53 protein-coding genes and 5 pseudogenes (2 of these 58 only partly in view) are annotated in these 57,671 nt (G+C 32.6%); 12 read left to right on the top strand and 46 right to left on the bottom strand.

The features are described from left to right. Together ACU8YW_RS12440 and ACU8YW_RS12435 are read right to left on the bottom strand one after the other, a co-directional pair. Nucleotides 1-515, bottom strand: the 5' portion of a protein-coding gene (locus tag ACU8YW_RS12440; protein ID WP_088063536.1) for an NUDIX hydrolase. The gene continues 61 nt to the left of window position 1, outside the view; only the first 515 of its 576 coding nucleotides appear in the window; it begins with the start codon at nt 513-515; its stop codon lies off the left edge, out of view. A gap of 49 nt (nt 516-564) precedes the next feature. Beyond that, complete coding sequence (locus tag ACU8YW_RS12435; RefSeq protein ID WP_088063535.1) at nt 565-1,119, bottom strand: D-glycero-alpha-D-manno-heptose-1,7-bisphosphate 7-phosphatase; 555 nt, start codon at nt 1,117-1,119, stop codon at nt 565-567. Between the two features lie 134 nt (nt 1,120-1,253). Here ACU8YW_RS12435 and ACU8YW_RS12430 point away from each other — a divergent pair, with 134 nt between their 5' ends. Then, complete coding sequence (locus tag ACU8YW_RS12430) at nt 1,254-2,480, top strand: MFS transporter (RefSeq protein WP_088063534.1); 1,227 nt, start codon at nt 1,254-1,256, stop codon at nt 2,478-2,480. 201 nt (nt 2,481-2,681) lie between these two features. Here ACU8YW_RS12430 and ACU8YW_RS12425 read toward each other — a convergent pair whose 3' ends face one another. From ACU8YW_RS12425 to ACU8YW_RS12385, 9 genes and pseudogenes are all read right to left on the bottom strand, one after another. Beyond that, a complete protein-coding gene (locus ACU8YW_RS12425) occupies nt 2,682-3,491 on the bottom strand; it encodes a MerR family transcriptional regulator (RefSeq protein WP_088063533.1) in 810 nt (269 codons plus the stop codon). A gap of 115 nt (nt 3,492-3,606) precedes the next feature. After that, nucleotides 3,607-4,803, bottom strand: a pseudogene (locus ACU8YW_RS12420) (serine hydrolase domain-containing protein); the annotation flags it as partial. After that, nucleotides 4,788-5,087 carry a PadR family transcriptional regulator gene (locus tag ACU8YW_RS12415; RefSeq protein WP_446894073.1) on the bottom strand — a complete coding sequence of 100 codons (300 nt, stop codon included), beginning with the start codon at nt 5,085-5,087 and terminating at the stop codon, nt 4,788-4,790. The pseudogene ACU8YW_RS12420 and the gene ACU8YW_RS12415, both read right to left, overlap by 16 nt. Nucleotides 5,088-5,482: 395 nt before the next feature. Then, nucleotides 5,483-8,653 carry an ATP-binding cassette domain-containing protein gene (locus ACU8YW_RS12410; RefSeq protein ID WP_088063531.1) on the bottom strand — a complete coding sequence of 1,057 codons (3,171 nt, stop codon included), beginning with the start codon at nt 8,651-8,653 and terminating at the stop codon, nt 5,483-5,485. A gap of 79 nt (nt 8,654-8,732) precedes the next feature. Next, on the bottom strand, nt 8,733-9,212 hold the full coding sequence (locus ACU8YW_RS12405) for an SRPBCC family protein (protein WP_000559859.1): 480 nt from the start codon (nt 9,210-9,212) through the stop codon (nt 8,733-8,735). A gap of 270 nt (nt 9,213-9,482) precedes the next feature. Then, nucleotides 9,483-10,043 (bottom strand): class I SAM-dependent methyltransferase, encoded by a 561-nt coding sequence (locus tag ACU8YW_RS12400; RefSeq protein WP_088063530.1) that lies wholly within the window; start codon nt 10,041-10,043, stop codon nt 9,483-9,485. Nucleotides 10,044-10,228: 185 nt separating this feature from the next. Then, nucleotides 10,229-12,463, bottom strand: a complete 2,235-nt coding sequence (locus ACU8YW_RS12395) for an MSCRAMM family protein (RefSeq protein ID WP_426934570.1) — start codon at nt 12,461-12,463, stop codon at nt 10,229-10,231. Nucleotides 12,464-12,616: 153 nt separating this feature from the next. Further along, nucleotides 12,617-13,420 (bottom strand): class C sortase, encoded by an 804-nt coding sequence (locus ACU8YW_RS12390; protein ID WP_088063922.1) that lies wholly within the window; start codon nt 13,418-13,420, stop codon nt 12,617-12,619. Between the two features lie 92 nt (nt 13,421-13,512). Continuing rightward, a complete protein-coding gene (locus ACU8YW_RS12385; RefSeq protein WP_148666419.1) occupies nt 13,513-15,174 on the bottom strand; it encodes a SpaA isopeptide-forming pilin-related protein in 1,662 nt (553 codons plus the stop codon). Between the two features lie 574 nt (nt 15,175-15,748). Here ACU8YW_RS12385 and ACU8YW_RS12380 point away from each other — a divergent pair. Further along, nucleotides 15,749-16,975, top strand: coding sequence for an AraC family transcriptional regulator (locus ACU8YW_RS12380; RefSeq protein WP_097908080.1), 1,227 nt, complete (start codon nt 15,749-15,751; stop codon nt 16,973-16,975). A 291-nt stretch (nt 16,976-17,266) separates the two neighbouring features. Here ACU8YW_RS12380 and ACU8YW_RS12375 read toward each other — a convergent pair whose 3' ends face one another. From ACU8YW_RS12375 to yqeK, 7 genes and pseudogenes are all read right to left on the bottom strand, one after another. Continuing rightward, nucleotides 17,267-19,939, bottom strand: a complete 2,673-nt coding sequence (locus ACU8YW_RS12375; protein ID WP_098133523.1) for a M4 family metallopeptidase — start codon at nt 19,937-19,939, stop codon at nt 17,267-17,269. A 208-nt stretch (nt 19,940-20,147) separates the two neighbouring features. Further along, nucleotides 20,148-20,522, bottom strand: coding sequence for a hypothetical protein (locus ACU8YW_RS12370; RefSeq protein ID WP_088063527.1), 375 nt, complete (start codon nt 20,520-20,522; stop codon nt 20,148-20,150). A 108-nt stretch (nt 20,523-20,630) separates the two neighbouring features. Beyond that, nucleotides 20,631-21,479, bottom strand: a complete 849-nt coding sequence (locus ACU8YW_RS12365) for a GNAT family N-acetyltransferase (protein WP_088609788.1) — start codon at nt 21,477-21,479, stop codon at nt 20,631-20,633. A gap of 89 nt (nt 21,480-21,568) precedes the next feature. Continuing rightward, nucleotides 21,569-22,204, bottom strand: a complete 636-nt coding sequence (locus ACU8YW_RS12360; RefSeq protein WP_098133522.1) for an SDR family oxidoreductase — start codon at nt 22,202-22,204, stop codon at nt 21,569-21,571. Nucleotides 22,205-22,219: 15 nt separating this feature from the next. Continuing rightward, nucleotides 22,220-22,957, bottom strand: coding sequence for a 5'-methylthioadenosine/S-adenosylhomocysteine nucleosidase (mtnN, locus tag ACU8YW_RS12355; protein WP_137015065.1), 738 nt, complete (start codon nt 22,955-22,957; stop codon nt 22,220-22,222). A gap of 26 nt (nt 22,958-22,983) precedes the next feature. Further along, a pseudogene (locus ACU8YW_RS12350) lies at nt 22,984-23,631 on the bottom strand (DUF3885 domain-containing protein). A gap of 13 nt (nt 23,632-23,644) precedes the next feature. After that, the gene (gene yqeK, locus ACU8YW_RS12345; protein WP_088609791.1) at nt 23,645-24,253 is read right to left on the bottom strand and encodes a bis(5'-nucleosyl)-tetraphosphatase (symmetrical) YqeK; all 609 of its coding nucleotides are present in this window, start codon (nt 24,251-24,253) and stop codon (nt 23,645-23,647) included. A 192-nt stretch (nt 24,254-24,445) separates the two neighbouring features. Between yqeK and ACU8YW_RS12340 the strand changes: the two genes are divergently transcribed. The 3 genes from ACU8YW_RS12340 (at nt 24,446) to ACU8YW_RS12330 (ending at nt 27,485) form a co-directional block, all read left to right on the top strand. Then, nucleotides 24,446-25,141, top strand: coding sequence for a response regulator transcription factor (locus ACU8YW_RS12340; RefSeq protein ID WP_087986134.1), 696 nt, complete (start codon nt 24,446-24,448; stop codon nt 25,139-25,141). After that, complete coding sequence (locus ACU8YW_RS12335; protein WP_097890895.1) at nt 25,131-26,288, top strand: sensor histidine kinase; 1,158 nt, start codon at nt 25,131-25,133, stop codon at nt 26,286-26,288. Before ACU8YW_RS12340 ends, ACU8YW_RS12335 begins: the two co-directional genes overlap by 11 nt. 180 nt (nt 26,289-26,468) lie before the next feature. Continuing rightward, on the top strand, nt 26,469-27,485 hold the full coding sequence (locus tag ACU8YW_RS12330) for a D-alanyl-D-alanine carboxypeptidase family protein (protein WP_088063522.1): 1,017 nt from the start codon (nt 26,469-26,471) through the stop codon (nt 27,483-27,485). A 59-nt stretch (nt 27,486-27,544) separates the two neighbouring features. Here ACU8YW_RS12330 and ACU8YW_RS12325 read toward each other — a convergent pair whose 3' ends face one another. The 5 genes from ACU8YW_RS12325 to exsK form a co-directional block, all read right to left on the bottom strand. Further along, nucleotides 27,545-28,003, bottom strand: a complete 459-nt coding sequence (locus tag ACU8YW_RS12325) for a DinB family protein (RefSeq protein WP_088609793.1) — start codon at nt 28,001-28,003, stop codon at nt 27,545-27,547. A 6-nt stretch (nt 28,004-28,009) separates the two neighbouring features. Continuing rightward, complete coding sequence (locus ACU8YW_RS12320; RefSeq protein WP_097908075.1) at nt 28,010-28,750, bottom strand: alpha/beta fold hydrolase; 741 nt, start codon at nt 28,748-28,750, stop codon at nt 28,010-28,012. Beyond that, nucleotides 28,743-29,303: a nucleoside/nucleotide kinase family protein gene (locus tag ACU8YW_RS12315; protein WP_088609795.1), complete on the bottom strand. Its 561-nt coding sequence runs from the start codon at nt 29,301-29,303 to the stop codon at nt 28,743-28,745. The genes ACU8YW_RS12320 and ACU8YW_RS12315 overlap by 8 nt, the downstream gene beginning before the upstream one ends. 51 nt (nt 29,304-29,354) lie before the next feature. Beyond that, nucleotides 29,355-29,870, bottom strand: coding sequence for a GNAT family N-acetyltransferase (locus ACU8YW_RS12310; protein ID WP_097908074.1), 516 nt, complete (start codon nt 29,868-29,870; stop codon nt 29,355-29,357). A gap of 141 nt (nt 29,871-30,011) precedes the next feature. After that, nucleotides 30,012-30,326 carry an exosporium protein ExsK gene (gene exsK, locus ACU8YW_RS12305; RefSeq protein ID WP_000535565.1) on the bottom strand — a complete coding sequence of 105 codons (315 nt, stop codon included), beginning with the start codon at nt 30,324-30,326 and terminating at the stop codon, nt 30,012-30,014. Between the two features lie 549 nt (nt 30,327-30,875). Between exsK and ACU8YW_RS12300 the strand changes: the two genes are divergently transcribed. Next, nucleotides 30,876-31,178 carry a hypothetical protein gene (locus tag ACU8YW_RS12300; RefSeq protein WP_306426517.1) on the top strand — a complete coding sequence of 101 codons (303 nt, stop codon included), beginning with the start codon at nt 30,876-30,878 and terminating at the stop codon, nt 31,176-31,178. A 107-nt stretch (nt 31,179-31,285) separates the two neighbouring features. Here the strand turns inward: ACU8YW_RS12300 and ACU8YW_RS12295 are convergent, their stop codons facing one another. Further along, complete coding sequence (locus ACU8YW_RS12295; RefSeq protein WP_002127497.1) at nt 31,286-31,666, bottom strand: hypothetical protein; 381 nt, start codon at nt 31,664-31,666, stop codon at nt 31,286-31,288. Nucleotides 31,667-32,332: 666 nt separating this feature from the next. On the opposite strand from ACU8YW_RS12295, the gene ACU8YW_RS12290 reads away from it, so the two are divergent. Together ACU8YW_RS12290 and ACU8YW_RS12285 are read left to right on the top strand one after the other, a co-directional pair. Further along, entirely contained in the window at nt 32,333-32,701 is a 369-nt protein-coding gene (locus ACU8YW_RS12290) for an FtsB family cell division protein (protein ID WP_002168337.1), read from the top strand. A gap of 198 nt (nt 32,702-32,899) precedes the next feature. Further along, a pseudogene (locus ACU8YW_RS12285) lies at nt 32,900-32,956 on the top strand (exosporium leader peptide-containing protein); the annotation flags it as partial. A gap of 17 nt (nt 32,957-32,973) precedes the next feature. Here the strand turns inward: ACU8YW_RS12285 and ACU8YW_RS12280 are convergent. Both ACU8YW_RS12280 and ACU8YW_RS12275 read right to left on the bottom strand, forming a co-directional pair. After that, entirely contained in the window at nt 32,974-33,222 is a 249-nt protein-coding gene (locus ACU8YW_RS12280) for a hypothetical protein (RefSeq protein ID WP_446894072.1), read from the bottom strand. Nucleotides 33,223-33,267: 45 nt separating this feature from the next. Then, the gene (locus tag ACU8YW_RS12275; protein WP_002085442.1) at nt 33,268-33,483 is read right to left on the bottom strand and encodes a hypothetical protein; all 216 of its coding nucleotides are present in this window, start codon (nt 33,481-33,483) and stop codon (nt 33,268-33,270) included. Nucleotides 33,484-33,800: 317 nt separating this feature from the next. On the opposite strand from ACU8YW_RS12275, the gene ACU8YW_RS12270 reads away from it, so the two are divergent. Next, on the top strand, nt 33,801-33,998 hold the full coding sequence (locus tag ACU8YW_RS12270; RefSeq protein WP_044440827.1) for a hypothetical protein: 198 nt from the start codon (nt 33,801-33,803) through the stop codon (nt 33,996-33,998). Between the two features lie 443 nt (nt 33,999-34,441). Here the strand turns inward: ACU8YW_RS12270 and ACU8YW_RS12265 are convergent, their stop codons facing one another. The 8 genes from ACU8YW_RS12265 to ACU8YW_RS12230 form a co-directional block, all read right to left on the bottom strand. After that, complete coding sequence (locus ACU8YW_RS12265) at nt 34,442-36,382, bottom strand: AMP-binding protein (RefSeq protein ID WP_446894071.1); 1,941 nt, start codon at nt 36,380-36,382, stop codon at nt 34,442-34,444. 48 nt (nt 36,383-36,430) lie between these two features. After that, nucleotides 36,431-37,972: an acyl-CoA carboxylase subunit beta gene (locus ACU8YW_RS12260; RefSeq protein WP_075306983.1), complete on the bottom strand. Its 1,542-nt coding sequence runs from the start codon at nt 37,970-37,972 to the stop codon at nt 36,431-36,433. 2 nt (nt 37,973-37,974) lie between these two features. Further along, a complete protein-coding gene (locus ACU8YW_RS12255) occupies nt 37,975-38,763 on the bottom strand; it encodes an enoyl-CoA hydratase (protein ID WP_048546966.1) in 789 nt (262 codons plus the stop codon). Between the two features lie 4 nt (nt 38,764-38,767). Next, nucleotides 38,768-39,679, bottom strand: a complete 912-nt coding sequence (gene mvaB / locus ACU8YW_RS12250; RefSeq protein WP_098133516.1) for a hydroxymethylglutaryl-CoA lyase — start codon at nt 39,677-39,679, stop codon at nt 38,768-38,770. Nucleotides 39,680-39,700: 21 nt separating this feature from the next. Beyond that, nucleotides 39,701-39,916: an acetyl-CoA carboxylase biotin carboxyl carrier protein subunit gene (locus ACU8YW_RS12245; RefSeq protein WP_001987345.1), complete on the bottom strand. Its 216-nt coding sequence runs from the start codon at nt 39,914-39,916 to the stop codon at nt 39,701-39,703. Nucleotides 39,917-39,942: 26 nt separating this feature from the next. Further along, on the bottom strand, nt 39,943-41,280 hold the full coding sequence (locus ACU8YW_RS12240) for an acetyl-CoA carboxylase biotin carboxylase subunit (protein ID WP_097908097.1): 1,338 nt from the start codon (nt 41,278-41,280) through the stop codon (nt 39,943-39,945). Between the two features lie 15 nt (nt 41,281-41,295). After that, on the bottom strand, nt 41,296-42,441 hold the full coding sequence (locus ACU8YW_RS12235; RefSeq protein WP_000397260.1) for an acyl-CoA dehydrogenase: 1,146 nt from the start codon (nt 42,439-42,441) through the stop codon (nt 41,296-41,298). 216 nt (nt 42,442-42,657) lie between these two features. After that, nucleotides 42,658-43,626 carry a YbgA family protein gene (locus ACU8YW_RS12230; protein ID WP_426934575.1) on the bottom strand — a complete coding sequence of 323 codons (969 nt, stop codon included), beginning with the start codon at nt 43,624-43,626 and terminating at the stop codon, nt 42,658-42,660. A gap of 465 nt (nt 43,627-44,091) precedes the next feature. Between ACU8YW_RS12230 and ACU8YW_RS12225 the strand changes: the two genes are divergently transcribed. Both ACU8YW_RS12225 and ACU8YW_RS12220 read left to right on the top strand, forming a co-directional pair. Next, nucleotides 44,092-44,607: a DUF3231 family protein gene (locus ACU8YW_RS12225; RefSeq protein ID WP_087986148.1), complete on the top strand. Its 516-nt coding sequence runs from the start codon at nt 44,092-44,094 to the stop codon at nt 44,605-44,607. A 172-nt stretch (nt 44,608-44,779) separates the two neighbouring features. Next, on the top strand, nt 44,780-45,121 hold the full coding sequence (locus ACU8YW_RS12220; RefSeq protein WP_446894070.1) for a WGxxGxxG family protein: 342 nt from the start codon (nt 44,780-44,782) through the stop codon (nt 45,119-45,121). Between the two features lie 199 nt (nt 45,122-45,320). Here ACU8YW_RS12220 and ACU8YW_RS12215 read toward each other — a convergent pair whose 3' ends face one another. From ACU8YW_RS12215 to ACU8YW_RS12165, 11 genes and pseudogenes are all read right to left on the bottom strand, one after another. Further along, entirely contained in the window at nt 45,321-45,974 is a 654-nt protein-coding gene (locus ACU8YW_RS12215; protein WP_060488911.1) for a TetR/AcrR family transcriptional regulator, read from the bottom strand. 24 nt (nt 45,975-45,998) lie between these two features. Then, nucleotides 45,999-47,018 carry an ABC transporter permease gene (locus ACU8YW_RS12210; protein WP_088063510.1) on the bottom strand — a complete coding sequence of 340 codons (1,020 nt, stop codon included), beginning with the start codon at nt 47,016-47,018 and terminating at the stop codon, nt 45,999-46,001. Beyond that, complete coding sequence (locus tag ACU8YW_RS12205) at nt 47,015-47,740, bottom strand: ABC transporter ATP-binding protein (RefSeq protein ID WP_048546950.1); 726 nt, start codon at nt 47,738-47,740, stop codon at nt 47,015-47,017. Before ACU8YW_RS12205 ends, ACU8YW_RS12210 begins: the two co-directional genes overlap by 4 nt. 177 nt (nt 47,741-47,917) lie before the next feature. Then, the gene (locus ACU8YW_RS12200; RefSeq protein ID WP_000548621.1) at nt 47,918-48,169 is read right to left on the bottom strand and encodes a hypothetical protein; all 252 of its coding nucleotides are present in this window, start codon (nt 48,167-48,169) and stop codon (nt 47,918-47,920) included. A gap of 208 nt (nt 48,170-48,377) precedes the next feature. Beyond that, nucleotides 48,378-48,641 (bottom strand): annotated as a pseudogene (locus tag ACU8YW_RS12195) (metallophosphoesterase); the annotation flags it as partial. Nucleotides 48,642-48,756: 115 nt separating this feature from the next. Beyond that, complete coding sequence (locus ACU8YW_RS12190) at nt 48,757-50,193, bottom strand: MBL fold metallo-hydrolase (RefSeq protein ID WP_097907923.1); 1,437 nt, start codon at nt 50,191-50,193, stop codon at nt 48,757-48,759. A gap of 66 nt (nt 50,194-50,259) precedes the next feature. Next, nucleotides 50,260-51,459, bottom strand: a complete 1,200-nt coding sequence (locus ACU8YW_RS12185) for an FAD/NAD(P)-binding oxidoreductase (RefSeq protein WP_088609804.1) — start codon at nt 51,457-51,459, stop codon at nt 50,260-50,262. Between the two features lie 2,102 nt (nt 51,460-53,561). After that, nucleotides 53,562-53,870 carry a hypothetical protein gene (locus ACU8YW_RS12180; protein ID WP_431144836.1) on the bottom strand — a complete coding sequence of 103 codons (309 nt, stop codon included), beginning with the start codon at nt 53,868-53,870 and terminating at the stop codon, nt 53,562-53,564. Nucleotides 53,871-54,020: 150 nt separating this feature from the next. Continuing rightward, nucleotides 54,021-54,149: pseudogene (locus tag ACU8YW_RS12175) on the bottom strand (D-alanyl-D-alanine carboxypeptidase); the annotation flags it as partial. Nucleotides 54,150-54,551: 402 nt separating this feature from the next. Further along, complete coding sequence (locus ACU8YW_RS12170; protein ID WP_446894069.1) at nt 54,552-55,529, bottom strand: DUF4179 domain-containing protein; 978 nt, start codon at nt 55,527-55,529, stop codon at nt 54,552-54,554. Nucleotides 55,530-55,532: 3 nt separating this feature from the next. Beyond that, nucleotides 55,533-56,063: an RNA polymerase sigma factor SigX gene (locus tag ACU8YW_RS12165; protein ID WP_088063405.1), complete on the bottom strand. Its 531-nt coding sequence runs from the start codon at nt 56,061-56,063 to the stop codon at nt 55,533-55,535. 708 nt (nt 56,064-56,771) lie between these two features. Here ACU8YW_RS12165 and ACU8YW_RS12160 point away from each other — a divergent pair. Further along, a complete protein-coding gene (locus ACU8YW_RS12160; protein ID WP_088063404.1) occupies nt 56,772-57,158 on the top strand; it encodes a spore coat protein in 387 nt (128 codons plus the stop codon). A gap of 401 nt (nt 57,159-57,559) precedes the next feature. Here the strand turns inward: ACU8YW_RS12160 and ACU8YW_RS12155 are convergent, their stop codons facing one another. After that, nucleotides 57,560-57,671, bottom strand: partial view of an IS4 family transposase gene (locus ACU8YW_RS12155; RefSeq protein ID WP_446894068.1) — the final stretch only. Its footprint extends 1,319 nt past the window's final position; 112 of the gene's 1,431 nt are visible here — the last part of the coding sequence; the start codon falls outside the window, past its right edge; its stop codon occupies nt 57,560-57,562.

Here is a 57,671-nt window from a genome sequence, read left to right as displayed (position 1 = left end):
AGTTGCGGAAAAGGTTGTAAGATTAATTCTTTATCCATTTTTTCTTTCAATATGGCTATTCCACCTTGCTTAATATAATCGTTTAGTGTGATTGCCTTACTACAAATAAGTCTAATATCACTTACTGAAAGTAATAAGAGCCCGTTCGTTTCAGAAGATGGAGTTGGTTCATTTTCTGAATATGCCATATACATAATAGATAAAGTTTCATCTGAACTATCAATAATTAATATTGGATCGATTTCATTTTCTACTTTTATTTTCTTTGATTGTGCATTCCAATTCTGTTTGTAGTATGTACTTGGTGAACTCAAAATAGTAATATCAATAGTAGCTTCTTCTCTCACTTCTCTTTTAGCAGTTTCTACTGCTGTTTCTTCATCTTCTTTATGTCCTCCAAGCCTTACTACACCTAATGTATCTCCTTTACTCGTTGGTCCAACCTGAAAAACAAATAAATTTTTATACATTACATACGCACCAGATGTTCTTACATTCTTATTTATATGTATCAATATTCTACCTCCTAAGAATCTTTGAATAAGATAGTTTACTATAATTTTATTATGTATTTAAATGACCTTCAATCCAATTCACAGCATCAACTAGATTTTGCGCTATATAATCATATACCACTTCTTCCCACAAATTTCTATACTTTGTTAATGAACTTTCTCCCCATCCTGTTCTCACTAAAATCTTTTTCATATTAGCCCTTTCAGCTGCAAACATATCTGTACTCCCTGTATCTCCAATAAGAAAACATTCTTTTAAGCATAAATCATGTTTTTCTGCTGCTTTTAAAAGTAAACCTATATTCGGTTTTTGGCAGTCGCAACTACTATTCATTTTATGTGGACAATAGTACATTCCATCTATATATACACCTTCATCTTTTAAAATTTGTTGCATCTTTTGAAATCCTTTAAACAGTTCTTTTTCGGTAAAATATCCCCTTCCAATTCTAGTTTGATTTGTATATAAAAACACTTTTAATCCTAAGTTATTTAACCTTTGAATTGCTTTAGGTGCAAAATCAAATAATGTAAATTCATTCGGGTGAACTCCTCCACCTGTCCCTCCAATTGTTCCATCTCTATCTAAAAATACTGCCTTCATTTTTATTTCCTCCTTAAAGTTTAAAAATACCTCTAAAAAGTAGGATTCATCTAAAAATTACAGAATTCTATATATAACAAGTATTGGACGGATGATTTTCAAATTCCTCTATAATAAAGGTGGTTCAAACAGTTGTGAAATTTATACTAGAACGCAGGCTTACCATTAAGACAACTTTCTCTAAAGAATACAAGATTTTCATTTTTGGTTTACTCATTTCACGAATTGGGGATTCACTATATACTTTTGCATTGCCTTGGATTGCCTATCAATTAACCGGTTCAGCTGTAATTATGAGTTCTTTATTTGCTATTAATGTATTGCCAATTGTTTTATTCGGCCCTTTAGTTGGTGTAATAATTGATCGATACGATCGAAAAAAGTTACTTTGGATAGCTGATATTACCAATATTATTTTAGTAAGTCTCGTACCAATTCTACACGCATTACATCTATTAGAGATCTGGCATTTATACGTAATTACTTTTATCTTAGCAGTTATGTCTATGCTTTTTGATGTAACAACTGTTACAGTCATTCCACACATTGCAGGTGCATCATTAACAAAAGCTAATTCTTTCTATCAAATGATCAATCAATTGGCTAGTTTGTTTGGTCCAATTATAGCTGGGATTTTCATTTCTTTTATTGGCGGCTTTCAGGTGCTTTGGATTAATGTTCTTTCATTTATTGCAACATTAGTTGCTGTGATATTATTACCGTCTATGAAAACCGTAAACAAGAAATGCGAAGATAAAAATGCACTTCAAAATGTACTAGCTGATTTAGTTAATGGATTTAAATGGCTCAAAAATGATCGCTTAAATTTAGCTTTATCTTTTCAAGCTATGATAGGAAACTTTGGAGCAAGTGCGGTATTAGGTATATTCATGTATTATTTATTATCCACATTACAACTTACCCCGGAACAAAGTGGTTTTAATTATACATTAATTGGAATAGGTGGTCTTTTAGGAAGCTTGATTGCAGTTCCTTTAGAAAAGAGGTTGCAACGCGGCCTTCTAATTCCTTTACTCCTATTCGCTGGAGCAATCGGCTTAACTTTTGCGCTTTGGAGTACATATTGGCTTGCTCCCGGAATTGCTTTCGGTATTGCAATGACTTGCAATATTGCATGGAATACAATTGTAGCCACAGTTCGCCAAGAAACCGTTCCATCAAATATGCAAGGAAGGGTTTTAGGATTTTCGCGTGTACTTACACGATTAGCTATGCCACTCGGGGCATTAGTAGGAGGTATTATTTCAGCCTATAATCCAGTACTTGTATTTGTTTTAGCTGCTTTCACGAAGCTGCTTGAAGTTGTTATTGCACTTTATAGTCCGATACGAAAACTATGATGGAAGGAAAGATAATTATGTATGATTGGTTAATTGAAATTGAGAAACTTAAATATCTATTACAATGCGCTAATTTTGTAGATTTGCAAAGAAAATTGTGCTAGTCATTGATGAATCGAATCAAGAAATAATTTCTCTTGATATTTATGGATAAATTGATAAAGAAAAAAGGCATTATGTATATGCCTTTTTTCTTTATCATCATTTTACTGGATAACAAACTTCTGTAACCCACTTATTAGGATCCGATTCCATCGCTGGGCTCACATGATAAATGTTAAACATCGGGCCTGCTAATTCGTAACCTTCTGTCTCAATCCATTTTGCTGCAGCCTCATTTACAGCTGTCATTTGTTCATAACTTCCATTAACTGTTATAGACGCCACATGAGTTGATTCAATATTTTTAAATGTAACATCATTTGTATTTTCATGTTTTCCTAAAATACTTAGCTGTATTTCTACATCCACATCATTTTCTTTGTATTCACGATCATGGAAAACCGCAATACTATAACTCGGATGAGCAATACTAATATTTTTCATATGAATTTCTTGCATTAATATACTCCATACATCCCCTTCGCAATTATACGATGGAATAATCTTTCTAACACTAGCTACATTTCTTTCTGGAATTTCTTTTATTGAAACATGATAGTTCATCTCAACAACATCCTCTCTCATCGTTTTCATTGAGGCTTCGAGAAGACGTAATTGTTTTTGGAGGTTATTCATGTTTTCCTTAATTTGAGCACTACGATTTAAAAATTGTTCCTTAATACCATCTATATTATCGGATTCTACTATTTCTTTAATAGTAGCAATATTAAATCCCATATCTTTTAACGTTTGAATTCGATTTACTTTTTTCAATTGGGCTGCTGAATAGTATCGATATCCACTTTGCTCATCGACTTTTACTGGCTGTAATAATTCCACTTTATCGTAGTGTCTCAACATACGTATACTAATGGAAGATAGTTTTGAAAAATCCCCTATTTTAAACATGTTTTCCTCCTATGAATTACATCTACTTCGAAGCTCAACTTCATCTTAAACAATGACATCGTGTGAGAGTCAACTGTTTATAACGCTTAAATTATATTTCTTTAATTATTTACCTTTATACCTTTTTCCTCCTTAAGGCTATAAAGATTGAAATTAGCCCGTTCACAGCTAATAAAGTTACAATAATACTTGTAAATAAAGCTACGTCTGGCGCAAACATTTTAATCGTGCGCCATGGTGATCTTGTACTAAAAGTAAGAATTGGGATGAACGTAATAAATAATAGTAGGTATAGAATCCCTATGGATAACCAAATTACCTTTTTTGCAGTTTTCATATGTTTATACTTTTTAATTAACATAAATGATATTATGAAAAGTATAAGTGTAACTATCAACAAAATAATTTGTGTAAATGGTATGTTTTTAGGGGAATTAACCGGTTCTTCTCCATTCAAAATACTAATAATCCCATTTTTCAATACCGATAGTGCTGATTCTTCTAAAACATGATTTTTATTTGTTAAAATCACACCACTCCAGCCACTTTTATTTAAAATAAATATTTCTGCACGAGCATCGGGCGTTGATCCTGAATGCCAAATCATCGTGTTGCTTTCATTTATATTTGCTGTTCTTAATCCAAAACCATAACTTTTTTCTGAATTTATTTTATAAAGTGGTGAAAGGTAAAGATCCATGTTTTCTTGCTTTAAGAATTGAGCATCCTCTGACCGATTCAAAAACATAGTATACTGAATCATATCTTCTAAATTTGCAGTAATATAGCCATACGGTGCCCCGGCATTATCATAGGCGACTATACTTTTTTTCGGTATGCCAAACCAAGACTGATAACCTGTTAAATAACCTTTTTCATATGCAGTCTCTTTACTTGCTGCCGCACCATTCATATTTAATGGCTGAAAAATGTGCTTTTCCATATATGATGAAAATGTTTCATTTGTAACGGCCTCAATAAGTGCACCAAGTATTATATAATTCGCATTACTATATTGATATTTTTCACCTGGTGGAGCAGTTAATTTTACATTTGAAAGTTTCATTACATTTTCTTTTAATGCTGTAGAACTTTTGGATTGCTTATCCGATAATGATAAGCCCTCATATGTGCTTATTCCACTTGTATGAGTTAGTAGATGTTGGATTGTTATAGTTGAGGATATTTGAGAATCTTTTAGTTTAAACCAGGGGAGGTATCGTTGAACTGCATCCTCTAATTTTATTTTTTTATCTTCTATTAATTTCACTATAGCTAAAGCTGTTAAAGATTTACTTATTGAGCCGATTGCAATTCTAACCACTCGTTAATTTTCTTCTCAAGACGTATTTTTCCGTTTTCATTAATTTCATAATAAATCCTAACTTTACCATTGTCTGTTACTTCTTGATAAGTATTAACCCACTCTTGATTTTTCAACTTAGTTAAAATGGGGTAAATACTTCCTACTCCTTTCAATTTTAAATTGTTTACTTCAAGTTCTTTCATAATCTCATAACCATAACTTTTCTTTTTCGACAAAATAGATACTACACACATTTCTAAATGACCTTTAATTAAACTTGTTCTGTCCATAGGATAAATTTAACAGAAATATATACTTCATTCAAGTATATATTTCTGTTAAATTTAAAAAATCAGACAATAAAACAACATGATTAATAAACAAAGATATAACTAATAAACTGTTTTTACCCCTAATCATCATTTTTATAATATAATAATTACATAATATATCAACTGTTCATCCCTATTATTTTTTTATCTCTCCTCCATATATATTTAGTTGGAACTATAGTATACGGGACATGAAAATACTAAAAGATCCAATTTCTTAATTTTCACATTAAGAAATTGGATCTTCTTTCATTACCTTGTAATACTCATACTGCGTTATTATAAACATTATAAAGAATATACGTTTTATATTTTATATAAGTTATGTTAATAACACATAAACTAATAAAACTTTACTGATTACTCTCAAGACATTCATAAACCGCCATCATATCTCGTTTATCCAATTCGCGAATACGATTAAAAATTGGTATTTGCGCAACAGCTTCTGTTAATAAGCTCTCATCCACAACATCACTAACTTTTCCAGTTAACCATGTTTGTACATCCACATCCTCAACCACTTCTTTTAGTCCTTCATCATTAATACCACTTGTATTACAAGTTACACATGGAATTGTTAGTTTAAACACACCATCATGCAAATTATCTTCAGTAATAACTTTCTTCCCTTTACAGAATGGACATGGATTACTTTTTTTAATTTTATTAATTTGGGTAACTAACTTTTTGTATCCAAACGCTTCATATACATACGTAAGTTTTTTATATTTACCATTTGTGAAATACTTATCTATAATGTTTTCTCTCGTTTCATAAACATTAGGGAAATCACAAATAGTTACTTGATTATTAACACTAATGGATTCGATATTTCCTTTTATTTCGTCCCAGAATGGTAATACATTTTGTAACACCATTTCATAGTTTGAAAAGCTTGCCTGTTCTAATTCAAACATTTTCAGTGCCACTTGTGCTTTCCTTGGTAATAAAGAAACATCTTCTGTCAATCTCATATCGCCACCAACTATAGACTTTAATTTATGAAGTGCAGGTAAATCACCAACTATTTTCAACACTTCATCAACTGGTTGATTGATAACTTCACGAATATCGAAGTTAGCAAATTTAAGCGGTTTATGATGATTTAAAACCGTACCCTCACAAATTGGACATGTCATCATTTCTTTAGAAGACTTAATTTCTTCTTTAATAGCTGCTTTAGAAATAACAATATATCCACCAATAATCGTATTAAATCCTACCCATGTTCTGCGTGTCTTTCCTTTTTTATCATAAAATGATTTTTCAAAATATCCGTACCAAAACGTATGCTTTTCTTCTTCTGACATGTCATTATAGCTCTTTGATAAATCGTGACCAAGCTCATTTTTAATTTCTTCAAATAGAAATTCTATTTTTTCATATTGATAAAATTTTAATACTTTCATGATTTCCGGATCGAATAAACCGTCCCAAAATGGAACGTTTTTATCTTGAATTGTAATATCTTTATCGAAAACTTCAATTTGAAGACGTCCAGAACAAGATGGACAATGATTGTCCTGTAAATAGAAATCAAAACTTCTCGTATCTTTATTAGTTGGATGAGCAGCTACAATATGATTAATTAATCCACCAATTTCATATAAAAAACTATATTGACTATATAAATGTCTTTCAAGATCAATAGCAACAACAGGTGCAATTGTATCAGATTCATATTCACTATAAATTAAACGGGCCATTGATGATAAACTTTTTAAAATACCACCCTTATAAATGTTTTCGGCATTTTTAAAATAGTGAATATGATTTTCTTCTAAATAGTGAACGCCTTCTTTATGCTTAAGTGCTGAAGAAATATGTATTTGCTCAGCATTATTCACACTGCTTTTTTGACGATAATAATCTTCATGACTTACTACATCAAGATGTTTTATAGATTCAAGCTGTCTTTTCCCGAAATCTACAATATAATCAGAGCTTTCTAACATATAACTATTATGTTCAATCATGATGATAGAGACTGATTCATCTTGTAATATCCCTCTAACACTATCTATAAATTGGTTTAAAATATTTTGTGATAAACCTTTTGAAGGCTCATCAAAAATAAATAATGTATGTGGATTTCTTGTGTTTGCAAATAACTCCGAAACTAAATGAACACATTGAAACTCACCTGTTGATAATGTTTGTGTTTTTCGTTCTAACGTTAAATAACCAAGTCCTAGTTTAATTAGTAGACTCAAGCGTTTATACGCAATATCTTCATTTGGAAGTTCATCTATAATATCCTCAATCGAACGCTCAAAAATATCATCAATTTCTTCGCTATACTTTGTGAGTTTCTTTTTAATATCTAGGAAAGTGGCTACAGTTGATCGACTTGTAATGGATTGATTTCGATCTTGTCCTACCATAACTAATTTATCTTTTGGATATCGTTTCAAGAAATCTGTAGCTAAACATTCATTGACAAGTGTAGATTTCCCGCATCCAGATTCTCCAGTAACCGTCACAAGCCTATTTTTAGGGATTTGAAACTCCGCCATTTGGATATTACGGCAATATAATTCATGGAATGTATAGTATTCTGTTGGTACTTCTTTATTTAGATCCGACAGTATTGGTTTTGGTCTTGGCGATTCTTTCACAATTTGTCCACCATATTTTCCGCTACCAGGTCCAAAGAACAATTGCTCATCTGTTGTATCCAGTACAGTATCTGAATGATCAATGAGCCAAATTTGATTTTTACACCCTAACTGCTTAATCTCTTCTAATATTTGTAATAATGTTTCATGATCAAGTCCAACTGAAATCTCATCAATAATAATTACAGCATTTTCACTTACTGCCATAAATTCAGCCAAATATAGTCTTGTTAACTCTCCACCTGACAACGTACCCATAATTCGATTTAATGTTAAATAACCAATGTTCATATTAATTATATTTTGCAGTATATGTTGCTTTGCTTCACTAATATTTAACTCTTCCGCTAACGAAAGAATAGACTCAACACTTAAATCATTAATATTTGAAATTGTATGTGGTTTAGCAAATAAATCTATCTTATGTTGTTCGATTTCTTCGCTATAACGTTTTCCCTTACATTTTTTACACTCAATATTTTTAGTAGTACCTCGGCCTTTACAGCCAGTACACCAGCCTAACTGGTTATTGAATGAAAAAACCTCAGGTGAAAGATGAAATACATCAGCAAGTTTTTCACGTACCTCTGTGAAAACACCAGTATGTGTACCGATCGTTGAACGTGGATTGGAAGAAATCGATGATTTTCCTAGAAAAAGAACTAAAGGCATATCTTCTATCTTAATAGCACTAAAATTCGTTTGCATAATGTTAGGAAATAAATATTGATATTCAGCCTTTGGCAATAAAGAAACTAATCGTTTTTTTGATTCTTCACCAATCGTTTGACAAAAGGTTGTTTTACCTGAGCCTGATAAACCAGCGATTCCAAACGACTTATTAAATGGAATCACTGTATCTAATTTATTTATGTTATTAGCAATTAATTGATTTACTTTCATATTAACCTCTATTCTTATTTTTCTTTAAAATCATTTTTACAGTGTAATAATTACATAATGAATATAACTTTTTATACGATTACCCTCTCACTTCAAGGATCTTATCCTTATATGTTTCAAACCATTGTTGCCATTCATCTTTAGAAAATTCTTTTTCTTTTCCTTCTAGTACGGAAGAAAAAAGATCTAAGCAAATATGCCAACCAGCTATATCTTTCGGTGTATGATCAGTTAATACATGAATGTACTCTTTAAGAAGTAAAAGAGTTCCACTTTCTTCTTTATGTATTTCAAATCGGACACGATCTTTATCCCAAGTAAATTCAAGTACTGAATTTACTTGACACTCTAAAATATCAATATTTATAAATGAACCGTCCATCATGTCGAACTTTATTATTCCACCCGTTTTAAGACTTTCAATTTGTAAATTAGACATCCATTTTTTAAGCTTACTGTTTTCTGTTAAAACAGACCAAACTTCCTCTATTGTATTTGGAAATCGGCGTTCAAATTTTACAATATACCCATTAGTTAGTTTCCCAATTTCAGCTATCATATTGATTGCCCCTTTATACAGAATGTATGTTCTCACTCTATTTTACACGAATATAAATATAAAATAAATCTTTATGTCAACGAAGTATTAATTTAAAGTTAATGGTAATGAGAAAAACTTAAATATTTTCCAAGTCGAGTTATATAATGTTGAAAAATAATTATCATGTATATCCGTTTCCTTATTAAATATAGACTTACGCACCAATAAAAAAAGCCGCATTTGCGACTCATGAAATTATAGTATTAACCCTTGCTTTTATTGAATGACTTACCGCTTAATCGCATCAACAATTAAAGATGGAAAACCAAGCTTCTCACCTTTATTTCTAGAATCATACCTTTTCGAACGGAAAATAACACCGTCGTTTGCATCCCATTCGTTGTAATAAAACTGACCATTTTCATCACAATATTCAAGTAAAACTACCTCAAATCCAGCAAATTTAAACATTTCCGTTAATGTTTTATAATTATGAACAATTTTATGACTTGCTGCTGGATGATCTTTCGGGCCAGGTCCGCCTATTTGAACTATGTTTTGGTATGCTTCATCTCGGAAGAATGCATCAGGAACACCACAACGAATATGCCCTCCTGGCTTTAAAAATTCATAACAAATTTCAGCTGCTCTTATACCTTCTTCAAAAGTAAGGTGTTCCCATACATGCTCAGCTAAAATAGCTGAAATAGAGTTGTATTCAAATCTTTCTTCCCACGTAGCTTTGTCTAATAAGTTAAGTTCATCTTCTTGTGTTTGAATCCAACCTGGATTATTATTAAACACGCCAGCGCCGACTACTACTTTAATTTCATCTTGTTTTGTTGCCATCACTTTCACCTCGTAAACATTTTGATTTATTAATATATTCTATGTTTACTATTATCCTTCCTTCTTCAACAAATTTAATAGCATGAATCCAGTACAATACCGAACTCATGCTGGAAATTTTTCTAACCAAACGATTTTCTAACTTTATGGAATCAGTTCATAATACACAACTGTTTTTATACTATTTATATACGATTTTTCTTATATAAGCATAACACACCAAACATTAGCACAAAACCAATCACGTAAAAACTTGTTGTTCCGCTACCACCAGTATTAGGAATTACCCAATTATTTTTCACATTTTTCACTGTTAGTTTTTGTGTCCTTACCGCTTCTGTAATTTCTATTTCTATTGGATCTCTAAGTAACATATAACCGTTTGGCGCTTTTATTTCTTTAATCATATACTTTCCAAGTACTAACTGGTTGGAAATCACCTTTCCTTTTTCATCCGTTGTTAATCTAGTAACTTCTTTACCTTCTTTATCTAATACTTGAAATACAGCACCTTTTAGTTTTAAATTAATATCCTTATCATCAACTTTCTCAATTTCAAATTGCCCAGTCGGATCTGGTAATTTCTTATTCCCTATTTTAATTTCTACTACTGTATCTTTTTCTATTTTTACAGCTATTTTATCTTTTAATAAGTCATAACCTTTAGGTGCTTCTACTTCCACTAGGGTATAGTTACCTATTGGCAATTCTTTTGATATCGCTTCTCCTTTTTCATCTGTTACTAACTCACCAACTACTTTTTTATTTGAATCTTCAATATGAAACTTTGCCCCTGCTAGCTTTTTATTTTTATCGCTCGTATCTACTTTTACTAACTTCATTTTCCCCATTGGATCTGGTAATTTCTTATTCCCTATTTTACTTTCTACTACTACATCTTTTTCTACTTTTACAGCTATTTTATCTTTTAATAAGTCATAACCTTTAGGTGCTTCTACTTCCACTAGGGTATAGTTACCTATTGGTAATTCCTTTGATATCGCTTCTCCTTGTCCATCTGTTACTAACTCACCAACTACTTTTTTATTTGAATCTTCAATATGAAACTTTGCTCCTGCTAGCTTTTTATTTTTATCTCCCGTATCTACTTTCACTAGCTTCATTTTCCCCATCGGATCTGGTAATTTCTTATTTCCTATTTTAATTTCTACTACTGCATCTTTTTCTATTTTTACAGCTATTTTATCTTTTAATAATTCGTAACCTTTAGGCGCTTCTGTTTCCACAAGAGTATAGTTACCTATTGGTAATTCTTTTGATATCGCTTCCCCTTTTTCATCTGTTACTAACTCACCAACTACCTTTTTATTTGAATCTTCAATATGAAACTTTGCCCCCATCAATTCTTTATTATCATTATTACTATCTACTTTTTTTATCTTTACTTTTCCTGTACTAGGCTTGTTCCAATGTTGCCAATTAAATTTGAAATTGTGAAATTCAAATCCACCAGTTTGTTGTACTGCACCGACAAATGCTTGTCCATTAATCGAACCGCCTTTTGTTTCTAATACAGCATTTGGAGCAAACACACTCCCAACGACACCATATCCCTCTGTTGTGATCTTTTTTGCATTAGGAAAAACCCAAATCACCTTCCCGTATAACTCAGTGAACGGTGAATTAGGAGAATAGGGTTGTGATGTAGGAATTATATCTGTAGCCCTACCAATATTGTTCGTGTCATATAAGATAGCACCATTTTTAAATGTAACCTCTATTGCATCCGAATACATAACGATAAAATCTTTTCCTTTAGCATTAGGTAAAAAGACATCTCTTATATCTAAATTGATTTTCCCTACCAGTTCTGATGAAACATAAATATTAGGATTGTTTATATCTTTTCCGATTCCATAACTCATATTTGGAATTGGGGTATTCGTTTTAAATTGACCTGCATTTTTACTGACTTGGTTCACTATGTTGTGAAATTCATTAAATTTCGCGTCAATTTCTAGTTTTTCTTTATAAACGATACGATCATAAGAAGATTGTATGATACGATCTGGATCACTCTCTTTTGTCATTACGACTATTCCGTTTTGAATGATAAAAGATTCCTCTCTTGATTTTTTAAATTTTCCAGACAATAACAAGGATGGATATCCCTCATCATCCCATTTTTCCCCAACTATATTAGATGTTCCCGCTGCTGCACCTACAATTGTATAACCAGATGCATCCATATCACCTTGAACTGCAATTGCTCCTTCAATGTCTCCACCTACTGCTATATGGTTACCAAAGACAACAGCATTATAACGCGATATATCCCCTAGACCTTCTAAGTTAGTCGTGGATCCATATGCTTCTTTTGGTGCATATACGACAAAACTTACACATAACATTAACAAAACCATAAAATGAATACTTACCAACTTTAATTGTAACTTCAATTCCTTTGTTCCCACCTTTACCGTATTTTTTCTACAGTCGAATAAAGTGAAACTTTTTTCAGTAAGGATTTACTTCATCCCCTATATACCTTCTTTACTTATCTCTGGATTTTCGGTCCCACTGCCCATTAATACAGGATAAATAAATTCATTCTATCGAGTTAATTTTTTCTTATAAATTGCGACTAGTAACACACATAATAATAGGATTAAGATTACTACGGTCCACTTATTAAACATAAATATCTCTTTACCCATTTTTTGTTTTTCTTTCTCGTTAAACTCCACACGCTCACCTCGAACCAGTAATCTATTTGTGTTTACTCCATAAGGCGTACATGTAATTAATGTTATATAATCTTTATTTTTCACAATTTTTAAATCGTCCGTTTCGTGTGGTAACACTACTTTAATTTGATCTACTTTATAAGCAAGAATTTTGTCTAAAGAATGAATATAAAAAAGATCTCCTTCACTCAACTTATCTAAATCTGTAAATAATTTTGATGATGGTAAACCACGATGCCCTGTTAAAATAGTGTGCGTATTTTCTCCACCTACTGGAAGTGAAGAATAATCTAAATGACCTACCCCGCGACTCAATACTTCCTCAGAGGTCCCTTGATAGATTGGCAGTTTTATATTAATTTTCGATATTTCAATATACCCCATTACATCACCTAAATTTAACGCATCGGCATACGCTTGATGATTATTTTTTTCTTCAGAAAATGGATCTGCAAATGTTTTCATGGAAGTTTGAACTTGTTTATTATATTCGGTTGCTTCTTTTTCCCTACGTTCAACTTCTTTCTTTTGTAGTACTTTGATCTTCTTATCGTAGGAGCTAATCTCAGAATAATGTGCACGAGTCGCCAACCAATTACTAATAGTAGGATATAAAAAAATAGCTAATCCAAATAAAAAAATACCTCCTAAAACAAGATTTCGTTTCATATTTCCACCTCTGTATATACTAAAATATTGAAAAGAGGGAAGCATTTTGCTTCTCCCCTTTTCACATCACTTGGTTACATGTTCCTAAAACCTTAATTATTAGCAAACTTTTTTCTAAAGAAAACAAATGCCGCTGTAGCCATTAACGTAAGACCTAGTACAGTAAATAGAGTCGTTCCGATACCACCCGTTACAGGAAGAATCCATCCACTTTTATTATTTTCAATCGATAATTTAACCGTTTGATTATTTTCGCTAATCTTTACATCAATAGGGTCCTTTAATAATTGATATGAAGCTGTTATACCATCTTCTTTTGTATAAATTGGTGCTTTCGTTTCAAAAATTTGATAGTCTCCATACGGAATGTTAGTCCATTTAATAACACCATTTTCATCTGATACACCTGTGACTTCTTTACCTGCCACAACAACTATTTTTCCATTTTTATCTTTAAGTACAAACTCCGCACCTTTTAATTTCTTCTTATCAGCACCATCAACTTTTGTTAACTCGATAATTCCAGTTGTCGGAACAACAACTACAGGTTTAGATTCCTTTTCTCCAATTACATCATTTTTATTTATAAAATCAATTTTTGCTGTATTTAAAATTTCCGAACCAGATAGTACTCCTTCTTTTACTTGTGATTTAATTTGTAAATGAAATTCTTTTTTACCATCTAACTTTGTGAAATCTTTTACTGTGGCTGTTACTTTTTGGCCTTCTACAGCTACCTCTACAATGCTTGCATTTACTTCCGCTCCATCAATTTTTACGACTGGTTTTCCTTGAATCATTAAACGATCGTCTAAAGTATCTGTTACTACATATTTTTTGTATTCTTTAATGTCTTCTGGAATTAATGTTTTGATATCATAATTGTAATTAGTTAACGGATTGATTGGTAACGCTTCCAAATTCCCGTTAATCTTTTTATCAATATTTGGTTCTTCATAGTTTTGCACTTCTACTTTAACTACTGTACCAGAAGTAATTGTTCCATCTTCGTTAATAGTTCCGGAGGTCTTTATAAAAAACTCGTGTTTAGTCGGATCTAGTACATACCCTTTCGGCGCTTTTGTCTCTTGGAAATAGTATTCCCCATACTCTAATCCTTGCACGCGAATATGCCCATTACCATCTGTTGCTAACTCTTTTTTCACTTCTGTACCATCTTTTTTTAATAAAGAGAATACTGCACCTGCTAATGCTTTTTCATTTGCACCAGTTTTTACTAAATCAACTGCACCACGTTTAATCTCATTTTTCGGATACATATGAACATCATAGTTTAGTACCTTACCCTCTTTATTCGTTAATGGAATATCCACTGTATACGTATTTGGATTTAGGTTAACATGCGGAGGTCCTGCCACTTCTTTCACTTCATAACGTCCTAGCGGAAGATCTTTTAATACAGCTTGTCCGTTATCATCTGTTACTACTTGAGTTGGAGTTGCTCCCATTACAGGCTTCACATCTTCTTTCACGATTTTCCCATCGTTTGAAATTTTTTCAAACGACGCAACCCTTTTCACTTCAAACGTTACACCTTTTAATGGTTTCGCATTTGTTGGTACCTCTTGATTTGCAGAGCCATCACCTTCTAGCCCCGATGCGCCATCTTTTTCTTGTTCATATTTATGAATCGTTAAAGTACCTTTGGATGGTGAAGCTGCCTTTACTAATACACTAGACCATGTAGAAAATGTTAAGAAAAATACTAAAAGCACACTAAATATTTTTTTCATTTCTCTTATCCCCTTTACTACTTCTATCATTTTAAAAATCTCTTTATTACTATTACCCTCTTAAAAGTAATAGTGTGCCAAGTACCAGATTTAAACGAGTAACCTAAAACATAGTCGTCCAACAATCCATTGTTTACAATCACTTATTCACTCTTCTTATTTTCTATTATTACGTTGTCTCTCCGTATGATATATGTAGTTTTTCCCCTGAATTGCACTTATATCTCTACTTCAAAAATCGTTACATATTAACTTCTATCGCAAATTTTCATTAATTACTTAACTTAACTTCAATTCATTAATCTCTCCCTTCCTATCCCTATTTAAAATCCAATCTTAATCATTTTTGATACATATAAACAATGAACAACGAATAAGTGTGACAATTCATATTTTACGTTACTCCCCAAAACTATTACCTGTATATTCAAATAATATGTGCTAATCATGTTAAATTATGGTATTATTCTTAGAAGTTTATAATTTTTATAGATAAAGTTTTTCCGTTTCTACTTATGAAAAAAAGGAATATATAAACATTCAACTATTACACACAACTGTAAGGAGGAATAATATGAATAAAAAGCTCAGTCTAGTTGAGATAGAGTACATTTGTAATCTGTTTTTCCAATCTTTTGAAATTCCAGTTTGTTTTTTAGATTGTAACAAAAATATTCTTTTAGAATTTACATCAAAAGATGAATCACATTCGTTCTATAAATCAAAAATAGAACAGTTACATGTGCTTTTTCAAAAAAATGATTCAAATAATTCGCCCATCTTCAGATCTCACCAATATTTAGGGCACTTCATTTTAATTCACATAAAGAGTCATTATATGGTGAACGGTACTGTTATTATTGGGCCCTTGACACATGTAAATTTTTCTACAAGTAAAACGGATAGTAACCTTAATTTTATTTCGAATTATAAACGAACAAGAGATTATTATTTTTCATTGTCAGTCAAAGATCAAAATTTCTTTGTAAATATAGCAATATTGTTCTATAACATTCTCTACAAAAAAAAATCAGATGTACGTACCTTTTCAAATAACAGTGACTCATTTCATGTAAATCATAGCAGTATCTTAAACGAGGATGTATATATTTCAATGCAAAAAAACGAATCTATCTGTCATAATTTGTATATAGAGAACCAACTACTTGGAGCTATAGAAAACGGGGATAAAGAAAGCGTACTCAAATATTATTACGAATTCCAACAAGATACCCTTTCATCCTTATCTTCATTCCATCAATTAAGACGTCATAAAAACATTTGTATTTCATCCATCACACTTGCTACTAGATATGCTATAAAAGGAGGACTTCCTTCCGGGATTGCTTACAAGATTTACGATATACACATCCAAAAGACAGAGGATTTAAAAGACACAGAATCTGTTTGGGATTTATTAAGAAATGTTTTCTGTACTTTTGCAGACCGTGTAAAAGCACAAAAAGTAAAGAAATACTCAAAGACTATCGCTATTTGCAAAAACTATATTTTTGAAAATATTTACAATCAAATATCAGTTAAACAACTTGCTAAATTTGCAAACGTAAATTCAGATTATTTATCTATATTATTCAAAAAAGAAGTCGGTATTTCATTAATTGAGTACATACAACGTGAACGAATCGAAGAAGCAAAAAAATTATTAACTTTCACAACCTATCCCTTATCAGACATATGTGCTTCGCTCAACTTTAGTGATCAAAGCTATTTTACTAAAATTTTTAAAAAATTCACTAATGAAACACCTGGTAAATACCGAAAATCTCATGTTGTCATATAGAGTTAAACTTTTATTAAAACTAAGTGTTTTTAGTAACTTATCAATGGCAGATTAGAATTACTTCCACACTCATGACCTTTTGAATTTAGGCTATTTTTAAATCAAAAAACACGTTACTATTCTTTTATTTGAATGAGAATAGTAACGTGCTTTATATGTAATGTAGGTCTGTAGGCAAAATAGCGTCCAAGCAAAAAGTTTTATAGAAGCCAAATACACTACTTAAATACTAAAATCTTATTAAGTAAAAAATTTATCTAATAATTATTGTGTAAGAAATAATCCCTACTGTTATTTTTGTATCTGTCTAAATTTGCGAGCCAAAGTGAGTACTGTACCTGCAATAACCATCCATATGCCCATTGTTGCACTGTTAGTTGTACTGGCACCTGTGTTGGGAAGCTCTTTATATGTAGATTCTTTTTTATCGGTATTACTGTTGTTCGGGATATTACTGTTATTAGCAACGCCTTTAGCTTTTCTAGTATCTTTATTCTTCACCAATACTTTTTGTATTGTATGTACCTCATTACCTACAGAATCTGTGACACTATATATTATTTCAAAAGTACCAGCTTTAGTGGTATCTCCAATTCCTTCATATGCTACTTTAGAAGTAAGATCACCGTCTTCTTTATCAGTAGCTAATACTTTTGCCATTGGATTGAATTGGTCTCCTTCAGTAATTGTAGTTGTAGCAGGTACTTTTAGTATTGGTATTTCATTTTTAACTTCATCTCTAACTTTGACCGTTACAGTTTGTTCCGCAGTTACTTTATGACCTTTAGAATCTGTAACTGTGTACGTTAATACGTAAGTACCGGCTTTAGAGGTATCTACTTCACCATTAAGTTTTACTTTAGAAGTAAGATCACCGTCTTCTTTATCAATAGCTAATACTTTTGCCATTGGATCGAATGAATCTCCTACATGAATTGTCACTGCAGTAGGCACTGTTAATGTAGGGTTTAAATCTAATGCTTCTCCATTTCCCTTTACAATTACAGTCTGTGTAGCCGTTGCATTCCCCCCTTGAGAGTCAACGACCGAGTAGTTCACAATGTATGTACCTAGTTTAGAAGTATCTACATCGCCTTTATGTTTTACTTTATTTGTTAAATCACCCTCTTCTTTATCAACAGCTTTTACATTACTCATCGGGTCAAACGTATCACCAACACGCAGTGTAATTGTAAGCGGTACAGTTAATTCAGGGACTTGGTTTTCTGCAGTTTTTTCGTTTTCTTTCACTGTCCCTTTAATTTTTGCTGCATCAAAAGCTTTTTGGACCGCTTCAACCTCAATTGAGTTCGCTCCATATTTGTTTGTTGCAACTTTAAGACACGCTAATCTTAATTCAGTGAAATTAGAAGTCATGTTCAATTCATCAGTATTTGCATAATAGAAAATATCAAACATTTTATCTTCACCAATACCATTTACAGTTACACCGTTATGAGTGCCACCTTGTGCAATTAAATACGCGACTTTATTAATAATACTTGAGTTGAAATGAACGCCCTCATTATCTTCTCCGTTTAAATTACTGTATTTGCTATAATCATCTGGATACGGTACTCCATCAAAAAAATTGATTGAAGATGGATTTTTCATATTACGTAGAACTGAGCCGCTTTGTTCTCCTATTGTCCAATTAAATTCTCCATTATTTATATATTTCTCAATAGCCGTTCCCATAATATCAGATAACGCCTCGTTAATTGCTCCAGATTCTCCGAAAAATTCAAGATTAGATTCGCTAGATGTAACCGCATGCGTAAATTCATGGCCCGCTATGTCAAACGCTCTAACCATTGAATCACCATATATAAGCATACTAACATTGTTAACATTAGCACTAAATGCATTACTCCAATTTTTAGGATCATCTGTTTCTCCAGAATCCCATGCATGTACAACTGATACTACTTTGTTCCCCTTATTGTCAAAACTATTACGCTTATATTTATCTTTATAAAAATCATATACCTTTGTTGCTAAGAAATGGGCACTTACCGCCTTTGGATCATTAAATGTTGTTGATGTGCTAGTTGCTAATATACCAGGATAATATTTTTCTTCAAAACTAATATCTCTATAATTCACATCATATGTCTCAATTCCTTGCCCTCTTGTGTAATCTGCAAGCGCATATTTCCCATTACTTTGTTCAGAAATACCGAATGTACGAGTTATTCCTAAATCATCTTTTCCAGTTCCGGTTAATGATTTAAAATTGCTTTTTTTACTCTCCTTAATAGCTTCAACATGCTCTTCACTTACTTTTAAATCTGACTCTTGCACCATATTTTTCAACATATCACCATTATGAGCATTCACTAAATAAGTTCCAGATACATAGTTTGGTGTTGCAGCGGCAAATGTAACTTGATATGCATTGGTAGCCTGTCCATGATTTTCATTAACAAAAATAACTTCCTTAACTTCTGGCTCAGAAATAAATTTAATATCGTTCCCGTACTTCGTATAAATATATTGTTTTGCTTCTTCTTTTGATAAATTACTAGCATTCTTTAAATCTTCTTGTGTTAAATTTTGTGCACTTTCTCCTGAAATACTTTTAATAATACCCTTTTTATCTACATGAGCAGTCAATTGGTGTCCATATACTTCTTTACCTTCATATATTTGTTGCATACGTACAAGTGTAGTCCCATCATAAGAAGCACGTTTTTGAACAACGTTGTAATCTACCCCTTTGTCCCCACTAACTTGTTTTGGAGACAAAGCATGCTCGGTTTTTTCCTTAAGTGCATCTTTCACTACATTCTCTGGCGTCTTTTGTGATGGTTGTGTAAGTTCACCTGTACGGAACGAACCCTCTTGAATATCAACTTGCATTTGACCCGTTTCTTCTGCATAAACTACTCCGTATGGTGCTACACTTGTTAAAACTAATCCTGTTGTTAATACAACTATAGCTATTTCTTTTTTATTCTTCATTTTATTTTCCTCGTATAATTTCCTAAAATATGAAACTGCTTAAATGTATTCCTATCAAAAATAGAAAAAATAAAAAGTACATCACATTACGCAAAACCGTATTATAAAAAGATGACTTCTGTCATCAACAAAAGTCACCTCTTCAATATGTCATATCCCTAATATGTTTTTAATGCATACTTTCTATATGAAAAAGAAAAAGTATTCTTTAACGAGCGTTTTGCAATACTTTTATTAGGTCATTTATATTTTCAACTTTTTGCTGAAACTGATCAAATCTGCTATGTAGCAATGAAGGATTCTTATCTTCAGTTGAAATAACTTTTTTTAATTCTTGTTCTAATTTATCATATGTATGAAAGAAATTATCAAATTCTACACTTATAAGTTCTTCATTTTCACGATAAAATCTTTTTGCTTCTATATAAGTCATATATGATTTATTTAAAAATCCTAATGAAATTAAATATTTAGAAGTGTTTTCTTGATAAATAGCAATATCACATGCTATTTTAATATCAGAATAAGTCTTTTGAACGAAACAATGCAATTCAAAAATCTTAAACTTTAATCCATTATTCATTTCATCCCATCCCATCCTATCTATTCTACATAAAAAAAGAATATTATACAAAGTAAAATATCAATATAGCACAAAAATAAAAAGCGAAAGAATGACTCCTTTCGCTTTTTATAATAATACATACATTTCATATTGTGCTAATGAATTCTTTTCAAATCCAGTTTTCTTTAAAAACCCTTCCAGTAAATTGTTGTTTGGAAACCCAATTGATAAACTTGATACATTTAAGTTTTCTGTTGCTACTTGTAATAATTTTGATCCAATACCACGATTTCTATAGTCTTTGTCTACGAAAAGAAAACTAATTTTACCTTGTTCATTCATACATATAGAACCTTTTAAATCATTATCGACATATGCACCATAAAATGTATTGTTTGTTTTTCCGATATAATCCATATCATTTTGCCAATTTATATGGAAGTGTAACCATTTCTGAATTTCAACTTTAAAAGCTGGAAATTCTAATTGTTTTACTTCAATTCCCTTACAATCTTTATTTATTATTTTAGTCATATCTTTTAAATTATAATAAGATAGATCGTACACTTTTTCATAGCCTAATTTCGTATAAAAATGAATCGCTCGGTCATTGCCTACAATGACTTCAAGAAAAAGTTGCTTACACTCATTTTGAAGCGCCTCTTCCTTATGCAGTTCAAATAATTTTTGACTCACACCAATACCGCGGTAATTAGGATGAACCGCTAATGTTCCACAACGCATTGTTTTTATGTTTTCATAATCCTTTATCCCGCCAAGTATTACACCAACAGATTTGTTACCGTCTAAAGCAAGAAAGGAATGTTTTAGTGAATTCCCTTCTGGTCCCAAAAACCTTTTTATAAAATCTTCTTTTGAAACTTCCATTTTAATAATGTAATCTGAAAATCCATCTTTAAAAGCTTCATACACTAAATCTATACTTACTTCACTGCATCTTTTGTATTGAATCATATAAAATTCTCCCCCACTTACTCGTGTTAAACTTAGCATTCAAATACGTAAAATGTACTAGTTTCACTCTACCCATCATTCTTTAACATTTAATTTGAAATAAACGGGCACTTCCCTACATATCTCTCACTGTTAATTTGTTTTATAACAAATGGTGCAATATCACTATTTTGAATTTTGATTCCTGGCATATCTACTAAACTCTCTTTTATATTTCCAATGCTCTTCCCTTCCATAACAAATGGTAATCTAACAATTGTCCAATCTACATCACTACCTTGAATAGTTTGCAATTCTTTATATTTATCTTGCATCATCTTTGATAAAAATACTTTAAACAAGGTAGCTCCTATTTTATTTACAATTCCCTTTTGATCTCCTGTAACATCTAAAGAACCTCCAGAAATTAGTATATATCTTTTTATTTCAAATTCTTTCATTGCTTCTAAAATATGCTTCGTTACTGTGCTAAAAATATAAGATTCATTTTTTGGTTGACCTACCGCATTAATTACAGCTCGACACCCTTTAAGTAATTTGCGTATTGAAACAAAATCACGTGCATCTCCATTAATAATCTCTAAATTTTCATTTGTTATTTTGATATTATTAGAATTTCTTGTTAATATTTTTACTTGATATCCCTTTTCTAACGCTTCGTTTACAAGGAATTTCCCTGCGTTTCCGTTTGCACCCAGAATAGCTATTTTATTTGTACTTTCCAATATTAACCCCTCTTACTATCTATTATTTACTACATTAATCTCATGTACACGTAAAAAAGCAATTAAATGCTCGCACGCTCGTTCACACGCTAACATTTTAAAGATTTTTTGTTCCTCTTTCGTTTTATCATTTGCTTGATCTGATGCAGCTTTTAAACTAAGAAAAGGTTTGTTATTGATTTGACACACATAAGCAAAAGCTGCCACTTCTTGATCAACCGCTAATGCTCCATATACAGTATGGAGTAAATATCTCATTTCTGAACTACGGATACGTTGATCTCCAGATAAAAATGTACCATAATGAATCGGATCATAAGATCGTATCTTTTTTATTCTTCTTACAAGTGACTTTGTTGTTTCAATAGGTGCTGTCCTACCATTATATAAATTAAAAATATCTTCCCCTGAACCAGCAGCAGTAACGTCGTGTTGTATTGCATTAAGGGCTACTACAATATGTCCATTTTTCACCTTATTTGATAGACTTCCGCATATTCCTGTCATAAACAACTCATCTGGCTGAAACTCACTAATTAATAATTGCACACAACTAGCACAACTTACTTTCCCAACTCCAGTTATTACGGAGATAACTTCCATATTATTAATATAATGAAAATGAAATTCCCAAGCTGCTCGTTTTTCAATACGTTCACTTGGATAATATTGATGCAAATACGTAAGTTCTGGTTCCCATGCGGATACGATTGCAATACGTTTCATTACATGCTTCACTTCCCCTATTGTTATCATGTAAATACTTTATCTATACTTTCTCATTCATAATCTGGAATCCACTCTTTATATTTCTCATATAAATTTCGTATTGTTTCTTTATTCTTCGCAATTACTTCACATCCTCTATCATCGTAAATAAACATGATAATATCTTTTGTTGCATTTATGAGAAATACATCTGGATAAGAAATTTCTTTTTTGCGTCCAAAACGGGGATAAAGACCTAGAAAATCTTCATGATTTGCAGCTTGAATAAGCGGTGTATACTTTATATCACAAGCAAAACATTTTAATGAAAATTGATAAGTACAATACAAGTCAGCTTCTTCTTCTTCAAATAAAAAAGGTATTGTTTCTTGCCTTATATGATACTTTAAATCTCTATTATGAATAAAACGTCTATATATATTAATTTTCTGCGGATTTTTCACATTTTCCTTTTTAAATCGATAAACATTTGTTACTAAAAAAACTTCATCTTCTTTTGAAAATATATCTTCAAATAAGTATTTATTTTATGTATAAAGCTGAGTGAAGTATTCCCTATTTACATCGTCGGTTCTTTCTACAAATAGGTCTTTCCCTTTCCCAAAATGAAAATGCAAATGATTTTCCCATTGAAAGTATATATGTGGTACTAATGTAACTCCAGGGAATGTTTCATTCATATATTCTTTTAATTGCATTCTTAATTCCTTTCTACTCTACAATTTCTTTTAACTGCCAATATGCATCTTCTAGCCATGGATGTATAACTTTCAACGTGTCTTTTCTATCCCACAAATATGAAATATATGCAAAAGCAGCATGTTCTAAAGATTTTTCTAATTCTTTTTTTACTTCTACTAAATATGGTGGTGCTCCATTTTGATCCCATTCTATTTTATCAGCAACAAATAACACTAAATCCATTTTCGTTGCAAGTTTACGTAGTGTAGTATGGCAGCAAATTGCATTTAAGATTTCTTCATCATCCACTTTAAATATCTCTTTTGCAATTACTTTCGATAACTTTTGATGAATAATCATTGGAAATTCTCGTTCTTCTTGTAATATCTCTATTCCAAATTCTTCAGCAACTGCAACCCGATCTTCATTTGGAAAGATTGCACTAATATCATGTAAATATCCTGCAATCGCTGCCTTTTCTTCATTTACATGATACGTAATCGCAATTTTACGGGCTTCTTTTGTCACCCGAATTGAATGTTTATAAGTATGTTCTTTATTGTATTTTAATAGAAATGATTTTATATCATTTTCAATTTTTCCAGTTGGAGTAAATGAATATATATCCTTATATAACATCTCAAGTCACCTTTCTTCCTAACTTTCAATATAACGCTGTATTTAAATATCCTTTTTATTTGTATTCGTTATGAATGTTTTAATCCCTTTTTTATACGTTACATGAAATTTTATGGTGAATCATTGCTACAAAATACATAAATGTTTGATATTATAGTAATGTTAATGATTTGTAAGGAAAGGAACTACATAATGAATAAAAACATATTAATTATTGATGATGATAAAGAAATTGTTGAGTTACTTGCTGTTTATTTGCGAAATGAAGGCTATAACATTTATAAAGCATACGATGGCGATGAGGCATTGCAAATGATTTCTACATATGATGTTGACCTTATGGTTTTGGATATTATGATGCCAAAACGCAATGGATTAGAAGTTTGCCAGGAAGTTCGTGAGAATAATACTGTACCTATTCTTATGCTGAGTGCAAAAGCAGAAGATATGGATAAAATATTAGGTCTTATGACAGGTGCAGATGATTATATGATTAAGCCATTCAATCCATTAGAATTAGTAGCTAGAGTGAAAGCTTTGTTACGAAGATCATCTTTCCAAAATGCCACTTCCTCCAAAAATGAAGATGGTATTATTCGTATTCGTTCTGCTGAAATACACAAACATAATCATACTGTTAAAGTAAATGGAGAATATATTAAACTTACATCTATTGAATTTGATATTTTATATTTACTTGCGAGTAATACCGGAAGAGTATTTAGTTCCGAAGAAATTTTTGAACGAGTATGGAACGAAGATGGTTATGGTTCAAATAAAACTGTAATGGTTCACATTAGTAATTTACGAGATAAACTTGAAACAGGAATGAATGGAGAGAAGTTTATTCATACTGTTTGGGGAGTAGGCTATAAAATTGAGAAATGAAGCATTTGATATATTAAAAGATATCCCAAAATGGAAGTTAATTTTTTGGTTTATGTTAGCCATCACACTTACTCCTATTACTGAATTAATTATATATCGCCTTGTTACAAGTGTAATTGAAAGTTCACTTACGTTAAGCGAGCTCGGAAAAGAATTCATTAGAATTTTTGGATATGAAAAATATAAAGGAATAAAGGAATCTCTATGGATGATGATTGTATCTTATTTGTTTTTATTTTCTATTTTCTCATCCTACCTATACATTTTTTATCGTCATGAAAAAAAGATTTATTATGAAACTTGTATTAAAAAAATGATAGAAGAAATTCGTTATATTGCAAATGGAAACTTCAATCATAAAGTCTCTATCGTAAACCATAATTATCTGGAAGAGTTAGCAAGCGGGGTTAATCACATTGTTGAACAATTGAAAGTTTCGATTGATGAAGAAAGACAGGCGGAACAAGCAAAAAGTGAACTTATTACAAATGTATCGCATGATTTACGTACTCCTCTTACCTCTATAGTTGGATACGTAAATTTAATCCACCATGATAATTATAGAGATGAAGTGGAATTACGCCATTATATACAAGTCATTTACGATAAAGTAACCCGTCTTAACGCATTAATGAATGATTTGTTTGAATATACACGTGTTCAAAATAAAGAGTTAAGTTTATATTCTGTTCCCATTGATATTGTAGAGCTACTTGGGCAATTAACTGTTCAATTCCGCATACAAGTTCAAGAAGCTAATATAGAATGTCGACCTTCTTTCCCATCTCAAAAACTCATGGTATTAGCTGATGGAGACAAATTAGTACGAGTGTTTGAAAATCTTATTATAAATGCTATCGCTTATGGAAACGACGGTGGATATATCGACCTTGCTGCCTATGAAAGCAATAACATGATTACTATAGATATAACAAATTACGGCCAACCTATTCCTAGTACGGATTTACCTCATATTTTTGAACGTTTTTATCGCGTTGAAAAATCTCGCTCTACGAACACTGGTGGATCTGGACTCGGATTGGCAATTGCAAAAAGTATTGTGGAATTGCATAAAGGAACAATTGAAGTATATAGTGATGATAAAAAAACAACTTTCACTGTAAAACTACAACCATATAAATGTTAATACAACTTAATTTTAGGTCCAATTTCTTACCATATAAGAAATTGGACCTTTTATTTTCCATTAAAATCCAAATTTAATAATCCTTTATAATTCTTTAGAAATTCTTTACCTTTTCTTTCTTCCTAATTAAGCATTCCTTTTTACAATAGTATTATTGATGTCATAGTAGGAGGATCGCTTATGCAATTCTTGAAAAAGTTCACAATTTTATTCTTATCTTTTGTTATTACAGCACTTATCGTTTTATATTTTTACCTCTATGTAAATGGTCCAATTATTCAAGCTAAATCAGCTATTTTAATAGATGCTAATTCAAGTGAAGTTGTTTATAAAAAAAATGAAGAAACTCCTATACAATCAGCTACTTTATCTAAATTAATGACAGAGTATATCACACTGGAACAACTGAATGAAGGAAAAATACAGTTAGATGAATTAGTAAAAATAAGTAACGAAGTTTTCCGAGCAGAAACGAGTCCTATACAAGTAACTTCGAAAGATAAAACGACAGTTCGTGATTTACTTCATGCATTGTTTTTGACAGGGAATAATCGTTCCGCACTTGCCATTGCAGAACACATTGCTGGAAACGAAGATAACTTTACACTTTTAATGAATGAGAAAGCAAAACAACTAAAGTTATCACAACCATCCCCGTTTCTAAATGCTACTGGAATGAATAACGATACAAATAAACAATCAACTACAACAGCTATAGACGTAGCTAAACTAGCGACACAATTAGTAAAAGACTTTCCAGATGTATTGAATGTTACGAAACTAACCTCTTACCAATTTACCTTCAAAGACTCAAAAGTTTTCAACACAAATAAAATGATTTATTCTCTTAATAAAAACATTAAACTCCAAGGTGTTGACGGCTTACAAACTAGTTTTTCAACTAATGGTAATTATAGTTTTGTCAGTACAGCAAAACGAGGAGATACTAGACTTATTTCCGTAATATTAGACTCCAATGAAGAAAACAGTACTTTTATTGAAACAAAAAAGTTACTACAGTACGGTTTTGATCCTTCCTCGTACTCTGCACTCCAAGCTTTTAAAGATGCTGTTACATCGTGGACAGTTTTGCTTCAATTTAAAAATTTGATCATACAAACATTGTTGATTTTCTTCATCATTACAATTTTAATGTTTTTACATATACGTCAGAAAAAATCCGAGGATTTCAACTAGGAAATCTTCTTTTATATAAAAACCGGCTTGCATTTACAGTGCAAGCCGGTTTTCTAAATTTATAATCCTCTTCCAATTAAATTCGCTGAAACAGGCTGAAGATTTAATTCTCTCGCCCATATAGATAGCTGACCAATATGATGAATTTCATGTACAATTACATGTCTTAAAACTTCACCATATGTATATGTTTTATCCGTCCATGAAGCTTTTAATATCTTACATTCTACGGTAGATGACCATTCTTGTAAAAAATCTTCTAATTCTCGTTTATATAAATCAGATAACGCTTTCACTTTTTGGATGGATTGATAATCTTTAAACTGCGGTTCATTATCTTCTTTTCCCTGAAGCGCACTAATCCAGCTGTACTCAACATCGACAATATGGAATAATGTTTCTAAAACACTCCCAACACCACCTACACGCTTGCGGAGTAATTCTTCCTTTGAAAGTTGTTCACACCACTTAAACCAATCATCCCTTACTTGCCAATTGTATTGAAATAACGTGTACATATATATTTATCTCTCCCCTACCTCAACAATCCACTTAACCGCATCTATTACATAATATGGTTCATCTTTTTGAATATAGTGACCGCTTTTTTCTGCAATTACAAATTTATGATTGTATGATAATCGTAATAATTCTTCTTGCAATTGTAACCATTTCATTTGTGCATCTGGCGAATAAAAAGCTTTTTTACCCGCAGCTAACACGACAAGTGGAATATCATTCATTGATTTACAATGTCTATCTACTTCACTTAAACTAAATGTAAACTCTTCATAAGAACTTTCATATACAAACTGTTTATAGTAAGCTTCTTGAAATTCTGGAGACATGATTGGCAGAAAATCTTCTTTATAATTTTCCGGTGTCGAATCAACCAAAACGATTCCCAACAAATCTTTGGGATAAGAAGTCGCAAATAAACGTGCATTTATACCGCCAAAAGAATGTCCTACAAAAATATAAGGTGGTTTCAATTGTAGTTGCGCTAAGCAACTTCTTAAATCTTTTACCATTTCAGAACTAATACGTCTCTTGGAACTCTTCCCACTTTTCCCTAATCCCGCTCGATCATATGTAAGTACCGTCCCATATTCCATCAACTCTTCAGCAATATGGTCCCACGCCTTTGAATAATCGCCATAACCTGCCTCCATTATAATAACTGGCTGCAGCTTCTTTCCTTGAAACTTTTTCGTATACATTTTAAAATCATCAACTTGCACATATTCCTCTATACATTTAACCATTGACAATCACTTCTCTCAGGCCAAGTTCCTCTACAGCATGATTAATTATTTTACTTACAGATAAAGAGCCATCCAATATAATATCCGAATTCGGCTTAACAGTATGAATTGCCTCTAAATATGCTTTTCTCGCAAATGTCATGTAATGTTTCAAATCATTATGTATTTCATCTATTGTATCTTCTTTAAAATCTCGCAAAATTCTTCTAGCCATCGCAATATCTAAAGGTGTATCGATAAATATAGTTACATCAATAAACTCTCGCATTTCACTATTTAAGTATGCAAAAGGATAATCTACAATAATATAATCTACATTAGCCTCTCGTATAAGATGCTGAATATCATGAATTAATGGCGTAAGTACCCATTCATCATAATTTGCTCCATCATCAATCCATTTACAAATATCACTAGGACAGTTTTTAAAGTGATAGCTATCAAAATATAGTGCTTTTGAATTTGTTAACTTTTGAGTTAATTTTTCTGTAACAGTAGTTTTACCTCCTCCTGAAACAGCTGCAACTGTAATGATTTTCGTTTTTTTATTCATAATTTCCCACCATACCCCTTTTAATTAACATAACATAGTTATAGATAACTATTATTTTTTACCGCTCCATTCATATTCTAACATACTCATTTCCCATAAATTCCAATACGTTTCTCCTACTCTTTTTGACTCTCTTAATAAACCTTCTTTTACAAAACCTATTTTTTCGTAACAAGAAATAGCTGACTTATTAAAGTCATAAACACCAAGAGTTACTCTATGTAGTTTTAATTCATCAAAAGCAATACAAAGTACGGCTTTCATCATATGTTTCCCTATAGAACGCCCTCTCATTTTCGTATTACCAACTAGCACTTTTCCAATTCTAGCAGACTTATTTATATTATCTATTTGTCCAAGAGAAATATGACCAATAACTGCTTTAGTCTCTTCATCCATTATTTTGAATGCCAGTGTGTTTGCAGATTCTGTATATTTCTCTAATTGCTGTTCATTTAAAGGATATGTAAATGCATTTCCCGACCATTGTATTAAAAATTCTTCGGAATTAATCCAATTTATTAATTGTTTGAAATCAGATCTTTTAAAGGGTACTAATTTAATCACTCTCATTCTCCGTTCGTACATCACTCTTTATAGCCTCAAACCTATTTCTATATAAAGAATATATTCTCCTTTTATACGAAATTAAAATAAAGCCATTCATAAGAATGGCTTTACAAAAAACGGCATAATTATGCTATTTTCCTATGTCAACAAAAGTTCAATCGCTTCAATTTTACAAACAGAAATAATTACCGTAACTACCCCAGCACTATTAGCAAGCTTTACAACATCGCAAGTTACTGAAGAAACAGTTCCTGCATAATTATTTCCTACTGTAGTAATTCGCACGGCTCTGTTTACTAATTTTTTAAGCTCATCTCTAATTCCTTGTACACAGCAACAATCGCATTTTTTATTTTGTTCTTCTTGTTCTTTTTTACATTCTTCGAAAGCATCCCAACAATCATCCTGTTTACATGTACACTTCTTTTTACAATTATTAAATCGAGAACCCAAAACCTCACCCCCTAATCCTTTCTATTAGTAAAGTATGTCCACAAGCTTAAAAGTGTAAGAGACAAACACATAGAAAGGAAAAAACAAACAATTGTATTAGACATTCTTTTCTTTATTAACTATAAAAACAGGCCTCTAACAATTTGAAGCTTGTTTAATGAGGGGAATTGGATTTAATTCTGCTGAATTTAAAGTTTAGACAACCTCTTATAAGTCAGCTCCTTTAAGAGTCCCCAGCTTTTCCTATTACTTCACATATACCATATACATAGGCTTTGTTTGCATTAATATAGTACCTTTGCTGTTGTGAAATATACATTCAAAAAAGCGTACTCCAAAATAAGATATTATTTAAAATCTTAACGTTTCCTTCAACAAGTGTTTGTTGATTAATATCATAACCAGTAGTTCTCTCAACTATCTCCTGAAAATTAGCATAGTTTGTATGAATTCTATATCTAGTAGAAAGCACTCTATCATATAAAGGTAAAATAATAGGTTAATAAACAAGCCATTCTTTTACTAAAACATAGAATAGTATGAATCCTATTGAAGGGAGGTATAAAAGAATGTCCTGGAAAAATGATTGCTGGAGTTCTAAGAAAAAGCATTGTTGTGATGACTGGTGGAAATCTAAAGAAAAGAATCATTGTGATGATGATTGGAGTTCTAAGGAAAAGCATTGTAATGATGATTGGTGGAAATCTAAAGAAAAGAATCATTGTGATGATGATTGGAGTTCTAAACGAAATAAGTGTCGTTGTAAATGTTTCTTTATTTGTTGTCATTGTAAAAGAAAAAATTGGTAATATTTTCGATATCGACTTAAAAGAGAGAACATGTCTTTTGTGACCGATAAATACTAGAATGTAATATACAAAAAGCTGACTAAGTATAGTCAGCTTTTTGTCAATGAACACGTAGAGATTTATTTTAATATAGTTCTTATTAGAAAAGGATTATTTTATATAGATTACTATAAGCATCCATAAAGCCAAGGCGCCAATGATAGCGAGCGCTATACGTGTAGATAGTACCCTTAATTCAAAGTCTGTTTTCTTGGAGGGTTCAGGATATGCAATTATGTAGATTCCCTTTAATAATGCAAGCCATGCAATAACCGTTAGGAACCCCTGCCAATTGAATACCCATACATTATGTAGGATTACACTACCTAACCCTAGGAAAATCGATAGAAAACCATACATAATACCAAATCCTCTGTCTTCAACCACTAATTTTTTCAATTCACGTAGTACCGATGGACGTACGAAAAGTATTCCCGATACGATAACCGTTATCCATCCCCAAAACAATCCTAAAAAAGTACTAGTTTCCATTATTAGTTCACTCCCCTCAATTATTTATATTTCAGATATTCCCCCCTTTAGAACAATTCCAACATCTTTATATATAGGCTAAATTCTGCTCTTTTTTAATACAAACATGGCATATTCTATGCCCATCCTTAATCACCTCATTTCTCTACAAAATGAAATTTTTATATCATTCTTCATCATCATCTATCCGAATCAACCGAAGTCGCTTTGTACTATTACCGCACACTTTTTCATAGCTTGGAGCTAACATGCACCAAAGCCAATATAATGATTTATTCGCCTTTTCACTAACCTCTAAAATTGTCCCCTCTGTAATAAAATGATCACCTTAATACAATGTATACTCGCTTGTCCCATGGAATCATCATTATTCCCCTCCCTATTAAAATAGCGTTTTTGTTTCAAATAATGCTCTCATTAATTTGGACGCATTTACCAGTATATTTACCAAAAAATTCATGATATCGTTAACTAGTCGAGTACGTCATTACTTGACGATTACCCTTAGGAGCCCTGCAGACAATCGGGGTTCCTTTTATTTAAATAAGGATTTTGTTTAAACTTTACAAAACTCACCTATATTAAACTATCTTCTAAAATTCCCATTGAACATTTATAATACTTTTAAACAGTTTAAATTCTACAATCAGTAATGGAGGCATTTTAATGGGAAACATCCCAAAAATATCATCACAACAATCAAATCCTAAGATACCCTCACAGCAAGTGAACGCTAACACCAAACAAGGTAATAATAAAAAAACAAGACGCCGTATTATAACTACTTTAGCTTTTATATTACCTATAATTTTTGTCCTTCAATATTCTCTTAATAACCAGCAAGAAATGATTAAAGAGAAACAAATCACGGTTAATACGGAGCAACAAAAATTATCTTCTTTAAAGAAGGATGGTCATTCCCTTAAAAATGATGTTAAGGCTTTAACAGGTAGTGAAGAAGAAATTTTAAAATTCGCAAGGAAACTGTATGGATTTTCCAAACCGAATGAAACTATATTTCAAATAACTGAATAAAATTACACTGCATTACCCAAAAAGGCGATTTGACGATAATCGCCTTTTTATATTTAATTTCTAAAATAAACATACTAATTTCTTTTTCTATCAAATAACTATTTTGTTTAATTTATTAAAATACAACCACTTGTCCATTTCACATTGCTCTATCATTACATTTACTATTAGTAATACGATTTTTAGAGGTGATAAATAATGGACGAGTTTTTATATTTTGCTGCACTTAATCCGGGTTCTATTGGACCTACACTTCCACCTGTTCAACCCTTTCAATTCCCTACTGGTCCCACCGGTTCTACAGGAGCTACTGGCTCAACCGGATCAACTGGTTCTACCGGACCAACTGGACCAACTGGACCAACCGGTTCTACCGGATCAACTGGTTCTACCGGACCAACTGGACCAACTGGACCAACCGGTTCTACCGGATCAACTGGTTCTACCGGACCAACTGGACCAACTGGATTTAATCTTCCTGCTGGGCCTGCCTCTATTACCTTGACTTCTAACGAAACCACAGCATGTGTATCCACTCAAGGAAATAATACTTTATTTTTTTCGGGTCAAGTATTAGTAAACGGTAGTCCTACTCCAGGAGTAGTGGTCAGTTTTTCATTCAGTAACCCTTCTCTTGCTTTCATGGTTCCTCTTGCGGTCATTACCAATGCTTCAGGTAACTTTACCGCTGTATTTCTAGCCGCTAATGGGCCTGGAACAGTAACCGTTACTGCTTCACTTCTTGATTCTCCTGGAACAATGGCTAGCGTCACTATTACCATTGTGAATTGTTCATAATGGTTTTATTTTTAAGGACTAAGCAATATCTAATAAGATGAGCACTGATTTACAGTGCTCTTTTTTATCATTGGGATGTTCCTTTCAAATAAAATTTCGTAACACCCTACTAAAATAACGCTTTTATTAAGAACTAATGATCTTTATATTTCTTAAGCTTGTCATCACAAGTAATTTTTATAATTAGTTAAATTCTCAATATAGTTTATGTATATAATTCCATTCAAAGATACATAATACCCACGTAACTATTTAAAAGCACTTCGTTTTTATATCTAAGTTCAAAAAGGAGCTACATAACATGGATAAAAAAGATTTATTAAGTCAACAACTTGATCATGTGTCATCAGATGCGCTGAATACTCCTAGTAAGGCCCAAGAGCAAATGCAAGAAACATCTCAGGAGGCACATGATTCAAACAAAAAGGACAGTACTCAAGCTTTACATGGCGAAGATTTACCAATTTCAGATGTATATAGAACAACGAACAAACAGTAAATTTAAAAGGGAAAAAATCTTAAGAACCAGTGAGCTTAATTCTTTTCCCTTTTCCTATTTAAATAACACTTTTATATGAAACACGTACACATTTTTGACACATCCACTATCGCAATCTCCTGAAAATTCGTGATAATATTAATTTGTCGGATACGCCAAATTTCGACATTGAACGACAATGATATCTCCCTTATTGAATCCCTGTCCCCCAGGGATTTCTCCTTTTATTTCTTACTTTTTTCTTCACTAAATTTTCATTCTTAACAAAATTCAATCACTCCATTGAATAGCCAGCCATAGTATCCTATTTTGATAAAAACTAAAAACAAACAGATATACTTAACACTAATAGTAGATTTTTTAACTTCAAATTTACTTTTTCTCTCTTATTTTTTTGTAAACATTAAAAATGAGCTCTATTTACATAGAGCTCATTCGTAATTTTATAGTTTACTAGACTGTAACCCCTGAATAAACGGAACTACTTCAGGATTTACAAGTGATGATAAATCCCCTAATTCTTTTCCTAAGTAAGCAGCTTTAATGACGCGTCGCATTACTTTAGAATTACGTGTTTTTGGTAAATCTTCTACAACGTGAATATCTTTTGGACACAATGCTTTTCCGATATGAGAGTTTACTAAACTCATTAATTCTTTCTTTAACTCTCCTGTGAATGTTACATTGTCCCTTAATACTACAAAACAATGACAAACTTCACCTTTTACATCATCAGGTACACCAATCGCGGCAGCTTCTATGACATCATTATGCTTCACAAGAATAGATTCATATTCTGCAGGTCCAATACGTTTTCCAGCAATGTTTAACGTATCGTCTGAGCGTCCTGTAATAATATATTGCTCACCATCATAAATCACCCAGTCACCATGAACCCATTTGTTTTCAAAACGTGACCAATACGTGTTCACATAACGCTCATCGTCTTCCCAGAAACTTTTCGTCATACCAACCCAAGGTTTCTCTAAACATAATTCTCCAACTTCATCACGAATTGGATTGCCTTGATCATCGAGCACAACCGCTGCCATTCCTGGTAAAGATGCGTTAAAACTAATCGGTGCAATTGGTTTAATAAGGATGTTTCCGAAAATCCCACCAGAAATTTCAGTTCCGCCTGAATAGTTACAAATTGGTACATTATTTTTTCCAACTGTTTCAAATAGCCACATCCAAGGATCTGGATTCCAAGGTTCACCTGTTGATGCGAATACTTCTAAACTCTTGAGCGAATGTTTATTTACATACTCATCACCCTTTGCCATTAACGCACGAATTAATGTTGGTGATATACCGAGATGTGTAATTTCATATTTATCAACAGTCTCCCATAAACGATCTGCTTCTGGGAAATCTGGAACCCCTTCGTACATAACCATCGTTGCTCCATTAATGAGAGAGCCAAATAATAAAAACGGTCCCATCATCCAGCCCATATCAGTTACCCATAATACGCGGTCACCTTGTTTGATGTTCATTCCAAATCCTGCATCAAATGCAGATTTCAAAGGGAAACCAGCATGTGTATGTACTGTTCCTTTCGGTTTCCCAGTTGTACCTGATGTATAAATGAGCATTAACGGATCATCACTATTCATCTCTTCAGCATGTGTAAATGGTTTTTCTTTTTCTAGCGCACTCCATGGGAAATCATAATTATGTGGTGTAAAATCATTTCCTGCATGACGAACAATAACAACTTTTTCAACAGTTGGACAATGTTCGCAAGCTTTATCTACTTCGTCTTTTAATGAAACAACTTTACCTCGGCGTGAAAAACCATCTGCAGTAATAATCATTTTTGATCCTGCCGCTTGTACACGAGTCATGACTGCATCAGACGCAAATCCTGAGAATATTGGTGAAATAATTGCTCCGATTTTCATAACAGCTAGCATTGCAACAACTGTTTCTGGAATCATCGGCATATAAATTGTTACACGGTCACCTTTTTCAATACCCGCATGTTTTAAACCGTTTGCAACGCGACTTACCCAGTTGTCAAGATCTTCATATGTAAATGATTTTGAAGTTCCATTTTCTCCCTCGTACTGTAGTGCTGGTTGCATTCTTGTTTCATCATCTGCAAGCCAGCGTGATAAAACTGATTCTACAACGTTACATGTTCCGCCATTATACCACTGTGCAAACGGTGTACCATTTTCTAAATCTAGCACTTCTGTATAAGGCTTCATCCATTGATAGCCAACCGCTTTCTCAGCTTCTCCCCAAAACCATGCTGTATCTTCAATAGATTTATTATAAAACGTTTCATAATCTTCATAGCCCAATGATTTCATCCAACCATATAAACGCGTTTTTTCTTTATATTCTTCTGTTGGAAACCAAACTGCTTGTTTCAATGTTTTCCCCTCCTTGACTTTTTGAGCAAGAAAGCCCTAAATAGGGCTTTAAACTGGATAAACAGGATGTTTACGATCTGTAAATACTTGATATTTACTCATATACATTTCGAATCGTCCTTTTAACTCTTCTCTTAAATTGTTTGGATGAACAATACCATCAATGACCATCTCTGATGCCAAATGGTAAATATCAATATCTTTCTTATACTCTTCGCGTTTTTCAGCAATGAAGCTATCACGCTCTTCTTCTGGTAAAGCTGCAATCTTATTTGCATATACAGCATTGACTGCCGCTTCTGGACCCATTACTGCAATAGAGGCTGTCGGTAATGCTAGGCAGCAATCTGGTTCAAAGGCTGGACCTGCCATTGCATATAAACCAGCACCGTATGCTTTACGAACAACGATAGAAATTTTTGGTACAGTTGCTTCACTCATTGCAGAAATCATCTTTGCACCATGACGAATAATACCAGCACGCTCTACTTTTGTACCAATCATAAATCCAGGTACATCTGCAAGGAATAACAATGGAATATGATATGCATCACATAAATTAATAAACTTCGCTGCTTTATCCGCTGAATCGTGGAATAATACGCCGCCTTTCATACGCGGTTGATTTGCAATAATACCAACTGGCTTACCATCAATACGTGCCAAGCCTGTAATTAGTTCTTGAGCAAATAATTTTTTCACTTCATAGAAAGAACCTTCATCAATAACTCTATTAATGAGATCTTTCATATTGAAAGGAGCATTTTGATTTTCTGGAATGATTTGTTCTAACGTTTTTTCGAATTGTTTCGGTTCTTGAGGTGTAACCAATGGAGTCTTCTCTAAGTAGTTGTTTGGAAAATATGAAATGTATTGTCTTGCTTGTGTAATCGCGTCTTCTTCTGTTTTACATAAAACATCTCCGCATCCTGATACAGAGCAATGCATACGAGCTCCACCCATCTCCTCTAAAGTTACCTTCTCGCCGATAACCATCTCCGCCATACGAGGAGAACCTAAGTACATAGATGCATTTCCTTCTACCATCATAACAATGTCACAAAAGGCTGGAATATATGCGCCACCAGCTGCCGAAGGTCCAAATAATAAGCATACTTGAGGAACTTTACCTGATAATTTCACTTGATTGTAGAAGATTCTTCCTGCACCGCGGCGCCCTGGGAACATTTCTACTTGATCTGTAATACGCGCTCCAGCAGAGTCAACTAAATAAAATAACGGAACACGTAATTTTTCTGCCGTTTCTTGAATACGTAAAATCTTTTCAACTGTACGTGCGCCCCATGATCCAGCCTTTACCGTTGAATCATTTGCCATTACGCATGCAGTACGACCATGTATTTTACCCGTTGCCGTTATAACACCATCAGCAGGTAATCCTGTTTGTTCACAATTTGCAAATAATGCATCTTCTACATATTCACCATTATCAAATAAAAGAGCTAAGCGATCTCGAACGAATAGTTTTCCTTTTGCTTTGTTTTGTTCATGATACTTTGGTGCGCCGCCTTGTTTAATCGCTTCAACTCGTTCTTCAAATGTATTCGATTGTTGTTTTTGGTCTAACATATTTACTCCCCCTTATACATTGGTGTGCGTTTTTCCTTGAATGCTTGTAATCCTTCTAATCTATCTTTCGTATGGATTACACCTTCATACGCTTGTTTTTCCATTTGTAATCCGGTATGTAAATCAACTTGAATACCGTTTGAAATTGCTTCTTTTGCTAATCGAACAGCAATAGGACCATTACTAGCAATTTTCTCTGCTATTTCAATCGCTTTCTCTTCAAGTAAATGAGCTGGTACAACAAATTCTACTAAACCATATTCTTTTGCTTCTTGCGCTGAAATACGTCTGCCTGTATAAATTAATTCTTTCGCTCTACCAACACCAATTAATCTTGGTAAACGCTGCGTACCACCTGCTCCTGGTATAATTGCAAGTGTAGTTTCAGTAAGACCAAGACTTGCAGATTCAGCCGCAATTCTAAAATCACAAGCTAAACTTAATTCCGTACCGCCACCAAGGGCGATTCCGTTTATGGCAGCAATAACTGGCTGTGGTAATTGTTCAACCATCTCCATAGTAGTGCGAATCATACTAACAGCATGGCGAACTTGTTCCTCATTCATACCAGCACGTTCTTTTAAATCAGCACCAGCACAAAACGCTTTTTCACCAGCACCTGTTAAAATAACTACACGAGTATTGGACTCTTCACTTATTTGAGTTAATATGTTTTGTAACTCTTCTAATAACGCTAAAGATAATGAGTTTGCTTGTCTTTCACGATATAACGAAATCTTTACAACGTGAGGTGTTACATAATTAACTGAAATGTTTTGTAGTTGTAGCATCTTCTCACCTACTTATCGTTTTATGTTGAAGCGCTCTATACACATGACTCGGTAATTGGATATTTAATTTACTTTGAATGAATTGACTCGCTTTCAATAACTTCTCTTCATCAATATTCGTTTGGACCCCTAACTTATGGAGCATATGAACTAAGTCATCGGTTGCAACATTGCCTGATGCTCCTGGTGCATATGGACATCCACCAAGACCACCACAAGAACTATCAAATGTTGTAATACCATATTCTAATGACTTAACTACATTCGCCAGAGCCATTCCATACGTATTATGGAAGTGCATTGCAAACTGCGAAGCATCATATTTCTTTAATAAATACTCTAATACTCGCTCTACTTGTAGTGGATTCGCTACACCAATCGTGTCACCAAGTGATACTTCATAAATGCCGTATGAAAATAGTTGATTACATAATTCGTCAACTGCTACGACGCTTATATCTCCTTCATAAGGGCAGCCAAATACAGTAGAAACATAGCCTCTTACCTTTTTTCCTTCGAATAATGCCTGTTTTGTTATATCTTCAATTACAACTAATGCTTCTTTAATTGATTTATTAATATTACTTTTATTATGAGATTCACTTGCTGATAAAAAAACATTCACCTCATCTACATTTTGCAAAAAAGCTCGTTCCAAACCATTTTGATTTGGAACAAGCGCTGCATAAGTAACATTGGGATCCCTTTTCAGCTCAGAAAACACATCATTTGCATCTGCTAATGCAGGGACCCATTTAGGGTGAACGAATGAGGAAACTTCAACGTACGATAATCCCGCCTCTGTAAGTAGTTGAATCCATTTTACTTTATCTTTTGTGCCAACAATCTTTTTTTCATTTTGTAAGCCATCACGTGGCCCGACTTCTTTAATGACAGCAAAATTAGGTAGTTTCAATTCGCTTCCCCCTATATCTCCCTATTCAATTTCTAGTAATACATCTCCTTCATTTACAAAATCGCCTTCTTGCACATTAATTTTCATAACTGTGCCAGCTTCTTCTGAAATGATTGGAATTTCCATTTTCATAGATTCCAAAATGACGACATCCTGCTCTTCCTCTACTGTATCTCCTACTCCTACAACAATCTTCCATACATTTCCTGCCATCGATGCATATACCTTCGTCATCATTTTTTCCCCCTTAATATTGTTAAATCTTATTTTTTAACAAGTTGTTTCGTTACAAAACCTGTTGTATAAATACCACTTTTGAACACATCGTCTTCCAATACTTGAAGTAACATTGGCGTGTTCGTTTTAATACCTTCTACTTTTAATTCTTCTAAAGCATCATGTAATTTTGAAATTGCTTCTTCACGAGTTTCACCATGAGCAATGACTTTCGCAATCATTGGATCGTAGAAAGGTGTAATCGTGACTTGATTCTCCAAAAAGTGATCAATACGTACATTTGATGGAAGCGTTAAATCTGTAATTTTCCCAGGTGATGGGAAGAAAGTTTTCGGATCCTCTGCATAAATACGTGCCTCAATGGCATGACCACTACGTTTTACATCATCTTGTGTAAATGATAGTTTCTCACCGTATGCAATTAGAAGTTGTTGTTCTACAAGATCTAAACCTGTAATTTCTTCTGTAACTGGATGCTCTACTTGTAATCTCGTATTCATCTCTAAGAAATAAAAGTTCTTCTGATCATCTACAAGAAACTCAACTGTACCTGCATTTGTATAGCCTAGAGCTTTGGCAGCTTGTACAGCAACTTCCCCCATCGCTTTTCGCGTACCTTCATCTAAAAATGGTGAAGGTGCTTCTTCAATTACTTTTTGATTTCGGCGCTGCACGGAACATTCACGCTCCCATAAATACACTGTGTTACCATGTGTATCTGCTAAAAGCTGAATTTCAATATGGTGTGAATCTGCAATATAGCGCTCTAAATACATTTCTCCGTTACCGAAGAAGTTTTGTGCTCTTGTTTTGTTACTTTCAAATGCTTTGGTGAGCGTTTGCTCAGTTTCCATCAACTGCATTCCAATGCCTCCGCCGCCTGCGGATGCCTTCAGCATTAATGGATAACCAATTTGTTTTGCAATTTCAATTGCTTCTTCAGCAGTTTCAATATTTGTAGTAATACCTGGAACTACTGGGACATCTGCAGCTTGCATTGCAATACGAGATTCGATTTTACTTCCCATTTTCGTAATGATTTCTTCTGATGGACCGATAAATACAATCCCTTCTTCTCTACAGCGAACCGGAAAAGACGGATTCTCTGATAATAATCCATATCCCGGATGGATTGCTTCAGCATTTGTCTTCTTAGCTATTTCAATAATTTTTTCAAGGTTTAAATAGCTTTCTTGGACACGCGGTCCACCTACTAAGTAAGCTTCATTTGCCATTTTTACATGAAGGGCATTTTCATCAGCCTCAGAATAAATAGCAACAGTGCGAATGCCAAGTTTTTGACAAGTTTTCATAATACGAACTGCGATTTCCCCGCGATTAGCAATTAATATTTTTTGAAACATAGTGATTCCTCCTTTTTATCTACATCCTAAATGTCTTGCAATTACGAGACGTTGAATTTCAGAAGTTCCTTCACCAATTTCTAATAGTTTTGCATCACGAATATGTCGTTCCACTTCATATTCACGCATATAGCCGTATCCACCGTGAATTTGTACCGCTTGATTTGCAATACGACTAGCAGCCTCAGATGCAAATAACTTTGCCATAGCCGCTTCTTTACCGAAAGGTTTATCATTATCTTTTAACCAAGCTGCTTTATGTACTAAATTACGTGCAAGTTCTACTTCAGTCGCCATATCAGCTAATTTAAATTGAATCGCTTGGAAATTAGAGATTGACTTTCCAAATTGTTGACGTTCTTTCGCATATTGCAGCGCACGTTCAAATGCAGATTGTGCAATACCTACTGCTAATGCTGCGATTGAAATACGTCCTCCATCAAGTGTATATAAGAATTGTTTAAATCCTTTATTTACATCACCAAGAATATTTTCTTTCGGTACACGTACACCATCAAGTACGATTTCACATGTATTAGAAGCACGAACACCCATCTTATCGTAAGGACTTGAAATCGTTAATCCTTCACTTGTAGTCGGTACGATAAATGCCGAAATACGCTTTCTACCATTATCTTCAACACCGTTGATAGCGGTTACAATAATTGTATTTGCATACTCTGCATTTGTAATCCAACACTTTTCACCACTAATAACATACTCGTCTCCATCTAATACAGCTTTCGTTTGTGTACCACCTGCATCAGATCCAGCGTTCGGCTCAGTTAATCCGAAAGCACCTAAAGTTTTACCTGATGCCATTGGAATTAAATATTTCTGTTTTTGTTCTTCTGTACCGAAATAATAAATTGGAGAAGCACCTAATGAAATTGTTGCAGCGTAACTTAATCCTGTCCCACCACAAGCACGACCAATTTCTTCAACTGCTAACGCGTACGATACAGTATCGCCACCTGAACCTCCATACTCTTCAGGGAATGGGATTCCTAATAATCCTAGTTCGCCCATTTTTTGAAATGTTTCATATGGAAATTCCGCAGTTTTGTCATAATATACAGCTTTCGGTGCGATTTCCTTTTCAGCAAAGTCACGTACCATTTCTTTAATCATTTGTTTTTCGCGAGTTAGAGTAAATTCCATTCCGCTACACACCCCTTATCGAATATTGAGTTTCGACAGCGTGCGAGTTTCTACTACAAACATTACGAATTAAAAGACACGAATATTAGTTAGATAATTGCTATAATTCTGTCATAACTTAATTTTAAAACAGATTCTGTACTAATGCACAAAAAAATTCCTACATTGTTCTACAACAACATAGGAGTTTTCTTGTCGAATTATGTAATTTATTGTTTAATAATCTCTACCTTTTCCCGAATCAGAAATTTCAACTAAAGCTTCAGGGTAAGGTTCAAAATATGTTTGTCTTAATAAATACTTTTCGTCAAATCGAATGGCCCATGATTTTAAAATTGCAAGTAAGCTACTAAGCGGGACTTTCTTTTCTATATACTTTTGTATCAAATCTAAAAAATGATCTTTTTCTTGTTTTTTCAGCTTAGTTTTAAAATATCCAAAAATATGCTCACATACATTTACATTCGATGTATAGCGGGGTGTGCGCATAAATAATTCATATAAAGTCTTCTCATAGTTTTCAAATACCACTTCAATCGTTTCATTTTTTTGGTTTGCAATAATACGCCCCAATTCCTTTTGTTTTACCTGATTATATGCCATAAATAAATACTTATAGTCTGATTGAAATGATACGAGTTCTTTTATGTTTTTAGTATGTTTAATCATTTTGTAATGCGCGATTGTAAACAGCCTTGTAAAGAAATGTTCTCTAATAATAAAATTCGACAATCTACCCTCTTCTTCAATTGGAAGATGCGAAAAATTTTTTATTACTGCTCCGCCAAATAAGCCAGATCCCTTTCCTTTTGCTGGTGCTTTTTCAAAACCAGAATAAATTTTCACATCACGCGTACCACAACTCGGCGAACGATTCTTTAAAATAAAACCATCCACATCAGATATCGTTTGTAAAAAGACATATGAAAATTGCTCCATTTTTTCAGTTACATCTTCTCGTGTCGACGGCTGTACAAGCCTATTCACACCATTTTCTTCTACAATTCGTATCGTTTCACGAGGAGTCCCCCATCCGATCTCGACTTCTGGACAAACAGGTATAAAAGTAACAAATGGCTGCAAATTTCGTATTGTTACATCTGGTATCATCTCTGCATTATAACGACAGGCATCAAATTCTAAACATTTACTTACAACTATTGTTGGTTTTGCAAATTGCCGCATTTCATTACCTCCATGGTATCAATCCATACAATCTAAATTGTACTGATATTAGTATCTTAAGCAAAGTCTGTTTATATTGATTATTTTTATAATAACTATAAATTTAATGCTATATCAACTGCAATTCAAATCTATTTCGTATATGTATTAACAAGTTCTTGTACAAACTTGTTAATACATTTTTGTCTAAACACAATCCATCTTTACTAGCATAGTTACAGATTCTTTCCTCTCCTCTTTACATTTAAATTAAAATAAGTCTTAATACGAATTTTAACCCCAAGTTATTTGGAATATATTCTTTATATTTGTACATTATAGACTGAGAAAGTATTACTTGTAGTTAGGGTGTTCCAAATGAATTTTAGAAACCTACTTTCTTTATTACGGAACATTTTCAGAAGCATTTTTTCTTTGGTAAAAAATATTTCAAAAAATCCATTCATTTTAAGGAGGCATATTAAAATGGGAGTATTAAGTGGTAATCCCCAAAATGAACCAATGCATTACGGAGAAGTCTTTGCAATTTGGAGTTATCTTGCAGGGGCACAAGGTGCAATTGCTGGTTACCAAGTTCTTGTCAATCATTCTGGAGACGAGGACTTAAAAAAGTTTTTAGAAAATCTTATAGAAAATGATATCCAATCAGAAGTTGAAGAACTAAAAAACTTGTTAAAATCAAACGGTGTGGCATTACCACCAGCACCTCCAGAGCGTCCAGTTGCATCTATTGAAACAATCCCTCCTGGTGCTCGTATTAATGACGCAGAAATTGCAGCTAAAGTTTCTATGGATCTTGCTGCTGGACTAGTAGCATGTAGCCAAGCGATGGGACAATCACTTCGAGAAGACGTAGGAATGATGTTTGGACAATTCCATATGAAAAAGGCACAAGCAGGTGCTACCTTACTACGGTTAAATAAGAAAAAAGGCTGGATTATTCCTCCTCCTTTACATGTTCTTCAATCTGATCAAGCATAACATGGCGTAAGCGGTTAACTTTTGTTAACCGCTTCGTTGTATTTACCTGTCCTTTTAATAATGGAGATTAAAGATAGTTCTAATAATTTTAACTTTATGATTTAGATACTGTGATACGAATAATGTACAAAAGCAATGGAGAAATTAATACATAAGAAAGGAGGGGAAATTTATGAAGAAAAAATTATCATCTATTTTAAGTGTTTTAGCACTATCTATTATGTTTTTAGGCACATCTGCCCAAGCTGAATACGATGGAAATCATATGAATAGAGTTAATAACACTGATATGTCAACTCGAGTTAATGACAATAACTTGAACAGAGTTAATGATAATAACTTGAACAGAGTTAATAATGATGTGAGAACTCGAAATGTAAATACGACAAATGATTTAAATAATAATCATGATAGAAATAATAATCATGATAGAAATAATAATTGGGCTTGGCTGGGTTTATTAGGTCTAGCAGGATTATTAGGTCTTAGAAGAAGAGACAAAGAAGTACGTTAATCTAGAATGTTTTTCGTAAACAAGTACTTATTTATCAAAATTGTATAATGAATATAAATCGCCTTTTTAAAGGCGATTTATTATTTGCTTAAAAATAGTATATGTAATTCACACATCAATATATTTTTACTTATGATTAAACCTATTAAATTACATTTATTTAAATACCAAAAATCAAACCCCTAAAATGTTGTTATAGTTAGATTCGTGGCGTTAATCCATACAATATAAATTGAATCGTATTTTCAATTTCCACTTCATCATCCCATTTTTCTTCAGGCAATAATAAAAATCGTGTTAATAGTAAACCTAATACAGCTGATAAAGTAAGACGTAATACAGAAGATGGTGGTATCTCAATAATTTCTCCTTTATCTTGAAACTTCACAATCAACTTTTTGAAATGTGAAAACAGTTCCGTTTCTACTAATTGTTGTATTTCATTTTTTAGCTCTGGTTGAAATGGTACTTCTTGAATTAATATTTTAATCATAGGAAAGTGCTTTTGAGCAAATTCAAATCTATTATGAATGACAACTCGTAAAAGTCCCTCATATGATTCATACTTCGATTTAAATATTTCCTTTGCAAAGGCTTGTACGAAAAATGGTGCAGCAAACTTTGTTAATGTCGGCATGACGACCGCTAACAATAAATCTTTTTTCGTTTTATAGTAGCGGAAGATTGTTCCTTCCGCTACACCAGCACGCTTTGCAATTTCACTTGTAGAAGTTGATGCATATCCTTTTTCTCCAAACATATCAACAGCTGCCTCTAAAATACGCATTTGACGTTCATTTCGTTTATCCGTATTAGTTGCGGCAATTAATTCATCCAACCAATCCTTCTTCATCTATAATGCCCCTTTGTATCATCATTATATTTTCCGATGTTTCTTTAATGCAAATACATTCCCTATTGCAAATAATAGAGAAAAAAGTAGTAATACAGTTAGATCTAACGCAATCTCTGTAAATCCTTGATTTCGAATCATCACTTGTCTCATTGCGTCAGCTCCATATGTGAGCGGAAATAATTTCCCTAACATTTGTAGCCACTTATTCATAGATTCAATTGGAAACAACCCAGAAAAGAAAATTTGTGGCACAATGACAAGCGGTATAAATTGAATCATTTGAAATTCATTATTTGCGTATGCTGATAAAAATGTCCCTAAAGTTAGTGCTGTTAAAGAAAGCATACATGTAATAAGTAGCGTTAGCCATATGGAGCCAGCTACATACAAGTCTAAAATATAAACTGAAAAATTCACGATTATAATTGATTGTATAAATGCAAAGATTCCAAAACCAATAATATATCCTACAACTATTTCCCATCTTCTCACTGGAGTGGACAATAACCTCTCTAATGTACCACTTAAACGTTCTCTAACAAAGGAAACTCCAGATAATATAAATACAAAGAAAAATGTAAAGAAACCAATCAATACGGGGCCAAGCCCATCAAACATTGTAAAGTCTTTAGAGCCATGTAAGTAATTTACTTCAGGCTTCATAACTGATACATCATTCTTTTCTGAACTCTTTTGTAAAACTTGAAGTACAGCACGATTTTTTGATGAATCACTTCCTTCTAATAAAACATTCATTTTCCCATTCTCTAAATAAATTACTGCATCTACCTTTTGCTGTTCTAACTCTGAAATTGCTTTCTCTTTGCCATATTCATAAATTGAGGCTTCTTGAGTTTTCATTGTTTTTACAATAGGAGCAGGCACATCAACTACAGCAATATGCGGTACATAGTCTTTTTGTGTAAACACTAGAGACAATAACCAAAGTAATAACATTGGTGCTCCAAACATCATCGCTAACGAACGTTTATCTCGAAAAAATTGGCGAATAATACGAATGATTACACCAGTAACTCTCATGATAGGGCCACCTCTTCCAACAAAAAGACATCTTCAATCCGTCCTGATGATACCCGTTTTTTCAATTCTTCAGGTGTTCCAGTCGCAACTAGCTTTCCTTCTCTAATCAACCCTAAACGCTCACAAAACTCAGCTTCATCCATAATGTGCGTCGTTACAATAATAGTTGTGCCTTTCTTTTTCAAATCATAAAATTTTTCCCAGATTGTTTTTCTAAGAAGTGGATCTATCCCCACTGTTGGCTCATCTAAAATTAATATTTCAGGTTCATGAAGGAGTGCTATCGCTAATGATAAACGCTTCTTCATCCCACCTGAAAAATGCTGCACTTGCTGTCTTATATGTTTTGATAATTGTACAAGGTCAAAAACCTCTTCGATTCTTTCTTTTTTATGTTTTCCTTTTAATCCATACATCGTTGCAATAAAATCTGCATTTTCATATGCTGATAGTTCTTCATATAATGCATCAGCCTGAGCCATATAACCAATTCTTTTCATTTCATTTAAATTAGGCATGTTCGTGTTGTATACAAGCACTTCACCTTTCGTTGCCTCATTAATACCTGCAATCAATTTAATAAGAGTCGTTTTCCCTGAACCTGAAGGCCCAACTAAACCAAATATCTCTGCTTTTTCAACTTGCAATGAAAGATTGTGTAAAACTTCTTTTTTCCAAAAACTTTTTGACACGGTTCGTAAAATAATAGCAGGTTGCTGCATGTATTCTTCCCCCTTTTCAAAATGAGTGAGTACTCACTTTCATTTTACTCTTGCGTAATTATATGTCAAACTTCATTGATTAGTATGTATTTTCAATCTTAAACAATGAAACAGAGTCGACATTAGAATTTCATTTCTTAAAGTCGACTCTGTTTCATTTAAATTATATATTTCATTTTACGTTTTTAAATTCATATATTTTCTAATTCTAGCAACATCTAAAGAATATTCGATAACTAATTGCTGTAACGGTAAAATAACTGTATCAGGATATAAATGTGCATATTGTAATGTTTCTGCATATTTTTCTAACCTTTTTTCTAAATACTTTATAATTTGATCAGGATGACTTACTAATAAACATTTACAATAATAATGTATTTGTTCCTCAATCGCCGTATACTCTTCAATTTCATATTCTTTATGCATGTGTACACCCCTTTAAGTTTTTTACTGAATTGCTTATCACACTTTTCACTCGACTAATTTTTAAGTTTTTTGATTATTTACACTATAACAAACTCTCCGGGTCAAATTTTGTTACTTTATGTAACGTAGAAAATTTTTAACAAAACTGTAATGTTAACTTGTATAAAATGCATATGGCCTATTTTTTCTGTACAAAAAGTCGTACAGTTCAATTTAACTGTACGACTACAAGTTCTGGCCTATTAAAAATTCTTTGCGGAATGATACTATTGCCTAATCCTATACTTACTACCATAGACGTATTTTGTTTTTCATATAAACTGGTTGTATATTTAGGTAAAACACCTTGATTTGGAGCCACTAATTTGCTGATAAATGGTAACCTAAATTGTCCACCATTAGCGTGTCCTGATAAAACTATATCTATTTGCTCATCAGCATAATTCTGAATAAATTCAGGTCTATAGAATAAATCATCTATTTCTCCTATTTTAATACACTATCTAACTGTATTGCACCTATATATAGATATACTCCTATGTAATCCGCAATTTTCCTTATCGGATAAATTAATAAAAATTATTTCCCTACACATTGCGATTACATGTTATATAAGGAAGCTCTTCTTTTTTCCATGCAAGAAATCCTCCCTTTAAATTCACTACTTCCTTTATACCTGCTCTTTGTAAAATACTAGCTGCTATGGCGGAACGCAATCCGGTTCGACATTGTAAAACTATTGGGCAATCTTTTGGTATACAATCTAGCTGCTTAAATAGATTTCCTAAAGGGATATGTATTGCATCATGAAGATGTCCTTCCTCCCACTCTTTTTTACTACGCACGTCGATTACCTTAACACTTCCACCTTTTATATGCGGATATAATTCGATTGATGTGTCTTCTTTGTAACTTTCTAATCTATTAAATCTTTGTATTACCTTTACAGGTACAAAAGCAATAATATTATCTAGCCCAATAGATTCAAAGTCTCTAATAACTTCCTCCACTCTAACCTTTTCCTCATCTAGAATGATTAAAGTTTCTGTTTTATAATCTAGTAACCATCCACACCAAGTTGTAAAGGAATTGTTATAAGGTATGTTAATTGATTTCTCGATGTGACCAGAAGCAAAACTCTCTACATCCCTTATATCAACTATTTGCTGAACGCTTGTCATAACTTCTTGAAGTTTTTCTACTGTATCAATAGCAATAACTTCTCTCTTCTTACGAATTGGAGGACCAGACTTATTTAAATTCTTCATTAATGAAAAATACTTTGGAGGCTCTGGCTGTCCCCTCAATAAAGTCGATACAAAATCACTTTCTTCATTACACTGAAATGCCCAATTGAACATCTTTTCATAACCTAATGTAGAAGTTGGAATTGCTCCTAATGCTTTTCCACATGCGCTTCCTGCACCATGTGATGGCCATATTTGCAAATAATCAGAGAGTATTTTTATTTTTTGTATAGAATTAAATAATTGTTTCGCTCCTATTTTTGCAGTATTTTTCATACCTACAGCAGTTTCTAATAAATCCGGTCTTCCTATATCTCCTACAAATATAAAATCACCTGTGAATATTCCCATTGGCTTATCATTCGTATAATTATTTTGACTTGTATCAGTTACTAAAAAAGAAATACTTTCAGGCGTATGCCCTGGGGTGTGAATTACATTAAATTTTATATGACCTATTTTAAACTCTGTGCCCTCTCTAACCAATTTGTATCGACCTTCGTTAAGATATTGATATTTCCAATCACAATTTCCTTCATCAGATACATATAATTTTGCATGATAAAGATTAGAAAGTTCTCTAGACCCAGAAAGAAAATCTGCATGAATGTGAGTTTCAGCCGCAGCAATTACTTCCATTCCCTCTTTCTTAGCAAATTCTATATATTGTTCTATATAGCGACCTGGATCAATTACAATTGCTACGCCTTCCTTCTGACAACCGACCAAATAGGAAGCATGTGCTAATTTTTCATCATAAAAATATTTTAAAAGCATAGCTATTCCCTCCAAATAGTTATTTCAAATTACTTTTCAATTTGTATAACTGCTTTCTATCTTCTCCTATAGCATCCCTTTCAACATAAAATTCCAATACATATAGGGCAACATATATCTTTTAAGTAAAAACATACTATATCGTTCTTTCGCTTGATTAAACGGAAATGTTTCTTGAGGCTCATGTTCATAGTTAAATTCAGCGAGTATAAGACTTTTATAACCTGTAACAATCGGGCAGGATGTATATCCATCATATTTAGCATGCAAGTCTCTTCCGTTAAGTACGTCCATAATATTTTGTTTTAAGACAGGTATTTGTTTTCGAATTGCCGCTCCAGTTTTAGAGGTGGGTAAATTGGTACAATCTCCAAGTCCGAAAATATTCTTATACTGTATATGCTGCAAAGTATAAGGGCTTATATCTACCCACCCCTGAGAATCACTTATCTCACTCTCTTTAATAAAATTAGGTGGCCCCATTGGTGGAACAACATGGATCATACTGTATGGTACAGTTTCTCTTTTCAGTGTTTGCGTATCTTCAAAAATTGCTTCTCTTTTTTCGGCAATAATTTCTACTAAGTTTTTATTATAATTCGTTATAATTTGCTTTCTTTCTAGTACTTGTTCTAATGTATTAGCATAACGTGGAACCTGAAATATATTAGCGTTCGCCGTATAAAACATTACTTCACTTTTGTTTCTTACACCGCTATTAGAAAAATACTCTTCTGCTAAATACATAATCTTTTGTGGAGCACCACCGCATTTAATAGGAGTGTTTGGGTGGGTAAAAACTGCATTTCCTCCTTTAAATTTTTCAATTTCTCTCCAAGTAGAATCAACATATTTATAAGAGTAATTGCTACAAACCCCATTAGTCCCAATAGACTCCTTCAAGCCTTTAATACCATCCCAATTTATTTGTATACCGGCTGCTACAATAAGAATTTCATACTCAAGCAGCAATCCATCATCTAAAAGTAGCTTATTTTCTTTCGGAAACAACTTAACAACACTTTTAGGAATCCACGTTGCACCTTTTGGAATAAGCACTTCTTGATCACGCATCGTACTTTCCTTTGAAACAATTCCTCCCCCCACTAAACTCCATAGTGGTTGGAAATAATGTTTTTTTGATGGATCAATAATTGCTATATCTTCTTTCAATAGGGGTACATTTCGTAACAAATGTGCAGTAGAAGATATTCCTGCAGTCCCAGCACCAATTACAATAATTTTATAACTATCTCTGGTCTTCATTATCCTCTTCCCATCTAAATTTGATTTTTAAAACAACTAATTCGCAGCCGTATTTTCATTGTATTAACATTATTATAAGTTAAAAACACCACCCTTTTATCTGACTTAATTGAAAATTTTGTTAACTTTACCATCAATTTTACTTTATGCGTAAATCCCCTATGCTACTTCCATCTTTTATATTTTTCAATACTAGTCTTTGCCCTATCTTACTTTTATTACAGTTTCTCTCTACACTCAAAGCTATCTTTATCTTCTTTTTCGAAGAATACCTCGTTACTTGTAATTGGAATTTAAAAGTTCGAATAGTTTTTCTTAATTGTATAGATTTATATAATCGGATAGAGGGAATTCCATTTAAATATGGAAGGTTTTTATATCGCGCTAAGTATTCATGTAAAAAATTACTAATTACATGGAAATTAGCAACGATCCAAATTCAATTGAGTGAAATTATTGAGGTTACCGAAGATAATATATGCTGATGTTGAAAAAGGAGAAGTAAACCTTATTGGTAAAGTAGAATTATCTATTATTTGCTTTCAATAAAATAGCCCTTTTAAATATAATAAATGCATAAGTATTGCTGTATTGATTAATCTTAAAAATAAACAGATTTGAATTATTCGCTATTCTAAAGAATATTTCAAATTTCATTATTTAATGCTTACAAAAAGAGCACTAAAAATCAGTGCTCTTTTTTATATTTAATTGGGGGTCTTATCGCATGTCTATCAAGCTAAGATTTTAAAGTACCCCCATAACGAAACCAACATCTCTAGCAAGATTCCGTAAGGTATTTGGAGATAAAAACCTTTGAATCTCTTGAGCAAATAGTTGTAATTCATCAGACACAGAAACAGACATAAAAAACGCCATCCTTTCCTATGATTCTACAGAAAGAATAGCGTATTTTTTCATTTTATGGAGAACTAATTATTTCTTTTTTTATAATAAGAAAGGAAATTTATTATCATATTAATTAAACATATAAAGATAAATGAGTACTTAAAAATAGTACTTTTATAGTTTCCAAAAAACAAAAATAGTATAGCTAAAAGTGATAGTATGCTAATAATTAAATGATACATATATTGAGACTGTTTCTTCATTAATCATTCCCATTATTTATTTAATATGATAATATACAGATTATATATTATCATAGAAGAAATTAAAATAAATAGAATATGCCTAATTGCATATCTAAATAGCGAAATACCACCACATACCTCATTAGCTTAAGAAAAAATAAGCAGACTTTTCAAAGGAATCACCTGTAGATAAAGAAAATTTTTATTTAGGGGGTATTTCAAAACCTTTGCTTGATAGCGATGGGGTAGCACCACATGCCCATCAAGTTAAGGAGACGAATTTCCCCAAAAATGAAAAAACCGTTATTCTTTCAGTGAAATACTTGAAAGGATAACGGTTTTTATGGTTCTCTCGCTTTCTGAATAAGCCCGTTGAATATGAATAACTGAGATATGTTTCACTCTTAAAATCACTGAATTACTTTTGAACTAGCACTAGGTCTAGCCAGGGTTTCGCCTCATTGTACAAAATTGGATTGTTTTGCGGCGTGTAGTAGGTAAGGATTGCAACTGCCTGTGATACGACCCATCCGCGGGCCCTTGCCAATGTAGCATCGTCCGTACGGATAGCATCAATTTTGATATTCATGAACCATTGGTTTCCTTTCACTCTTGTGCATGGTATCTTTCCTCCTTTAAATTTTTTATTTCTTTATTTAGTTGTTATGCAATATGTAATACACCTATATCAAAGATGTTAAACCTAAATCATCAAAAATTTCACACAATATATTATTAATATTTTCGAATATAAAAATAATGTCACAAGAACTTTTCTTTGATAAAAGCGTTACAATAACGATTTGTTTGGAAGACAAGTTCATTGTCTTATAGAAAACTTCTATTTAGAAAAAGTTAAACAGGGAGTACAAGATACTTCTTTGATTTAATTAAATCAAAGGAAAATAAAAAAACACTCCTTTTCAAAGAGTGCTTTTAAAAAATATATAATCTAATAAGAAACTAAATGTACAAACCTTGTATAAAAGATGATTTTATAGCATCTTTTTAATACCCATGTCCACCTTGCCAACCACCATGTCCGCCTTGCCAACCACCGTGTCCGCCTTGCCAACCACCGTGTCCGCCTTGCCAACCACCGTGTCCGCCTTGCCAACCACCGTGTCCACCCGGCCAACCACCGTGTCCGCCTTGCCAACCACCGTGTCCGCCTTGCCAACCACCGTGTCCACCCGGCCAACCACCGTGTCCGCCTTGCCAACCACCGTGTCCGCCTTGCCAACCACCGTGTCCACCCGGCCAACCACCATGTCCACCTTGCCACCAGCCTGCATAGCCTTGTCTCTGTGAGTTCATTCCTTCGCATCCCTTCTTATTAAAAACTCAAATACTGCAACTGGGTATTCTCTAAATATAATTATGTATCCCAAAAATAAATGTATCCGCAAACATCTCGATTATTGGTAAAGTAATTATCTAATAAAAAAAGCATTTATCATTGCAAAACTAAGCTCTATTGTTTTTTACTTTTCCTAAAACAATTTTTGCTATTTCGTTAGCATATTTTTTAAAGTCAAATCCATCATAGTTACTTAGTATTGCTACAGACAAATATTCCTTTTGAAACCGCATAAAGGGGTACCATCACATGCCCGTCAAACTAAGATTTTAAAATAACCCCAAAACGAAAAAATGAGCTTTTTTGTCACAAGTTAGCACAAAATTTCGTTTTGTGGTGACTTGTTTTCTTAAGTTGATGGCGATGGGGTCACCATATCAAAAAAAGAAAATTGTACGTTTAGACATATTTTAGATACAAAATAACCGATTCCTTATATGTTAAGGAACCGGTTATTTATTTTCCTACTGTTTTAGGGAGTTTTTTCTTGTAATGATCTTTTATTTATGATTTAAGGTTATAAACTTAAATCATAAATAAAAGATAGAGTAAAAACTGTATAAGAAATAAATGTAACGAAAACAAGAAAACATATAAACTGAGCATTAGATACATATTGTTCTATTCTTTTTTTCATTTTAATTAGTTTTATTTATCAAATGTGAAGTATCAATTTGAAATTGACCTTTCCAAGATCCAATTACTTTTCCAATTCTAGTTATATTTACATCTAAAGTAAGGGGCTGTTTAAACTCGTCTCTTCCTTCATTAACTATAACAAATGTAGAAACACCTTCGGGTCTATCATTATCACGAATACCTATATCATTTAATTTTTTACCTGCTGCCATAAGTTCAAAAGGAAGATGATCATCTGAATCATGGATAAATGATAGTCTCCCATCATTTTTAATCTCAGGGTTTTCCTCTTGTTGCCCATTAATTTTACCATCACTTGCGAGCTCTAATCCTGATGTATCAAATTCAAATGGTACTAAACTTCCGTCAGCTTTTTCCATTCTATAATGAACTGATATACGTAAATCTGATATATATAATTCTTTGAGATGTACAGTAATACCTTGATCTGTAATTTTTTCATCAATAGGAATATATTTACCATTCTTCATCATATCTTGTGTGACACCATTTTCATCTGTTATTCCTTCATTTACAACTTTATCATTTGTAATTGCATCAGAAAAATATGAGGCAACATTTGTAGCCGCCACTTGTACTTGTGGAATCATTGCTGTTGTGAAAAGTGCTCCTGCAGCTACTGCTGTATAAATGAAACGTTTTGATTTTTTACTCATGTTTGTAAATAGTCCCTTCTTCTGTTGTTTTTTATGATTTATATTAGAAACATTGTCTAGCTTGGAACGACTTTCAAATGTTTTCCATGCTTGTTCTACATCAATTTTGATTTCTTGTGGTGAATTTGAAGATTCTCCATCTAGCATTATGTTTTCCCAGTTGTTTAATTTACTGATTTCTACTAATAAATCTTGGCATGCTTCACATGTATCTAGGTGCTTTGTGAATTCCTTTCTTGTATCATGAGAAAGTTCTCCATCAATATATGTTTGAATAAATCCGATATCATAACATTTCATTTGTTACGCCTCCTCTATTTGTTTATAAATCTTGCGGAATTTCATTTTGGCTCGGACTAATAATGTTCCAATAGAAGATATTTCAGTTTGAAGTATTTCTGCAATTTCTTTATATTGAAAACCAGAGAATTTCATTAGTAAAAGGGTTCGTTCTCGATCATTCATTTTATTTAGTATTGTTTGGACCTTTGTAATCTCTTCTTTTCTTATCCAATCATCGTCTAATGATGAAACATTTTGTACTTCATGGTATTGTATTTCTTTATCAATCTTCGCTTGATACCTTTTTTCAGATCGCAAATGGTTATAAGCTACATAGGTAGAAGATTTAATCAACCATCCCGGTATGTTTTCAATTACTTTCCAATCGCTACGATATAATTGTAAAAATACTTCTTGTGCTAACTCTTCAGCGATAGATTGATTTTTAACAATCCATATGATCTGTTTTAAAGCGTAAGCATAGTACTGCTTAAATAAATCTTCAAAATTCATATCAGAAGCAGGACTTTCTTCATTTTCTATTGTTAACATGTTAGTTTAAACCTCACTTTCAATTTGATGCCTATATTATAGAGAAACCAGAAAAACGGATTTTGTGACAGTTTTTCTGATTATTTTTTTGTTATGTACTAAAAAAGCATTCATCTTATTAAAAGATAAATGCCAAAAGGGATATGAAAACATAAAACTATAATTATAACTTTTGCAGTAGTTTTCTATTAATGTAAAAGAAAACAGTTAGTTTGTTGTTTTTTCATTTTTTGTATGGTGGATAGTTTTTCTTCTGTTTCTATTGGTTTATTTTGATTCAAATTATCCCTCTCCCATTTTATTACGTACATCTTCTCAGAATTGTTCTTATTAACTGTAAAATAATTGCATAGCTACTATTGAGTCTAATACTTTATTTTAATAAAAACTATTTTATAATATGAAACCTCATGATTAGTCTACATTTTAATATTCAATAAATTAGAAAGATGAGGGATAAGGAACACTTTTAAATTAACTAGGTTTAGTCTAATACATTTTTTTAATGGGAACAAGAATGTGAGGAATCCCCAGAACGAAAATCTTATCGTTCTGGGGATATCCTTTAATTTTAACTTGATAGACATAGGTAAGACTCTTAATTTAGTAATTTGCGTAGTACAAGCCGTAACCAAATCTATTGATCTGACATACCATATGAAGGTAACTTTAAATCGATAAAAAAGTTGTAAAGGAGGTGAATATAAAGTGGCATCATTTGAAATTGGAGCAAGATCTCTTTTCAATTTTCGAAACCAACGTTTTTTCTTATTAGTTGAAGATGAAATTACAATTCCAGATAAAGGTGTAGAAATTGATCCAGTTAATATCTACGAAATTGACGAGCAAACTTTCAATCTTATCAGAGATGAAGGTGATACACCTATAATTGTACCAAGTGATGAATTTCCAACTGTACCACCTGGATTTAAATTAGAACGAAAATGTATTTTTACAGTCGATAATGCATACTTTGTAATCTATGATTTAGAAAATGGAACTGATAACAACGTCCTATTAAGAATCAGTGCAGCTTTATTTAACTCATTGAAAAATTCCGGTGTTCGTGAATGTGTACCTCAAAATTTCATTTAAGAACATAATTTGATTAAACCTCAAATGGAATACCCTTTGAACAATTTAACCCTTCGTAGTTTTCTACGAAGGGTTAAATTGTTATGTAAAAAGTTTTTTAAAATATTAGCAGTTTTTGGCGGTTCGGCAAATACAATTGCTAGTCCAAGTCAAGCAACCTAAGAAAAGCAAATGCCCAAAACGAGAAGATTAGCATCTCCAGGTGAAAATGTACAATTTTTTTTTGGGGGGCATTATGAAATTCTTAAGTTGATGGGCATGTGGCGCTAACCCATCGCTATCAAGCTAAGCTTATGCAAAGTCAATTTTAGACGAGATTGTTTCTTTTTCCTAAAGGGCAAGTATAGGTGATTTAAAGATTTGCATACGAAATAAACCCTATCGGGTTTCACTTTTTTGAATTAAGCGGCTTGATTATCAGACAGGGTACAATTGTAAACGACACTTAATATATCAAAGACTGTTTTTTTCTCATATCGATGAGATTTCCGCCCGTTTTGCTGTAGGAGATTG

The sequence above is a fragment of the Bacillus pretiosus genome, assembly GCF_052947655.1.
This window is presented reverse-complemented; position numbering and strand designations above follow the sequence as displayed.

Bases quoted from the DNA above. Each gene is read 5' to 3' on its own strand.
- ACU8YW_RS12320 (WP_097908075.1), bottom strand. From the start codon at position 28,750: ATGGTTAAATGTATAGAGGAATATGTGCAAGTTGATGATTTTAAAATG.
- ACU8YW_RS12315 (WP_088609795.1), bottom strand. From the start codon at position 29,303: ATGAATAAAAAAACGAAAATCATTACAGTTGCAGCTGTTTCAGGAGGA.
- ACU8YW_RS12200 (WP_000548621.1), bottom strand. From the start codon at position 48,169: ATGCATAAAGAATATGAAATTGAAGAGTATACGGCGATTGAGGAACAA.
- ACU8YW_RS12205 (WP_048546950.1), bottom strand. From the start codon at position 47,740: ATGCAGCAACCTGCTATTATTTTACGAACCGTGTCAAAAAGTTTTTGG.
- ACU8YW_RS12365 (WP_088609788.1), bottom strand. From the start codon at position 21,479: ATGATTCAATACAAAAGATGCAGTGAAGTAAGTATAGATTTAGTGTAT.
- ACU8YW_RS12370 (WP_088063527.1), bottom strand. From the start codon at position 20,522: ATGAATAATGGATTAAAGTTTAAGATTTTTGAATTGCATTGTTTCGTT.
- ACU8YW_RS12340 (WP_087986134.1), top strand. From the start codon at position 24,446: ATGAATAAAAACATATTAATTATTGATGATGATAAAGAAATTGTTGAG.
- ACU8YW_RS12400 (WP_088063530.1), bottom strand. From the start codon at position 10,043: ATGGCAACAAAACAAGATGAAATTAAAGTAGTAGTCGGCGCTGGCGTG.
- ACU8YW_RS12295 (WP_002127497.1), bottom strand. From the start codon at position 31,666: ATGGAAACTAGTACTTTTTTAGGATTGTTTTGGGGATGGATAACGGTT.
- ACU8YW_RS12185 (WP_088609804.1), bottom strand. From the start codon at position 51,459: ATGAAGACCAGAGATAGTTATAAAATTATTGTAATTGGTGCTGGGACT.
- ACU8YW_RS12225 (WP_087986148.1), top strand. From the start codon at position 44,092: ATGGGAGTATTAAGTGGTAATCCCCAAAATGAACCAATGCATTACGGA.
- ACU8YW_RS12245 (WP_001987345.1), bottom strand. From the start codon at position 39,916: ATGATGACGAAGGTATATGCATCGATGGCAGGAAATGTATGGAAGATT.
- ACU8YW_RS12255 (WP_048546966.1), bottom strand. From the start codon at position 38,763: ATGCTACAACTACAAAACATTTCAGTTAATTATGTAACACCTCACGTT.
- ACU8YW_RS12275 (WP_002085442.1), bottom strand. From the start codon at position 33,483: ATGGTAATAGTGACGCTAGCCATTGTTCCAGGAGAATCAAGAAGTGAA.
- ACU8YW_RS12190 (WP_097907923.1), bottom strand. From the start codon at position 50,193: ATGCTTTTAAAATATTTTTATGATGAAAAATTAGCACATGCTTCCTAT.
- ACU8YW_RS12435 (WP_088063535.1), bottom strand. From the start codon at position 1,119: ATGAAGGCAGTATTTTTAGATAGAGATGGAACAATTGGAGGGACAGGT.
- ACU8YW_RS12170 (WP_446894069.1), bottom strand. From the start codon at position 55,529: ATGAAATGTTATGATATCGGATTTATTCAAACATATATTGATGGAGAA.
- ACU8YW_RS12380 (WP_097908080.1), top strand. From the start codon at position 15,749: ATGAATAAAAAGCTCAGTCTAGTTGAGATAGAGTACATTTGTAATCTG.
- ACU8YW_RS12390 (WP_088063922.1), bottom strand. From the start codon at position 13,420: ATGAAACGAAATCTTGTTTTAGGAGGTATTTTTTTATTTGGATTAGCT.
- ACU8YW_RS12165 (WP_088063405.1), bottom strand. From the start codon at position 56,063: ATGTTAACAATAGAAAATGAAGAAAGTCCTGCTTCTGATATGAATTTT.
- ACU8YW_RS12385 (WP_148666419.1), bottom strand. From the start codon at position 15,174: ATGAAAAAAATATTTAGTGTGCTTTTAGTATTTTTCTTAACATTTTCT.
- ACU8YW_RS12260 (WP_075306983.1), bottom strand. From the start codon at position 37,972: ATGTTAGACCAAAAACAACAATCGAATACATTTGAAGAACGAGTTGAA.
- yqeK (WP_088609791.1), bottom strand. From the start codon at position 24,253: ATGTTATATAAGGATATATATTCATTTACTCCAACTGGAAAAATTGAA.
- ACU8YW_RS12375 (WP_098133523.1), bottom strand. From the start codon at position 19,939: ATGAAGAATAAAAAAGAAATAGCTATAGTTGTATTAACAACAGGATTA.
- ACU8YW_RS12180 (WP_431144836.1), bottom strand. From the start codon at position 53,870: ATGAACTCACAGAGACAAGGCTATGCAGGCTGGTGGCAAGGTGGACAT.
- ACU8YW_RS12235 (WP_000397260.1), bottom strand. From the start codon at position 42,441: ATGGAATTTACTCTAACTCGCGAAAAACAAATGATTAAAGAAATGGTA.
- ACU8YW_RS12230 (WP_426934575.1), bottom strand. From the start codon at position 43,626: ATGCGGCAATTTGCAAAACCAACAATAGTTGTAAGTAAATGTTTAGAA.
- ACU8YW_RS12220 (WP_446894070.1), top strand. From the start codon at position 44,780: ATGAAGAAAAAATTATCATCTATTTTAAGTGTTTTAGCACTATCTATT.
- ACU8YW_RS12325 (WP_088609793.1), bottom strand. From the start codon at position 28,003: ATGTACACGTTATTTCAATACAATTGGCAAGTAAGGGATGATTGGTTT.
- ACU8YW_RS12330 (WP_088063522.1), top strand. From the start codon at position 26,469: ATGCAATTCTTGAAAAAGTTCACAATTTTATTCTTATCTTTTGTTATT.
- ACU8YW_RS12210 (WP_088063510.1), bottom strand. From the start codon at position 47,018: ATGAGAGTTACTGGTGTAATCATTCGTATTATTCGCCAATTTTTTCGA.
- ACU8YW_RS12425 (WP_088063533.1), bottom strand. From the start codon at position 3,491: ATGTTTAAAATAGGGGATTTTTCAAAACTATCTTCCATTAGTATACGT.
- ACU8YW_RS12240 (WP_097908097.1), bottom strand. From the start codon at position 41,280: ATGTTTCAAAAAATATTAATTGCTAATCGCGGGGAAATCGCAGTTCGT.
- ACU8YW_RS12215 (WP_060488911.1), bottom strand. From the start codon at position 45,974: ATGAAGAAGGATTGGTTGGATGAATTAATTGCCGCAACTAATACGGAT.
- ACU8YW_RS12415 (WP_446894073.1), bottom strand. From the start codon at position 5,087: ATGGACAGAACAAGTTTAATTAAAGGTCATTTAGAAATGTGTGTAGTA.
- ACU8YW_RS12405 (WP_000559859.1), bottom strand. From the start codon at position 9,212: ATGATAGCTGAAATTGGGAAACTAACTAATGGGTATATTGTAAAATTT.
- ACU8YW_RS12270 (WP_044440827.1), top strand. From the start codon at position 33,801: ATGGATAAAAAAGATTTATTAAGTCAACAACTTGATCATGTGTCATCA.
- ACU8YW_RS12410 (WP_088063531.1), bottom strand. From the start codon at position 8,653: ATGAAAGTAAATCAATTAATTGCTAATAACATAAATAAATTAGATACA.
- ACU8YW_RS12290 (WP_002168337.1), top strand. From the start codon at position 32,333: ATGGGAAACATCCCAAAAATATCATCACAACAATCAAATCCTAAGATA.